This window comes from Enterobacter cloacae complex sp. SYL003, from assembly GCF_049236925.1.
Taxonomy (GTDB): Bacteria; Pseudomonadota; Gammaproteobacteria; order Enterobacterales; family Enterobacteriaceae; genus Enterobacter; species Enterobacter intestinihominis.
On sequence record NZ_JBMKJK010000005.1, the window covers coordinates 1 to 57,671 of the forward strand.

General features: G+C 54.5%; 48 protein-coding genes (1 of these 48 running past the window's edge). 28 read left to right on the forward strand and 20 right to left on the reverse strand.

Going from position 1 to position 57,671, the window contains the following annotated elements:
• Positions 1-125: 125 nt before the first annotated feature.
• The 6 genes from fhuB to hrpB all read right to left on the reverse strand — a co-directional run bounded on the left by fhuB (position 126) and on the right by hrpB (position 11,443).
• Positions 126-2,108: a Fe(3+)-hydroxamate ABC transporter permease FhuB gene (gene fhuB / locus ACOT1A_RS07825; protein WP_032625558.1), complete on the reverse strand. Its 1,983-nt coding sequence runs from the start codon at positions 2,106-2,108 to the stop codon at positions 126-128.
• On the reverse strand, positions 2,105-2,995 hold the full coding sequence (gene fhuD, locus ACOT1A_RS07830) for a Fe(3+)-hydroxamate ABC transporter substrate-binding protein FhuD (RefSeq protein ID WP_023299359.1): 891 nt from the start codon (positions 2,993-2,995) through the stop codon (positions 2,105-2,107). Before fhuD ends, fhuB begins: the two co-directional genes overlap by 4 nt.
• Positions 2,995-3,792 carry a Fe3+-hydroxamate ABC transporter ATP-binding protein FhuC gene (fhuC, locus tag ACOT1A_RS07835; RefSeq protein WP_022647093.1) on the reverse strand — a complete coding sequence of 266 codons (798 nt, stop codon included), beginning with the start codon at positions 3,790-3,792 and terminating at the stop codon, positions 2,995-2,997. The genes fhuD and fhuC overlap by 1 nt, the downstream gene beginning before the upstream one ends.
• A 50-nt stretch (positions 3,793-3,842) precedes the next feature.
• The gene (gene fhuA, locus ACOT1A_RS07840) at positions 3,843-6,053 is read right to left on the reverse strand and encodes a ferrichrome porin FhuA (RefSeq protein WP_276170086.1); all 2,211 of its coding nucleotides are present in this window, start codon (positions 6,051-6,053) and stop codon (positions 3,843-3,845) included.
• A 237-nt stretch (positions 6,054-6,290) separates the two neighbouring features.
• Positions 6,291-8,816 (reverse strand): bifunctional glycosyl transferase/transpeptidase, encoded by a 2,526-nt coding sequence (mrcB, locus tag ACOT1A_RS07845; RefSeq protein ID WP_058645852.1) that lies wholly within the window; start codon positions 8,814-8,816, stop codon positions 6,291-6,293.
• A gap of 197 nt (positions 8,817-9,013) precedes the next feature.
• Complete coding sequence (gene hrpB / locus ACOT1A_RS07850; RefSeq protein ID WP_276170085.1) at positions 9,014-11,443, reverse strand: ATP-dependent helicase HrpB; 2,430 nt, start codon at positions 11,441-11,443, stop codon at positions 9,014-9,016.
• A gap of 73 nt (positions 11,444-11,516) precedes the next feature.
• On the opposite strand from hrpB, the gene thpR reads away from it, so the two are divergent.
• The 16 genes from thpR to ACOT1A_RS07930 all read left to right on the forward strand — a co-directional run bounded on the left by thpR (position 11,517) and on the right by ACOT1A_RS07930 (position 25,815).
• Complete coding sequence (gene thpR / locus ACOT1A_RS07855; protein WP_023299354.1) at positions 11,517-12,071, forward strand: RNA 2',3'-cyclic phosphodiesterase; 555 nt, start codon at positions 11,517-11,519, stop codon at positions 12,069-12,071.
• A complete protein-coding gene (gene sfsA, locus ACOT1A_RS07860) occupies positions 12,061-12,765 on the forward strand; it encodes a DNA/RNA nuclease SfsA (protein ID WP_171936351.1) in 705 nt (234 codons plus the stop codon). Before thpR ends, sfsA begins: the two co-directional genes overlap by 11 nt.
• 176 nt (positions 12,766-12,941) lie before the next feature.
• Complete coding sequence (gene dksA / locus ACOT1A_RS07865) at positions 12,942-13,397, forward strand: RNA polymerase-binding protein DksA (protein WP_001155232.1); 456 nt, start codon at positions 12,942-12,944, stop codon at positions 13,395-13,397.
• A 59-nt stretch (positions 13,398-13,456) separates the two neighbouring features.
• A complete protein-coding gene (gene gluQRS / locus ACOT1A_RS07870; RefSeq protein WP_105323020.1) occupies positions 13,457-14,347 on the forward strand; it encodes a tRNA glutamyl-Q(34) synthetase GluQRS in 891 nt (296 codons plus the stop codon).
• A 42-nt stretch (positions 14,348-14,389) separates the two neighbouring features.
• Positions 14,390-15,787, forward strand: coding sequence for a polynucleotide adenylyltransferase PcnB (pcnB, locus tag ACOT1A_RS07875; RefSeq protein WP_071892880.1), 1,398 nt, complete (start codon positions 14,390-14,392; stop codon positions 15,785-15,787).
• A complete protein-coding gene (gene folK, locus ACOT1A_RS07880) occupies positions 15,784-16,263 on the forward strand; it encodes a 2-amino-4-hydroxy-6-hydroxymethyldihydropteridine diphosphokinase (RefSeq protein ID WP_105323019.1) in 480 nt (159 codons plus the stop codon). Before pcnB ends, folK begins: the two co-directional genes overlap by 4 nt.
• Positions 16,264-16,386: 123 nt before the next feature.
• Complete coding sequence (panB, locus tag ACOT1A_RS07885; RefSeq protein WP_022647086.1) at positions 16,387-17,178, forward strand: 3-methyl-2-oxobutanoate hydroxymethyltransferase; 792 nt, start codon at positions 16,387-16,389, stop codon at positions 17,176-17,178.
• A gap of 11 nt (positions 17,179-17,189) precedes the next feature.
• Positions 17,190-18,041: a pantoate--beta-alanine ligase gene (gene panC, locus ACOT1A_RS07890; RefSeq protein ID WP_022647085.1), complete on the forward strand. Its 852-nt coding sequence runs from the start codon at positions 17,190-17,192 to the stop codon at positions 18,039-18,041.
• A 31-nt stretch (positions 18,042-18,072) separates the two neighbouring features.
• Positions 18,073-18,453, forward strand: coding sequence for an aspartate 1-decarboxylase (gene panD, locus ACOT1A_RS07895; protein WP_022647084.1), 381 nt, complete (start codon positions 18,073-18,075; stop codon positions 18,451-18,453).
• Positions 18,454-18,777: 324 nt separating this feature from the next.
• Positions 18,778-19,389 (forward strand): fimbrial protein, encoded by a 612-nt coding sequence (locus tag ACOT1A_RS07900; protein WP_023299349.1) that lies wholly within the window; start codon positions 18,778-18,780, stop codon positions 19,387-19,389.
• Between the two features lie 85 nt (positions 19,390-19,474).
• Complete coding sequence (locus ACOT1A_RS07905) at positions 19,475-20,218, forward strand: fimbrial chaperone (protein ID WP_063853352.1); 744 nt, start codon at positions 19,475-19,477, stop codon at positions 20,216-20,218.
• A gap of 81 nt (positions 20,219-20,299) precedes the next feature.
• A complete protein-coding gene (locus ACOT1A_RS07910) occupies positions 20,300-22,894 on the forward strand; it encodes an outer membrane usher protein (protein ID WP_276170084.1) in 2,595 nt (864 codons plus the stop codon).
• Positions 22,895-22,932: 38 nt separating this feature from the next.
• Entirely contained in the window at positions 22,933-23,502 is a 570-nt protein-coding gene (locus tag ACOT1A_RS07915) for a fimbrial protein (RefSeq protein ID WP_032671560.1), read from the forward strand.
• A 26-nt stretch (positions 23,503-23,528) separates the two neighbouring features.
• The gene (locus ACOT1A_RS07920; protein ID WP_276170083.1) at positions 23,529-24,092 is read left to right on the forward strand and encodes a fimbrial protein; all 564 of its coding nucleotides are present in this window, start codon (positions 23,529-23,531) and stop codon (positions 24,090-24,092) included.
• A gap of 14 nt (positions 24,093-24,106) precedes the next feature.
• Entirely contained in the window at positions 24,107-24,709 is a 603-nt protein-coding gene (locus ACOT1A_RS07925; protein WP_069596244.1) for a fimbrial-like protein, read from the forward strand.
• A gap of 20 nt (positions 24,710-24,729) precedes the next feature.
• Complete coding sequence (locus tag ACOT1A_RS07930) at positions 24,730-25,815, forward strand: fimbrial protein (RefSeq protein WP_050483641.1); 1,086 nt, start codon at positions 24,730-24,732, stop codon at positions 25,813-25,815.
• 3 nt (positions 25,816-25,818) lie between these two features.
• Here ACOT1A_RS07930 and ACOT1A_RS07935 read toward each other — a convergent pair whose 3' ends face one another.
• The 4 genes from ACOT1A_RS07935 to ACOT1A_RS07950 all read right to left on the reverse strand — a co-directional run bounded on the left by ACOT1A_RS07935 (position 25,819) and on the right by ACOT1A_RS07950 (position 29,369).
• On the reverse strand, positions 25,819-27,066 hold the full coding sequence (locus ACOT1A_RS07935; RefSeq protein WP_032670914.1) for a polysaccharide deacetylase family protein: 1,248 nt from the start codon (positions 27,064-27,066) through the stop codon (positions 25,819-25,821).
• 63 nt (positions 27,067-27,129) lie between these two features.
• Positions 27,130-27,570: a PTS sugar transporter subunit IIA gene (locus ACOT1A_RS07940; RefSeq protein WP_276170082.1), complete on the reverse strand. Its 441-nt coding sequence runs from the start codon at positions 27,568-27,570 to the stop codon at positions 27,130-27,132.
• A 105-nt stretch (positions 27,571-27,675) separates the two neighbouring features.
• The gene (locus tag ACOT1A_RS07945) at positions 27,676-28,446 is read right to left on the reverse strand and encodes an ABC transporter permease (RefSeq protein ID WP_022647074.1); all 771 of its coding nucleotides are present in this window, start codon (positions 28,444-28,446) and stop codon (positions 27,676-27,678) included.
• Complete coding sequence (locus tag ACOT1A_RS07950; protein WP_003856300.1) at positions 28,443-29,369, reverse strand: ABC transporter ATP-binding protein; 927 nt, start codon at positions 29,367-29,369, stop codon at positions 28,443-28,445. Before ACOT1A_RS07950 ends, ACOT1A_RS07945 begins: the two co-directional genes overlap by 4 nt.
• Positions 29,370-29,476: 107 nt before the next feature.
• Here ACOT1A_RS07950 and can point away from each other — a divergent pair, with 107 nt between their 5' ends.
• Positions 29,477-30,139: a carbonate dehydratase gene (gene can / locus ACOT1A_RS07955; RefSeq protein WP_003856301.1), complete on the forward strand. Its 663-nt coding sequence runs from the start codon at positions 29,477-29,479 to the stop codon at positions 30,137-30,139.
• A 64-nt stretch (positions 30,140-30,203) separates the two neighbouring features.
• Here the strand turns inward: can and hpt are convergent, their stop codons facing one another.
• A complete protein-coding gene (gene hpt / locus ACOT1A_RS07960) occupies positions 30,204-30,740 on the reverse strand; it encodes a hypoxanthine phosphoribosyltransferase (protein WP_003856303.1) in 537 nt (178 codons plus the stop codon).
• Positions 30,741-30,946: 206 nt separating this feature from the next.
• Here hpt and ACOT1A_RS07965 point away from each other — a divergent pair, with 206 nt between their 5' ends.
• Positions 30,947-33,337, forward strand: a complete 2,391-nt coding sequence (locus tag ACOT1A_RS07965) for a glucose/quinate/shikimate family membrane-bound PQQ-dependent dehydrogenase (protein WP_063163127.1) — start codon at positions 30,947-30,949, stop codon at positions 33,335-33,337.
• An 86-nt stretch (positions 33,338-33,423) separates the two neighbouring features.
• On the opposite strand, the gene cueO is transcribed toward ACOT1A_RS07965, so the two are convergent.
• Positions 33,424-34,983, reverse strand: a complete 1,560-nt coding sequence (gene cueO, locus ACOT1A_RS07970; protein ID WP_032625523.1) for a multicopper oxidase CueO — start codon at positions 34,981-34,983, stop codon at positions 33,424-33,426.
• 145 nt (positions 34,984-35,128) lie between these two features.
• On the opposite strand from cueO, the gene ACOT1A_RS07975 reads away from it, so the two are divergent.
• From ACOT1A_RS07975 to speD, 3 genes are all read left to right on the forward strand, one after another.
• Positions 35,129-35,476, forward strand: coding sequence for a YacC family pilotin-like protein (locus ACOT1A_RS07975; protein ID WP_003856306.1), 348 nt, complete (start codon positions 35,129-35,131; stop codon positions 35,474-35,476).
• A 101-nt stretch (positions 35,477-35,577) separates the two neighbouring features.
• Entirely contained in the window at positions 35,578-36,447 is an 870-nt protein-coding gene (gene speE, locus ACOT1A_RS07980; RefSeq protein WP_022647071.1) for a polyamine aminopropyltransferase, read from the forward strand.
• On the forward strand, positions 36,448-37,242 hold the full coding sequence (speD, locus tag ACOT1A_RS07985; RefSeq protein ID WP_022647070.1) for an adenosylmethionine decarboxylase: 795 nt from the start codon (positions 36,448-36,450) through the stop codon (positions 37,240-37,242). It begins immediately after the preceding gene.
• A gap of 31 nt (positions 37,243-37,273) precedes the next feature.
• Here speD and yacL read toward each other — a convergent pair whose 3' ends face one another.
• Positions 37,274-37,636, reverse strand: a complete 363-nt coding sequence (yacL, locus tag ACOT1A_RS07990; RefSeq protein ID WP_022647069.1) for a protein YacL — start codon at positions 37,634-37,636, stop codon at positions 37,274-37,276.
• Between the two features lie 183 nt (positions 37,637-37,819).
• Entirely contained in the window at positions 37,820-40,417 is a 2,598-nt protein-coding gene (gene acnB / locus ACOT1A_RS07995; RefSeq protein WP_022647068.1) for a bifunctional aconitate hydratase 2/2-methylisocitrate dehydratase, read from the reverse strand.
• 387 nt (positions 40,418-40,804) lie between these two features.
• Between acnB and ACOT1A_RS08000 the strand changes: the two genes are divergently transcribed.
• Complete coding sequence (locus ACOT1A_RS08000; protein ID WP_276170081.1) at positions 40,805-42,322, forward strand: DUF3300 domain-containing protein; 1,518 nt, start codon at positions 40,805-40,807, stop codon at positions 42,320-42,322.
• A 10-nt stretch (positions 42,323-42,332) separates the two neighbouring features.
• Positions 42,333-43,124, forward strand: coding sequence for a DUF2950 family protein (locus ACOT1A_RS08005; protein ID WP_032625516.1), 792 nt, complete (start codon positions 42,333-42,335; stop codon positions 43,122-43,124).
• Positions 43,125-43,176: 52 nt separating this feature from the next.
• Here ACOT1A_RS08005 and lpdA read toward each other — a convergent pair whose 3' ends face one another.
• The 4 genes from lpdA to pdhR all read right to left on the reverse strand — a co-directional run bounded on the left by lpdA (position 43,177) and on the right by pdhR (position 50,238).
• Positions 43,177-44,601, reverse strand: a complete 1,425-nt coding sequence (lpdA, locus tag ACOT1A_RS08010; protein ID WP_003856313.1) for a dihydrolipoyl dehydrogenase — start codon at positions 44,599-44,601, stop codon at positions 43,177-43,179.
• A 175-nt stretch (positions 44,602-44,776) separates the two neighbouring features.
• A complete protein-coding gene (aceF, locus tag ACOT1A_RS08015; RefSeq protein WP_276170080.1) occupies positions 44,777-46,672 on the reverse strand; it encodes a pyruvate dehydrogenase complex dihydrolipoyllysine-residue acetyltransferase in 1,896 nt (631 codons plus the stop codon).
• A gap of 14 nt (positions 46,673-46,686) precedes the next feature.
• Positions 46,687-49,350 carry a pyruvate dehydrogenase (acetyl-transferring), homodimeric type gene (gene aceE / locus ACOT1A_RS08020; RefSeq protein ID WP_022647064.1) on the reverse strand — a complete coding sequence of 888 codons (2,664 nt, stop codon included), beginning with the start codon at positions 49,348-49,350 and terminating at the stop codon, positions 46,687-46,689.
• A 123-nt stretch (positions 49,351-49,473) separates the two neighbouring features.
• Positions 49,474-50,238 (reverse strand): pyruvate dehydrogenase complex transcriptional repressor PdhR, encoded by a 765-nt coding sequence (gene pdhR, locus ACOT1A_RS08025; RefSeq protein WP_006173806.1) that lies wholly within the window; start codon positions 50,236-50,238, stop codon positions 49,474-49,476.
• Between the two features lie 537 nt (positions 50,239-50,775).
• On the opposite strand from pdhR, the gene aroP reads away from it, so the two are divergent.
• The 3 genes from aroP to ACOT1A_RS08040 all read left to right on the forward strand — a co-directional run bounded on the left by aroP (position 50,776) and on the right by ACOT1A_RS08040 (position 54,669).
• On the forward strand, positions 50,776-52,146 hold the full coding sequence (gene aroP / locus ACOT1A_RS08030) for an aromatic amino acid transporter AroP (RefSeq protein ID WP_023299335.1): 1,371 nt from the start codon (positions 50,776-50,778) through the stop codon (positions 52,144-52,146).
• 164 nt (positions 52,147-52,310) lie between these two features.
• Positions 52,311-53,708, forward strand: coding sequence for a glycoside-pentoside-hexuronide (GPH):cation symporter (locus ACOT1A_RS08035; RefSeq protein ID WP_022647062.1), 1,398 nt, complete (start codon positions 52,311-52,313; stop codon positions 53,706-53,708).
• Positions 53,709-53,718: 10 nt separating this feature from the next.
• Positions 53,719-54,669 carry a family 43 glycosylhydrolase gene (locus ACOT1A_RS08040; protein ID WP_105323015.1) on the forward strand — a complete coding sequence of 317 codons (951 nt, stop codon included), beginning with the start codon at positions 53,719-53,721 and terminating at the stop codon, positions 54,667-54,669.
• Between the two features lie 18 nt (positions 54,670-54,687).
• Here the strand turns inward: ACOT1A_RS08040 and ampE are convergent, their stop codons facing one another.
• Both ampE and ampD read right to left on the reverse strand, forming a co-directional pair.
• The gene (gene ampE / locus ACOT1A_RS08045; protein WP_023299333.1) at positions 54,688-55,542 is read right to left on the reverse strand and encodes a beta-lactamase regulator AmpE; all 855 of its coding nucleotides are present in this window, start codon (positions 55,540-55,542) and stop codon (positions 54,688-54,690) included.
• On the reverse strand, positions 55,539-56,102 hold the full coding sequence (ampD, locus tag ACOT1A_RS08050) for a 1,6-anhydro-N-acetylmuramyl-L-alanine amidase AmpD (RefSeq protein WP_063163130.1): 564 nt from the start codon (positions 56,100-56,102) through the stop codon (positions 55,539-55,541). Before ampD ends, ampE begins: the two co-directional genes overlap by 4 nt.
• An 87-nt stretch (positions 56,103-56,189) precedes the next feature.
• On the opposite strand from ampD, the gene nadC reads away from it, so the two are divergent.
• Both nadC and ppdD read left to right on the forward strand, forming a co-directional pair.
• Positions 56,190-57,083 (forward strand): carboxylating nicotinate-nucleotide diphosphorylase, encoded by an 894-nt coding sequence (gene nadC, locus ACOT1A_RS08055; RefSeq protein ID WP_022647058.1) that lies wholly within the window; start codon positions 56,190-56,192, stop codon positions 57,081-57,083.
• Between the two features lie 174 nt (positions 57,084-57,257).
• A protein-coding gene (gene ppdD / locus ACOT1A_RS08060) for a prepilin peptidase-dependent pilin (protein ID WP_023299332.1) crosses the window boundary here: on the forward strand, positions 57,258-57,671 show its 5' portion. The gene runs 24 nt beyond the window's last position; only the first 414 of its 438 coding nucleotides appear in the window; it begins with the start codon at positions 57,258-57,260; the stop codon falls past the right edge of the window.

Genomic DNA, 57,671 nt, shown 5'->3' on the forward strand with positions numbered 1-57,671 from the left:
AGCCCTCAGTCATTTAGAAAGCAACTTTATTGCTTCTGCATAAAAAAATTACTGGGGATCCCTCAGCCCACAGGGAGAGGGAGCAAACACTAAAACGGCAATCTAAGGATTGCCGTTTACTTTTATTACCGACTCTGCTTTCTCAACAGATAAATAAAGTAAGGCGCGCCGATAAAGGTCGACAGGAGGCCCGCCGGGATCTGATACGGGAACAGCACCATCCTTCCGCACCAGTCAGCAAAGACCAGGATCGCCCCGCCCGTCAGCGCAGAGATCACGATATGCGGCAAAGTCCTGCGGAAACCCATCATACGGGCGATATGCGGCGCCATTAATCCGACAAAACTGAGCGGGCCGATAGTCATGGTGGCCGTCGCCGTCAGGCACGCGGCCAGCAGCAACAGCGCAATGCGCGTTGGCGTCAGCGCCACCCCGACCGCGCGGGCGGTATCCCCACCCAGCGGCAGAATGGTCATCCAGCGGCGGCACAGCGGCACAATCGCCAGCAGCACGATCATCACAATCCCGGTATGCACCACCTGACTGCCGGTGGCGTTGTATGTTGAACCGGAAATCCATGTCAGGATCTGCGCCATGCGCGGATCGCCGCTCGCCTGCAACATCATCAGCAGCATAGTAAACGCGGTGCTGAGCGCCATCCCGGCCAGCAGCATGCGGTGAGGTGAGAAACCACCTCGCCCGGAGGCGATCAGGATAATCATCAGCGTGACTGCCGCACCGATACTCCCGGCAGGCATCAGCCAGCCGAACGCATTTCCCGGTACGAGGAACAACATCAACACTACGCCAAACGCGGCCCCGGAGCTGATCCCTAATACTTCCGGGCTTGCCATCGGGTTGCCGGTGAGACGCTGGATAATACAGCCCGCCACCGCCAGCATGACGCCCGCAATCAGCGCGGAGAAAATCCGCGGCCAGCGCCACTGCATGAGTTCATGCAGCAAATCCCCCGTTGCCCAGTGCCAGCCCGTGGCGTCGCGTCCCAGCGAGAGTGCGGCAAACGAGGCGATAACCAGCACTGCCAGCCCGGCAAGGCTGAACCACACCACCGACTGACGCTCGGCATGCACTTTATCGCCGGCATCCATCGCCGGAGCGCTAATGCTGCGCAGGCGCGGCAGCAGCCACAGCAGCAGCGGCGCGCCGATCAGGGCCGTCACCGAGCCCGTGGAAACTTCCATCCAGACGCGCGCCAGCCAGAGAATGAGCTGATCGGAAAGCCAGAGGATCAGCGCACCAATCAGCGGCGCCAGCATCAGACGCGCCAGCAGACGGCGCGCGCCGAGCATTTTTGCCAGCAATGGCGCAAACAGGCCGATAAAACCGATGATGCCGACGGCGTTAACCAGTAACGCGCTCAGCACAATCGCCAGGGTCAGGGCCGCCAGACGGGCCAGCGACAGCGCCAGCCCGAGATTGCGCGCCACGCCGTCATCGAGGCCCATCAGCGTGAGCGGACGCAGCAGCAGCAGCGTCAGCACCACGCCGCCGAACAGCTGCGGCCACAGGCGCTGGACGATACTCCAGTCGGTCTGGGTGAGCGTGCCGGTACTCCACATAAACATGCTTTGCAGCTGATCGTGGTGAAACAGCACCAGCAGCTGGTTGATCGCCCCACAGTAGAGGCTGACGACCAGCCCCGCGAGGATCAGCGTGACCGGTGAGAGACGTTTTCCCCAGGCTACGCCAAAGACCAGCGCACCGACCACGCATGCGCCTGCCAGCGCGGCAAACTGCGAGGTTAACGCTCCCGGCAGGGTCCAGAGCGTGGTGATGGTGATCCCCAGCTGAGCCCCCGTCGCCACGCCCAGCGTGGTTGGCTCCGCCAGCGGGTTACGTAGCACCTGCTGAAACAGTACGCCCACCAGTCCCAGTCCCGCCCCGACCAGCAGGGAGATAGCCAGACGCGGCAGCAGGCTGTAGTGGAACAGCATTTGCTGAATATTGTCGATATCCGGTGCGGCAAACGCGGCTGCCCACTGATCGCGCGGTAATGCCGTGGTCAGGTTAAAGCCGGTTAATGCCAGGGCAGCCAGAAAAATGAGCGCTAACAGTAACATCGGGAAACGGGCCATACGCGTGCTCATGCCTTGCCTCCCAGTGCATTGTCCAGCACGCGGGCAAAATGCATGGCCGACAGCGTCGCGCCGTAGAACCATACCGCTGGCGCGCGCAGGAAGCGCTGCTCGCGGACGAACGGCATTGCCTGCCAGAGCGGAGTCGCCATCAGGGTTTGCATTTCGCGCTCATTGCCGTGGTCAAAGCACAGCACGTCCACATCACGAAACGCCGCCAGACGGTCAATCCCCACGGCGGTACTGCCCCAGAACGTCATCTCGCCTTCCCAGGCATTGCGAATGCCAAAGCTGTCGAGTACTTCCTGGAACAGACAGTTATTTCCAAAGACCAGCATATGGCGGGCATCCAGCAGGGTCACCATCAGCAAAGGCCGATCGCCACGGTGGGCAAAGCGCGGCTTAAGGGAATCAATCAGCGCATCAAATTCATTGAGATGTTTTTTCGCCTCAGCCTCACGGTTGAGGAACTGCGCCATCTCGTGGATGGAATTTTTTGCCATGGTCAGCGGCTTTTTACCGTCGCTAAAGGAAAAGCCCCGTCCGGGCGCAATCTTCGCCATGGTCTCTTCCGACGGGCCATACCCCGCAGACCAGAATAAATAAGACGGTTTCATCTGGGTGAGAAGCTCGAGGTTCGGCTCCGTACGCAGACCGATGTCGATGACGGAGTCCGGCAGTTTTGGCTCATTCACCCACAGGGTGTAGTTGGGAATATCGGCCACGCCGTAAGGCGTCACGCCCAGCGCCATCATCAGTTCGACGGGCAACCACTCCAGCGCCACGATGCGGTGCGGATCGACTGCGGCAGCGCGGGCCGGGCCCATCTTTAACAGCAGCGGTGAGAGTGCCATGGCCGTCAGCAGGCGACGGCGGCTAATTAATGTTGGATCCAGCATCAGTAGACAAAGCTCACGGGTGCAGCCCCGGCCGGGTGAGGCAGAATGCCCATAGGAATACCGTAGATATGTTCCAGCGTTTCGCTGCGCATCAGTTCGGCAGGCGTACCCTGAGCGATCATTTCACCGCCGCGCAGCGCTACCAGATAGTCGCAGTAGCGTGCCGCCATGTTGATATCATGCAGAACGGCAATCACAGTCAGGCCGCGCTGCTGGCTTAAGCGATGCACCAGCGCCAGGACGTCAACCTGATGAGCAATATCCAGCGCTGAAGTGGGTTCGTCGAGCAGCAGGCAGCGGCTGTCCTGCGCTACCAGCATCGCGATCCATGCGCGCTGACGCTCGCCACCGGACAGGCTATCCACCAGACGGTGCGCCAGCGGTTTTAACCCAACCAGCGCGATAGCCTCTTCCACTTTTTCTCTGTCAGCGACGCCAAAACGCCCGAGCGCACCGTGCCACGGATAACGTCCAATCGCCACCAGCTCGCGCACCGTCATCCCCTCCGCCTGCGGCAACTGCTGCGGCAGATAGGCCACCTTGCGGGCAAAGGCCTTACTGCTCCAGCTCGCCAGCGGCTGGTCATCCAGCAGAATGTCGCCCTCGGACGGCGGCTGATGACGGCCCAGCATCTTCAGCAGCGTCGATTTACCGGAACCATTGTGCCCGATTAAACCGGTCACTTTACCTGCGGGAAACGTCAAAGAGAGCGGATGCAGCAAGGTGCGCCCGGGAACGCGAAAGGAGAGATTGTTGAGCGTGAAGGTGGAGTCGGATTGCGTTTTAGTATCCTGCATGTCAGCCAACTTAAATAAAAAGGGCACGGCGAACCGTGCCCATAAAGAGGTTAGAAGCGGAAGGTCGCCGTGGCAACAACCTGGCGTCCTGCTCCCCAGTAGCATGCATACTCGCTGTAGCAGCTGGAGACGTATTCACGATCAAAAATGTTGTTCACGTTGACGCCGACGGAAGAGCCCGGCAGACCGAAGCGCGCCAGATCGTATTTCACGGTCGCATCCGCCAGGGCATAACCCGCGACGTTAAAGGACTCATAGGCTTTAGGCGACGCTGAGGAGTAGTACGTCACCGTGTTACCGATGTAGCGAGCACCCGCACCAACGGTCAGGCCGCTTAGCGCCGTCTCGTGGAAGGTGTAATCCGCCCACAGTGATGCCATGTTGCGCGGTACTTCTGCCGGACGACGACCTTCATACCAGGTATCGTGGGTGTATTGTGCATCAGTGTAGCTGTAGGCCGCCGTCACGTTCACGTTAGCCGACACCGCCGCTTTCGCTTCCAGCTCAAAGCCTCGGGAGCGAATTTCACCGCCCTGCACGCTAAAGCCGCTGGTCGGGTTCGCCGGATCGGCGGTCAGGTTATTGTTCTTGGTCAGCTGGTATACCGCTGCCGTCACCACAACAGGCAGATCTTTTGGAACATACTTCACGCCCGCTTCATACTGCTTGCCGCGCGCCGGATCGAACGGTTTGCCGCCCTGGGTGGTGCCAGAGAGCGGTTCAAAGGATTCACTGTAGCTGAAGTATGGTGTAATCCCGTTGTCGAACAGGTAGTTAATCCCCCCGCGCCAGGTAAATGCCTGATCGTTAATTTCCGCGGTGGTTCCGTTATTACGGTTAAAGGCAGACGTTTTCGCAAAGTCATAGCGGCCACCCAGGGTGAGTACCCACTTATCCCATTCAGCCTGATCCTGCGCATAGAGCCCGGTCTGCTCCTGACGATTGAGCATGGCATACGGGAAGTTCACATTGACGTTCGCATTGCCGTGCTGAGGATTGTTCATGCTGATCGGATCGGCGGTGCCGTAGTCAGCATCAATGTCATTTCGCATACGAAGGTAATCCACACCCGTCAGCAGGGTATGGTCAAAGGCGCCGGTCGCGAATTTCGACTGGAGCTGTGTATCAACCGTGAACGAGTTGAGGTCTTCATCTGAGCGCACGTAGGCACGGCTGATCTGGGCCGGGGCGATATAGCCGTTACCGTAAACTGAACGGTACAGCGTGTTGATTTTGGTATAACGCAGGTTCTGACGCACGGTGAAGGTGTCGTTGAATTCATGCGCGAAGCTGTAACCCACCATTTTCTGACGACGGGAGATCTTATTGTCTTCATCACCTTCGTTGAAGTCGGTCGGCAGTTTGTGCGCTTTTCCGTTAGCATCATAGTAAGGCACAACGGTACCTTCACGTGGCAGCCAGCCGTAGTAACCCGCATCCGGATCGCTCTGGAAGTTGCTCAGGAAGGTGAAATCGGTTTTATCATCAGGACGCCAGCTGAAAGACGGCGCAATCGCGTAACGAGTAGATTTCACCATTTCCTGCTGCGCGTTCTCACTACGTCCCAGACCGGTCAGACGGTAGGACCACACGCCGTCATCGTCAATCACGTCGCTGAAATCAAACCCCGTCTGCCAGAGGTTATCCGTCCCCATTTTGAACTGAATTTCTTTCAACGGTTCCGTGGTTGGACGCTTGCTGACCATACTCACTACGCCGCCCGGATGGCTTTTGCCATACAGTACAGACGTCGGGCCACGCAGCAGCTCTACGCGCTCAAGGAAGTACGGGTCCATGGACGCTTCAGAGTAGTTGTCTCCCTGCAACTTCATACCATCCAGATACTGGTTGGTATTCACGGTGCTGGAGGTCGTGAAACCACGAATCGAAACCACATCGTAAGTTGTTGAGGCGCCGCGCGTTGCGAAAACGCTTGGGGTGTAGGCCAGGGCCTGTTTAACCGTCCCCGGCTGTTTCATGTCCATCTCTTCACGAGTCACAACAGAAATAGACTGCGGGGTTTTCTCAATGGGTGTATCGGTTTTCGTCGCCGTTGCAGTGCGTTTTGCCGCAATCGTCGGTGCAGGACCCCAGGCACTTTCCTGTGCAGCCGGTGCGGCAGTCACGGTGATGGTTTCTTCTTTCTTGGGGGTTTCAGCGGCCTGTGCATAAGCAGACATGCCGGCAACCGCTGTGGCTACGACGGCTGCGATTTTACGCAGCGACGTGTTAATTGGCTGAGCAGTATTGGAAAGCGCCATGATGGATCTCTGATGAAAAAGGTGAATGATAACGTAAACGAGAATTATTATTATGACCGCAGAATAATATGCGAAACGCTGACGGCATAGCAAGCGATATGCGGCCCTACAAGAATTGAGGGTTTAAGAAATAATCAACGGAAAACGGGTCGTTAATAAGGATTGAAAACAGGGTTAAGGAAATGAGTTGCTGAGGTGAAAAAATACCCCCTTCCAGGGAAGGGGGTGTCATAAGGGCTAGTTGCCGCCGAACATATCCTTGATCCAGCCGGCGACGCCGTCGCTGTCTTTCTTCTCGTTCTGCTGCTGCGGCTGTTGCTGCTGCGGCTGCTGAGGCTGAGAAGACTGATCGAACGGGTTACCTGTCGGTTCTTCTGGCTGGCTTTGCTGGCACAGCGCATCCGGGTTGGTCGTCCAGACCGGCAGCGTACGCACGCCACCGCCGCAAATGAAGTTACCCGAGCTGTCCACGCCCATATCGACGATATCTTCCGGGGCAACGAGGTTCAGCGGCACCGGAGACTGATTTGCCAGATAACGCTGGTAAATCGACATCGCGCCGCTCGCACCATACAGTTTGGTCGGCTGGTTGTTATCGCGGCCCACCCAGGTGATCACTACTTCACGGCCATCAATACCGGCGAACCAGGTATCGACGTTGTTGTTGGTAGTCCCGGTTTTACCCGCCAGATGCAGACCAGGATACTTCGCCCCCAGCTGACGCCCGGTACCGCGCTGGACCACCTGCTGCATGGTCCACAGCGTCATATAGGCCGCCTGCGCCGGAACAGCGCGCTCAGCCTGCGGGAAGCTCTGATACAGCACGGAGCCATCTTCGGCAATCACCGAACGCAGGGCGGAGAGCGGAGCACGGTTACCGCCGCTGGCGATGGTCTGGAACGCCTGGGCCACTTCGATTGGCGTCAGGTTAAGCGCCCCCAGGATCATCGCTGGCACAGGGTGCAGCTGATCTTTCGGTACGCCCAGCTTCTGCCAGGTGTCGGTGATGGCGGGGAGGCCCAGCGCCATGCCGAGGTTAACCGTTGGCACGTTCATGGAACGGGTTAACGCATCCACCAGCATCACCTGACCGCTGAACTGCTTATCATCGTTCTGCGGAGACCACACCTGGCCGTTAGGCTGGCGCAGGGAGATTGGCGCATCGGCAATCCAGGTGTTCAGTCGATAGAGATTCGGCTGGCTCAGCGCGGTCAGGTAGGTTGCCGGTTTTGCCAGAGAACCAATCGAACGACGCGCCTGCATCGCGCGGTTATAGCCCGCATACTGCGGCTCGGCGCCGCCCACCATGGCGCGAACTTCGCCGGTGTTGCGATCAACTACCACCATCGCGGTTTCCAGATCGCTCAGCTTACGCTGCTTCTTCAGAACCGGAATACCTTCAACCGCCGCTTTTTCTGCCGCATCCTGCGCCACGGAGTCAAAGGTGGTGAAGATCTTCACCCCGGAGAGATCTTTCACTTTATCTCCGAGCTTAGACTGCAACTCCTGACGTACCATCTGCATAAAGGCAGGCTGCGGAGAGATCACCCCACCGCGCGGCTGAACGCCCAGCGGACGCGCGCTCAGCATGTCGTACAGCTCCTGGTCAATCACCTGCTGTTGTTGCAGCAGACGCAGCACCAGGTTACGACGCTCCAGCGCCAGTTTCGGGTTACGCCACGGGTTGTAGATCGACGCGCCTTTTACCATGCCCACCAGCAGCGCCTGCTGGTCAAGGCTCAGCTCTTCTACCGGACGGCCAAAGTAGTACAGGCTCGCCAGCGGGAAGCCGCGGATCTCGTTATCGCCGCTCTGACCGAGGTACACCTCGTTCATGTACAGCTCAAGAATACGATCCTTGCTGTAGCGCGCATCCATCAGCACGGCCATGTACGCTTCGTTGGCTTTACGCCAGTAAGAGCGCTCGCTGGAGAGGAACAGGTTTTTCACCAGCTGCTGGGTCAGGGTACTCGCCCCCTGCACCGTACGCCCCGCGGTCAGGTTCGCCAGTACCGCACGACCAATGGAGTAGAGGCTAATCCCGTCGTGCTCGTAGAAGTGGCGGTCTTCGGTTGCCAGCAGGGTATCCACCAGCAGATCCGGGAAGCCGTTACGCGCCACGAACAGGCGCTGTTCGCCGTTTGCGGACGACAGCATGGTGATGAGACGTGGATCGAGACGGAAGAAACCGAACTGGCGATCGTTATCCATGTTCTCAATGGTTTCCAGGCGATCGCCGTCAAAGGTCAGACGCGCGCGCACCTGCCCTTCTTTACTGTCCGGGAAGTCGAACGGACGGCGGATCATCTCAATGCTTTTCGCCTGGACGGTAAATTCACCCGGACGGGTCATTTTCGTGACCTGACGATACTGCGTGGCTTGCAGCAGCTTCACCATCTCATTCTTGCTGATGGACATGTCCGGCTCAAGGTTCACCATGCGGCCGTACACTGCCGCAGGCAATTGCCAGACTTTCCCGTCGATACGGCTGCGGATCTTCTGATCCAGATAAACGCCGTAAATCGCGATCAGGACAACAAAAACAATAAACAGCTTCAGCAGCAGCCAGAACCAGCCGCGCTTACCACGAGGCTTACGCCCTTTGCCTTTCCCTTTACGCGGCATCGGTTCTTCATCCTCATAATCGTCTTCATAGTCATCGTCATACTCCTCATCTCTGAGGCGACGACGGCTTACCTTTTCTTTCGCCGGACGCGTCGGCTTTCCCTTACGTCCTATTGGCTCGCGGTCATTCCCCGCCATGCTTTTTCTCCGCAACATTCAGGCGCAAAGGCCAGATTTTCTTATCTTGCACAGGTCAGTGAAAGAAGAAATCTCTCAAAATAAACAGCAAGACTTTCCTGACAGGAAAGTCTTTAGTGTTTTCTCCCTCTCCCTGTGGGAGAGGGCCGGGGTGAGGGCATCAGGCCGCACTTTCCCTTTCAGGCCGCACTCCCCCATTACGAATATTTCTTCGTGCGCCGTGTCGGCGCGGTATTCGCCGGATCGTCCGGCCAGACGTGTTTGGGATATCGCCCCTTCATCTCTTTCTGCACTTCACGATAGCTCCCCGCCCAGAACGCCCTCAGATCGCGGGTGATCTGCAAGGGACGATGCGCAGGCGAAAGCAGCTCAAGCACTAACGGCACGCGCCCTTCAGCGATGGACGGCGTGGTGGCCTCACCAAACATCTCCTGCATCCGAACCGCCAGCGCTGGCGGATTATCCTCATGATAACGAATGGCAATCCGGCTCCCGGTTGGCACAGTGTAATGCCCAGGCAGTTCACTATCCAGACGTTGACGTAACGACCAGTCCAGTAAATTCTGTAACGCTGCCTTAACATCAAGCGCCTTAAGGGCGCGCAGGGAGTGTACGCCGCTCATCTGCGGCAACAACCACTGTTCAAGCGTCGCGAGCAGCGTCTCATCATCCACCGCTGGCCACCCCTGTTCCGGCAGCCACTTCGCGGCGCAGTGCAGACGTATACGATATTGTTCAGCCTCAGGCGTCCAGTTCAATACGCTCAGCCCTTTTTCCCGAATGCCGTTCAGCATCGCCTGGTGTAACTCTTCCTCCGACGGCTTCGCCAGCGGTTTTGTCCCGAGCGTCAGTTTGCCAATCTGGCTACGACGGAACGCCTTCAGCGTGCCCTGGGCATCATCCCATTCGACAATGTCAGATTGCTGAAGCAGCTGCGGGCAGGCACGCGTCAGGGCGTCAATATCTACGGCAACCGCCTGCAAGATGCGCGCATCCGGGGAGTGACTGCCCTGGAGTAAGAGCGGCGCGATCAGCCATTCATGACGCGTCAGAGCATCATCGCTGTCCAGCATCGCGCCCATCCCATTTGCCAGTTGATAACGACCATCCAGCCCGCGACGGCGCGCGATCCTGTCCGGGAAGGCCTGGGCCAGAAGAGGGATAACTTTATCGCTGTCAGGCGATCCTCCCCGGCTCTTCAGGCGGTGACACAACTGCTGCGCGCGCTGTTGCCAGTTTCCCTGCTGGCGTGAAAAGGCCTGTCCCAGATCGCTGCTGCCACCGCGCGGCGGCTCCTCAAGAATAGCCGCCAGTTTTGCCGCCGTGGCAATTTCATCGTCGCCTTGTGCTGCCACCAGCATCGCTGCCAGACGCGGATCGTTGCCCAGCGCCGCCATTTTCTGGCCGCGCGCCGTCAGTCGCTCGCCTTCCAGCGCGCCAAGCTGGGTCAGCAGGCTGCGCGCGGCGGAAAGGTTCACAACAGGCGGAGGATTAAGCCAGGTGAGCTGGTCAGGGTCCGGGCAGCCCCACTGCATCAGATCCATTACCAGCCCGGAGAGATCGCTTTGTAAAATCTCAGGCGTACTCTGCAATGCCGCACGCTCCGCCTGCTCGGCGCTGGTTAAATGCAGGCAAATACCCGGCTCAAGACGCCCTGCTCGGCCTGCGCGCTGCACCATTGAGGCCTGGCTGATGCGCTGCGTCAGTAGCCTGGTCAGCCCGGTACGCGGATCAAAACTGGCCACCCTCTCCTGCGTACTGTCCACCACCAGGCGAATGCCTTCGATGGTCAAACTGGTTTCGGCGATATTGGTCGCCAGTACCACTTTGCGCTGCCCCGCCGGTGCGGGAAGGATCGCCTTGCGCTGGTCAGCCAAATGCAGCGCGCCGTAGAGCGGGCACAGCATAACGTCACTGCTCACTCTGGATGCCAGTTGCTCCTGTACGCGCTGGATTTCGCCTAGGCCGGGTAAAAAAAGCAGCAGCGAGCCGGGTTCCTGACGGAGCAATTCGGCGGTGGCGATGGCAACGGCTTCGTCAAAACGCTGATGGCCAGGCAGCGGCTGATAGCGGCGCTCGACCGGGAACGCACGCCCTTCAGAGGAGATCATCGGCGCGTCAGGGAGCGTCTGCCGGAGCCGCTCGTTATCCAGCGTCGCCGACATAATCAGCAGCCGAAGGTCGTCGCGCAGCCCCTGCTGAACGTCGAGCAGCAGCGCAAGGGCCAGATCGGCCTGGAGGCTGCGCTCGTGAAATTCATCAAGGATCACCAGCCCGACGCCGCTCAGCTCCGGATCGTTTTGCAGCATACGGGTAAGAATGCCTTCAGTGACCACCTCCAGCCGCGTAGACGGGCCAATGCAGGTTTCGGCGCGCATCCGGTACCCTACCGTCTCGCCCGGTTTTTCATTCAGCAGTTCCGCCAGGCGCTGCGCCACATTGCGCGCCGCCAGCCTGCGCGGTTCCAGCAGGATAATTTTCCCGCTGATGCTCCCCTCGCGCAGAATTTGCAGGGGCAGCCAGGTGGATTTACCCGCTCCGGTGGGCGCGCTGAGCAAAACCTGTGGCGCATGTTCTAAGGCTGCGAGTAGCTCAGGAAGGACGACGGCGACGGGCAAAGAGGACACTTACGGCTCCAGAGGGTTAACATTAATCGGCGTACATTGTAGCATCGGCGCATATCATTACCGAGTCTTGCGCATGTCTGAGTCAAAACGGCTATTCTTCGCCATTGAATTACCCACCACGCTTCAACGGCAAATTGTTCGCTGGCGCGCCAGCCACTTCCCCGCGAAAGCGGGCCGCCCTGTCGTCGCCGCCAATATGCACCTGACGTTAGCTTTTCTTGGCGAGGTGAGCGCAGAAAAGCAGCGTGCGTTAAGCGCAATGGCCGGACGCATTTCTCAGCCGGGTTTTACGCTGCATCTTGACGATGCCGGGCAATGGCTGCGCTCTCGGGTGGTCTGGCTGGGGACGCGGCAGCCCCCTCGCGGACTGCTCCAGCTCGCCAACATGCTGCGGGCACAGGCCGCGCGCAGCGGCTGTTATCAGAGCCCGCAGCCGTTTCATCCCCACATTACCCTGCTGCGCGATGCGGGTCAGGCTGTTGCCATCCCGCCACCGGGCTTTCACTGGTCTTTTCAGGTGAATGAATTTGCGCTGTACGAATCTGCCTTTGTACAAGGACGCACCCGCTACACTCCGCTCCAGCGCTGGTCGCTGGGCGACACGTTAAGGAATCCTGATGAAGTTTAGCCCTGCACTCCAGCCCGCCACGCTGATCCTGCGTTACAAACGCTTTCTCGCTGACGTGATCACGCCTGAGGGCGAAACGCTCACGCTGCATTGTCCTAACACCGGCGCCATGACCGGTTGCGCCACGCCGGGTGACACGGTCTGGTATTCCACATCAGAAAATACTAAACGCAAATATCCTCATACCTGGGAAATGACCGAGACGCAAAGCGGGGCATTTATTTGCGTTAATACCCTGCGCGCAAATCAGCTGGTTAAGGAAGCCCTGACAAATGGAATCCTTCCTGAACTGGTGGGTTACGGCACGCAAAAAAGCGAAGTGAAATATGGCGATGAAGGCAGCAGAATTGATTTTATGTTACAGGCGGAAGACCGCCCTGAGTGCTATATTGAAGTGAAATCAGTGACGTTAGCGGAAGAGGAAAACGGCTTCTTTCCGGATGCGGTAACGCTACGTGGCCAGAAGCATCTGCGGGAGCTAATGAGTGTAGCGGCGGCGGGCAAGCGCGCCGTGTTGCTGTTTGCGGTTCTGCATTCAGCCATTGAACGGTTTTCCCCGGCCCGTCATATTGATCCTAAATACGCGCAATTGTTGAATGAGGCACAAAAGCAGGGGGTAGAGATTTTCGCTTATAAAGCGGAACTTTCTGCCGATAATATGACTCTGAGATCCTCTCTTCCCATTGTCCTATAAGGGATTAGACGATTGACTAATAAGTGTTCTGGCCGCGTGCGCAAATACGCTTTTCCTCACAGGGTTGTCAAGTGTTACGTTTAGATAATTGCCATACGGAAAAGCATCTGCTATTTATAGCGACCTGATTTTTCCCCCAACACGGGGATCGATAGTGCGTGTTAAGGAGAAGCAACATGCAAGAAGGGCAAAACCGTAAAACATCGTCCCTGAGTATTCTCGCCATCGCTGGGGTGGAGCCGTATCAAGAGAAGCCGGGCGAAGAGTATATGAACGAAGCCCAGCTGTCGCACTTCAAGCGTATTCTTGAAGCATGGCGTAATCAACTCAGGGATGAAGTCGATCGCACCGTTACACATATGCAGGATGAAGCTGCTAACTTCCCGGATCCGGTCGACCGTGCCGCTCAGGAAGAAGAGTTCAGCCTCGAACTGCGTAACCGTGACCGCGAGCGCAAACTGATCAAAAAGATCGAGAAAACGCTGAAAAAGGTCGAGGACGAAGATTTTGGCTACTGCGAATCCTGCGGTGTTGAAATCGGTATTCGTCGTCTGGAAGCGCGTCCAACAGCCGATCTGTGCATCGACTGTAAAACGCTGGCAGAAATCCGCGAAAAACAGATGGCTGGCTAACGCCTTCCCTCTCACTACTCTGCTAAGGCGGGAGTTTCTCCCGCCTTGTTACCGTTGATATGTCTGAATCTCGCTATATCGGGCGCTTTGCGCCATCTCCCTCCGGTGAATTACACTTCGGCTCATTAATTGCCGCGCTCGGCAGCTACCTACAGGCTCGCGCCCGTCAGGGTAAATGGCTGGTTCGCATTGAAGATATTGATCCTCCGCGTGAAGTTCCCGGTGCGGCAGAAACTATTCTGCGTCAGCTGGAACATTACGGTCTTCACTGGGACGGCGACGTACTCTGGCAGTCTCAACGCCATGATGCCTACCGTGAACGTCTGGCGTGGCTTGCTGAACAGGGCCTTTCCTATAACTGCACCTGCACGCGTGCGCGAATTCAGAGCGTGGGTGGCGTTTACGACGGCCACTGCCGTACGCGGCACAACGGCCCTGAGAATGCCGCCGTACGGCTGATACAGCGCGCTCCGGTGACGCAGTTTACCGATGTCCTCTCAGGAACCATTCAGGCGGATGATCGTCTGGCGCGTGAAGATTTTATTATTCACCGTCGCGATGGCTTGTTTGCCTATAACCTGGCGGTGGTTGTCGATGACCATTTCCAGGGCGTCACGGAAATCGTGCGTGGGGCGGATTTGGTTGAGCCTACCGTGCGGCAAATATCGCTTTACCAGCAGTTTGGCTGGACGGTGCCGGATTACATCCATCTGCCGCTGGCGGTCAATGAACAGGGGAGTAAGCTGTCAAAACAGAATCATGCCCCGGCGCTGCCTGACGGCGATCCGCGCCCGGCATTGATCGACGCGCTGCGATTTCTCAACCAGAATGTAACGCAGGAATGGCAGGATCTGAGTCTGGATGAATTGCTGAAAACGGCCATTGCTGACTGGACGCTTATGGCCGTGCCAAAAATCCAGCATTCTCAAATGCGTTGCGCTGAGCTATGATTAGCCGCTTTTTTGATAACAAAACACACTACGAGGTGTACTATTTTTACCCGAGTCGCTAATTTTTGCCGTAAAGTGCTGAGCCGCGAAGAGAGCATGGCGAATGATGCTATTGCACAGCCACACATGTCGGTCATTCCGCGTGAGCAGCACAATATTTCCCGCAAAGATATCAGTGAAAATGCCCTCAAGGTGCTCTATCGTCTGAATAAAGCAGGCTACGAGGCCTATCTCGTCGGCGGCGGGGTGCGCGATTTACTGCTGGGCAAAAAACCAAAAGATTTCGACGTGACGACCAGCGCCACGCCTGAACAGGTGCGTAAATTATTCCGCAACTGCCGTCTGGTTGGCCGCCGTTTCCGTCTGGCGCACGTGATGTTTGGGCCGGAAATTATTGAAGTGGCGACCTTCCGCGGTCACCACGAAGCGGGCATCAACGATCGCACAACTTCCCAGCGCGGCCAAAACGGCATGCTGCTGCGCGACAACATCTTTGGCTCTATTGAAGAAGATGCTCAGCGTCGCGATTTCACCATCAACAGCCTTTACTACAGCGTGGCGGATTTTACCGTGCGCGATTACGTCGGCGGTATGCAGGATCTGAAAGACGGCCTGATTCGCCTGATCGGCACGCCGGAAACGCGCTATCGCGAAGATCCGGTCCGAATGCTGCGCGCCGTGCGTTTCGCCGCCAAGTTAAACATGCGTATCAGCCCGGAAACCGCAGAGCCGATCCCGCGCCTGGCGACGCTGATTAACGACGTCCCCCCTGCCCGTCTGTTTGAGGAGTCGTTAAAGCTGCTCCAGGCAGGCTACGGGTTTGAAACCTACAATTTGCTGCGTGAATACAACCTGTTCCAGCCTCTGTTCCCGACCATTACCCGCTACTTCACCGAAAACGGTGACAGCGCAATGGAGCGGATGATTGCACAGGTGCTGAAGAACACGGATACCCGTATTCATAACGATATGCGCGTGAATCCGGCGTTCCTGTTCGCGGCCATGTTCTGGTATCCGCTGCTGGAAACGGCGCAGCGCATTACCCAGGAGAGCGGCCTCGCCTATTATGATGCGTTCGCGCTGGCGGCAAACGACGTGCTGGACGAAGGCTGTCGCACGCTGGCGATCCCGAAACGTATTACCACGCTGGTGCGTGATATCTGGCAGCTTCAGCTGCGTATGTCCCGCCGTCAGGGTAAACGTGCCTGGAAACTGATGGAGCATCCTAAGTTCCGCGCCGCGTTCGATTTGCTCTCTCTGCGTGCTGAAGTCGAAAGAAACCAGGAGCTACAGCGCCTGGCGCAGTGGTGGGGAGAATTTCAGGTCTCTGCACCACCGGAGCAAAAAGATATGCTCACGGATCTCGATGACGAGCCGGCACCGCGCCGTCGTCACCGTCGCCCGCGCAAGCGCGCGCCGCGTCGTGAAGGCACAGCATGACCCTTGCGTATATTGCCATCGGCAGCAATCTGGCCTCTCCGCTTGAGCAGGTTAACGCTGCCGTTCAGGCGCTGGGGGAGATCCCACAAAGCCGTATCGTGGCGGTCTCCTCCTTTTACCGTACGCCCCCGCTCGGCCCGCAGGATCAGCCTGATTATCTGAACGCCGCCGTGGTGCTGGAAACAGGCCTTGACGCAGAAACGCTGCTGGATAATACCCAGCGTATTGAGCTACAGCAGGGTCGCGTACGTAAAGCCGAACGCTGGGGACCGCGCACGCTCGACCTCGATATTATGCTTTTCGGCCACAAGGTGATTAACACCGAGCGCCTCACCGTTCCGCACTATGACATGAAAAACCGTGGGTTTATGCTCTGGCCGCTGTTTGAAGTCGCCCCCGATCTCACCTTCCCTGACGGCACCTCGCTGAACGCCGTTCTGCAAAGCCTCAACGCGGAAAAACCGGTCCGCTGGTAATCCCGTGTCACCCCCGATTAGCCATGTGTCAAATATGGTTAATCGATTGCCTAAAATCATTGTTCCCTCGAATGTTACTGTTAGAATGCGCAAAGATCCGCTTTTGGGCCATCAGGAAACAGTATGAAACCAACTACCATCTCCTTATTGCAGAAATGCAAACAGGAAAAGAAACGCTTCGCCACTATCACCGCGTATGACTACAGCTTCGCAAAACTGTTTGCCGAAGAAGGGATCAACGTCATGCTGGTCGGAGACTCGTTAGGGATGACGGTACAAGGACATGATTCTACTCTGCCGGTCACGGTCGAGGATATTGCTTACCATACCCGCGCCGTGCGCCGGGGTGCGCCCGCCTGCCTGCTACTTTCCGATCTGCCGTTTATGGCGTATGCCACCCCGGAACAGGCCTTTGAAAATGCGGCAACTGTGATGCGCGCCGGCGCCAATATGGTCAAAATCGAAGGCGGCGACTGGCTGGTCGATACGGTGAAAATGCTCACCGAACGGGCCGTGCCAGTTTGCGGGCACTTAGGGCTGACGCCGCAATCCGTGAATATCTTTGGCGGTTATAAAGTTCAGGGGCGTGGCGATGCGGCGCAGACGCTGTTTGATGATGCCCTGGCGCTGGAAGCCGCTGGTGCACAGCTGCTGGTGCTGGAGTGTGTGCCGGTTGAGCTGGCTAAGCGTATCACTGAGGCGCTGTCGATTCCGGTGATCGGCATCGGCGCGGGCAACGTCACCGATGGCCAGATTCTGGTCATGCACGACGCCTTCGGGATCACCGGCGGTCACATTCCAAAATTTGCTAAAAATTTCCTGACAGAAGCAGGCGACATGCGTGCTGCTGTGCGGCAGTATATTGCCGAGGTTGAGTCCGGCGTTTATCCGGGCGAAGAACACAGTTTCCATTAAGGAGTCCAGGTGTGCTAATCATAGAAACTCTGCCGCTGCTGCGCCAGCATATCCGCCGTGCACGTCAGGAAGGTAAACGTATCGCCCTCGTCCCGACCATGGGCAATCTGCACGACGGCCATATGAAGCTGGTCGATGAAGCGAGAGCCCGTGCAGATATCGTGGTAGTCAGTATCTTCGTTAACCCGATGCAGTTCGATCGCGAAGACGATCTGGCGCGCTATCCACGTACCTTGCAGGAAGATTGCGAGAAGCTCAAAAAACGTCATGCGGATATCGTCTTCGCACCGGCCCCCGCAGATGTTTATCCTCAGGGTACCACTGAAGCGACCTACGTCGACGTACCGGGTATTTCGACCATGCTGGAGGGTGCCAGCCGTCCGGGCCATTTCCGCGGCGTTTCCACCATCGTCAGCAAGCTGTTTAACCTGGTGCAGCCGGACATCGCCTGCTTTGGCGAGAAAGATTTCCAGCAGCTGGCGCTGATCCGCAAAATGGTTGCCGATATGGGCTACGACATAGAGATTGTCGGCGTGCCGATTGTACGTGCGAAAGATGGCCTGGCGCTTAGCTCCCGTAACGGCTATCTGACTGCGGAACAGCGTAAAATTGCGCCAGGCTTAAGCAAAGTCATGAATACCATGGCAGAGCAACTGCTGGCAAAAGAATTAACCGCAGAAGAAATCATCGCTCTGGCTGAACAGGCGCTGAACGAGAAAGGTCTTCGTGCTGACGACGTTCAAATTCGGGATGCCGATACGCTTCTGGAACTCTCAGATACCAGCAAACGTGCGGTAATTCTGGTGGCGGCTTGGCTCGGCCAGGCCCGCCTTATCGACAACAAAGTGGTTGAACTGGCGTAGTTTTACTACCCGGAAGTGAAAGGTAAACGTAATGATTCGCAAAATGCTACAAGGTAAGCTTCACCGTGTGAAAGTCACCCAGGCCGACCTGCACTATGAAGGCTCCTGCGCGATCGACCAGGATTTTCTCGACGCGGCGGGTATTCTCGAAAACGAAGCTATTGATATCTGGAACGTTAATAACGGCAAACGCTTTTCAACGTACGCGATTGCCGCTGAACGCGGGTCTAAAATCATCTCCGTTAATGGGGCAGCGGCGCACTGCGCGGACGTGGGTGATATCGTCATTATTGCCAGCTTTGTGATGATGTCTGACGAAGAGGCACGTCGCTGGCAGCCAAAAGTGGCATACTTTGAAGGCGATAATGAAATGAAACGTATTGCGAAGGCAATTCCGGTTCAGGTTGCCTAAGCCAATAGTACTGTTATAAATTACCCGACAAATAGGTTGGGTAATTTATACATAATTAAAATGAATAGCATTCTTTTTATATATTTTTATTAATATATTCAAGTCACCCTGCTGAACACCTGCTCATCAAAATGATGAACAATTATTATCATTCACTATTAAATAATCATATTGACTTAAAGATCGTTTAAGTATTTCTAACGCCTAACGGCTTCTCACAACCATTACTCATCACTTAGAATCCTTTTCCCGAAGCATCTGTTCGGAACGAACATAAGCCTTGCTTATGTTCACTTTTCTAGCATTTAAATATGGATATAAAAAATGTCTTTTAATAAATTAGGTCTGGCAACTGTAGTAGCAATGGTTCTGAGTGCGGGTTCTGCAATGGCAGCTGATATTCCTTCAGATACAGGCACTATTACTTTCCACGGTATGGTTTCTAATAACACCTGTAAAGTATCCCTGGATCAGAAGATTGACCAGGATGGTAATGATTTTGACGTTAACCTGGATACCGTGTTTGTAAAAGACTTCGCTAATGCGCTGGGTACCACCAGCACCCTGGGAGAAAAGAAATTCTCCCTCACCCTGACAGGTTGTGATTCTGCTACCGTCAACCAGGCATCTGCTCAGTTTGATTCCTGGGCGGGTTCTTCTTCAACTTCCGGCGGTCTGCTGGTTCCACCATCAAATACTCAAGGCGCCGCTAAAAACGTCAATCTGGTACTGTCAAACGATGGCAACTCCGCTACCGATCAGATCAAACTGGATCAGACCAACAATACCCAGAAAGCAACGATTGATACCACAGGCGCAGGCGCACTTTACTACCGTGTAGCGTATACCCAGGGTCAGAACTGGGATGCGGCCAACAACCCAGTGTCAGCTGGTGTGGTTCAGGCACAAGCTGCATTCACCATGATCTACGAGTAATTTTAAGCGCATAAATAAAATGCTCATATTATCCCCTGACGTACGTCAGGGGACTATTGATATCATTCCAACAGGAAGTGGAAAAATGTTAAGCACATCATTTTATAAAGGATTTAAAGCTGCCTGCTTTACAGCTGCTGCTGTCGCGTCATTCCAGGCAAGCGCAGATATCGTTATTTCGGGAACACGTATTGTTTATCAGCAGTCGCAAAAAGATGTCATCGTTTCTTTAGACAACCGTGGCAAAAAACCACTATTAGTTCAATCATGGCTGGATGACGGTCGCGATGACACCAACCCACAGGAATTAAAATTACCGTTTATTATTACTCCACCAGTATCCCGAATTGATCCGCAAAAAGGTCAATCCGTTCGGATCTCATACCTGGGTGGTTCATTGCCGCAAGATCGCGAATCCCTATTCTGGTTCAATGTGCTCGAGATTCCACCGAAGTCAAAAGTGAAAGACGGTGAAAATCCTAACCAGCTCCAGCTGGCATTCCGCACACGTATTAAACTCTTTTTCCGACCTGACGGCCTGAAAGGTACGCCAGGAGATGCAGCCGCCAAAGTAACGTGGTCACAACAAAAACAAGATAATACGCTAAACCTGATCGCACACAATGATTCCCCTTACAACGTTTCTATTTCAAATGTAAAGCTGAAATCAGCAAATAAAGAGTACCAGGTTGAGCATAAATCCATTTTACCGTTTAGTACTCAAATTATGCAGGTAAAAGGTTTAGGTAGTACTGCCACCGGCACTGTTGCTTACGAAACCATTAATGACAATGGCGGCTCTGATACTTTTGAAAGCAAAGTAAATTAATAACCGCACCACCGCCACATTATAAATATAACACGTATGAATGATTCATAGCATTCATACGACGACTTGTCTGGATGAAGCATGCTATTTCAACGATCAATTTTATGTCTCGCAATCTGTGCAGCATTTCCTCTGCATGCCAGCGAGACTGAAAAAAAAGCTGTAGACACCTCATCCGAAACAGAATCGGCCATTGAATTTAATGACCAGTTCCTTATCGATAATGGTGGAGGTATCAATGTCGATCGTTATGCTTATGGCAACCCAGTTCTGCCAGGTACTTACCGTGTAAAAGTGAATTTGAATGGCAATTCAAAATCCACGGTCGAGATGACATTCATTGATAACAAAACGCCACGTGCCTCAGCATGTCTGACTAAACTCACGCTGACACAGGCAGGCGTTGATACCAGCATATTAGGCGATGATGTCAAAAACGACGAAACGTCTTGCGTAGATATCAAAAAATATTATCCCGGTGCTTCTGAAAATTTTGATAGTAGCAAGCAGGAAATGGATCTTAATTTCCCGCAAATCTACGTGCTTAAGCTTCCAGCAGGGTATGTCGATCCTTCATTATGGGATAATGGTGTTCCGGCCGGATTACTCTCATACGATCTTAATACCTGGCACAGCGAGTCAAACGGCACCAATTCAGATACCGCTTATGCGGGCTTGCATTATGGCCTGAACGTGGGGCCGTGGCGTTTACGTTCTCGCGGCAGTCTGAACTGGGACAGCGATAATGGCACACATTATTCCAGCCAGGATATCTACCTCCAGCGAGACATCACACCACTTAACGCACAGATGGTAATGGGTGATTCCTACACACGCGGTGATGTCTTTGACTCGGTGAGCCTGCGTGGTGCGCGTATGTATAACGATGACCGCATGCTCCCGGAAGGCACCTCTGGCTACGCGCCAGTAATTCGTGGTGTGGCAAACAGTAACGCCAAAGTTAGCGTAACGCAAAGCGGCAATAAAATTTATGAAACCACCGTTCCACCCGGTGCTTTCGAGATCAATGACCTCAGTACAACAGGCTATGGCAATGATTTGATTGTCACTGTAGAGGAAGCCGATGGAAGTAAACGGACGTTTACCGTTCCGTTCTCCTCAGTTACACAAATGCTCCGCCCAGGCTCCAGCCGCTGGGATGTGGGTTTAGGTGAGCTGAATGATGATTCATTGCACGATAAGCCAAACGCTGGCTACGCAACTTACGCGTATGGTCTGAATAATACCTTTACCGGTTACGTGGGTGCGCAATATACGGATATGGATTTCTACGCCGGCCTGCTTGGTCTGGCTATGAATACCCGTATTGGTGCATTCGCATTAGATGTTACCGGGTCCTATGCCGATATCGACGGGCTGGACACGCTTAAAGGGCAAAGTTATCGGCTGACCTACAGCAAAATGCTTGAAGCTACTAACACATCTCTTAACGTGGCAGCTTATCGCTTCTCTACAGAAGATTATCTCAGCCTTAACGATGCCGCCTCATTGCAGGACAGTATTCATCACGAGGAATATGGCAATCGATCTTATGACAGCAATGCCGAGCTTTATGCTGATTATCAGCGTACCAAAAACCAGATACAGGTCAGCCTGAACCAGCCATTGAATGTTAACGGTGATGAATACGGCTCACTCTATATTAGCGGTACCTGGCAGGATTACTGGAATGACTCCAGCTCCACTTCCGACTACAGCGTGGGTTACAACAATAGTTTTGCTTACGGTAGCTATAGCGTTTCTGTGCAACGCACGTACAACGAAACAGGGGAAAAGGATGACAGCGTTTATTTAAACGTCAGTATTCCATTCAGCATATTCAATAAAGATAGCGCGCAGTCAGGCGGATTCAATAACGTCAACATGAGCCTGCGCACTGATTTAAAAGGCGGTACCAGTTTTAACTCTACGGCAAGCGGCAACTCCAAAAACAGTGAAGTGAGCTATTCCGTTAGCGCCTCATCAAGCGGGGGCAACTACGGCAACCTGAACCAGGTCAGTGGCTATAGCTCATGGAACAGTCCTTACGGGCCGCTCGGTGTCTCAGCGTCCTTTGGCGATGACAATAGTAAACAGTATTCCGCGAGTTATAACGGCGGAATGGTTGTCCACTCGGGTGGCGTTGTATTTACATCCGGCAGTATCGGCGAAACGGATTCACTTGCGCTGGTAAAAGCAAGTGGCGCTACGGGTGCTCGGCTGGGTTACGGCCAAAGCCGCATTAACAGTTCCGGGTACGGGATTATGCCGTATATGTCAGCCTATAGAGAAAACCGAGTATCGCTCGATATCAGTACTCTCGAAGCAGACGTTGAAATCAAAAATACCAGCGCAGTTGCCGTACCTCGCAATGGCTCCGTTGTATTAGTGAATTTTGAAACGGATGAAGGTCGTTCGCTTGTTCTGGAATTACAACGATCTGATAACGGCTTTATTCCGCTAGGTGCAGACGTTCTGAATGAGAAAAACGAATCTATCGGAACGGTAGGCCAGGCAGGACAAGCTTATGTACGCGGTGTGGAAGACAAAGGCGCTCTCCGGGTGGTATGGGGAAGCGATGGATCCAGCTCTTGCACGGTGCATTATCAGATTCCTGAAAATGCGAAGAAAGCAGGCTTAACCACGATTCTGAGTAATCAACAGTGCCAAATGTAATGATATTAAAACAGGGAATCACACCCATGGGAAATAATATGAAGAAAAATCATTGCGGTTATTCATTAATCGCATTAGCAATGTTAGCGATGTCAGGTTCTGCTGCGGCAGCCGATCTCAATGTTAACTTCACTGCCAATATCCGCGAAACCACCTGCGATATGAAACTGGTCGGCGGTACGGGTTCAGATACGCAGCAAACGCTGACTATCGGTAATAACGGTCAGGTACGTTTAGATGATGTCAAAGCCGGAACGGCAAATGCCAATTTCAAAATCGTGCTCGTTGAATGCCCGGCATCACTGACCTCATTGAAAACCAAAGTATCGGGAACAAGATCTGGATATTTATACTCAGGCCTTGTTAACCAAATACAAAAAATCGACGGAGGTGCAGACTTCTCTGCTGTTGAGATTGCCAGAGCCAGCGCACCGGATGCCCCGTTTATCATTAACTCTGAGGACGATAACGAGCGCCTGGTCTGGAGTCCAACAGAAATCCAGAATAAGGAAGTTGCTCTGGTGGCCACCTTACGTGAAACACAGGAAAACAGGATGACCATAGGTGATTTTCAGGCCGTGGCGACCTTTGAATTTATCTACGAGTGATTAGTGCAGGAAAACGGAGCAACATTATGAAATTCAATTCTACTTTTATCGCCCTGTCCGTTTCTGCTCTTCTGTTCTCGGGAATGGCAAGCGCAGCTATTACAGGCACCCCTAGTGTCGAATTAACGATTAAATCAAAAATTGTATCAGGCACATGTACCGCAAAAGTACTTAACGATGCAGGCACAGCCTCCACTGAAATTGCGTTCGGCGACGTATACAAATCCGATCTGGTGAACAAAACCCGAGTCGAGCCGCTCAAGATTAGTTTCACCAACTGTTCTGGAGTAACCAAGGCAACGGTGTCCGCTGCGAAAGGCGCTGGTGGTGAATGCAGTGGCGTCAACAAGACGGGTGATTCTTACTCTGGCGGCTTAGCAACGGGCTTTGAGATCTGGTCGGGTGTTGTCGATACTGGCGAGCTTATGAGCTGTAACACGCCTCCGGCTGCTAAGGATGTCACCATTACTGATGGTACCGGTGAATTCCCGATGAATTCCCGTATCGTTATCGTGCAAGGCCAAACCATTGCTGATGTAGGCGCGGGGGCGGTTACTGCGCCAGTCACGTTTACTATCGCTTATCCATAAGACCAGGAACCAGTATGCAACAATCACCGTTCACTTTATACCAGCCCGGTCTTGTGTTGCTTATGGGCTTGGCTGGTGGCATCTTGCCTGGCGTAAGCCAGGCAAGCTCAGGATTAGACGTAAATATTACCGCTAACATTGTTAATAGCACCTGTAAGATGACCGTGGAAAATGACGGCGAAATTTATCTCCCCAATGCGATGCGCAGTTGGTTTTATAACCCGGATGGTAGCGATCGTTTTACTGCAACCGATGATGCAGGCGGTACGCCTTTTAAGATCCATGTAGATGATTGCTATGGAGACAGCGGTACGGCTAAAAAGCTGAGTTTTAGCTTTTCGCCGCAGTCGGGTTTCTGGCCAGGACAAAATCAGGTTTTCAAAAGTGATGATACCGCCGCAGGCGCGGCAAAAAATGTCGGCGTCGTCGTTTTCTCAGAAAAATATAAAAAGAATGTTTTAAACAACGACGGCACGTCAAAAATCACTTTTGACGTAAGCGGTCAGGATACTGCATTTTTAACGGATTATCAGTTCTATGCCCGATATCAAAATATTGGCGTAGTGGCTGGTGGTGTCGTTACCAGTAAAGTATTGGTTGACGTCACTTACGAATAATAATCAGAACAGGAAAAAGGATGAGAATGTTCAACTTTATAAGACAGGGTTTCAACGTGAAAGGCACAATGGCGTTTGCCATGGCGAGCGCGTTATTAACCCTCAGCCACTCCTGCTGGGCAGATGAGTGCCGCATGAATAATGGAAAAGGCGGCACAACCACGCTGATCAATTCTGACTACTCAGGTGGCACCGTACGTCTTCCCCCTCCGGGTAATTATGCCAGTACTCTTTTTAACGTTAACCTGACACCAGGCATTCAGGCCGAATGTGGTATGGGGGACGATGGTTTTAACCTCGTGTCACAAACAAACCCGACCTTGCTGATGGGGAGCAGTTATGGCAGGGCTATGTTTGAAACAAATATTCCGGGGATTTATTATTCCGTAAGGGTGCACACCGCAGAAAGCGATGGAGGCATGGGTGGTTACTTCGCTATGAATACTACTGGCTGGACTACCGTTGCATCCTCAGGTAAGTCTGACCCCTGGGATAGAAAATGGATAAACACCTCAGTTCAAATTTATATTGATGAAGGTTACAGAGGCAACCCGAACAAAGAAACCGCAATCAGACCCAAACCCGGCACTCTGGGTAAAATGGCTATTGGTAATCCAGATGATACTAACAACCGACCATGGACATTTGTGGTCAACGAGGACTCATTCCAGATCCCGATCGTTCTTCCAACCTGCGACATGGCCATGCTATCGGATGGTACTAATAATGTTAACCTGGGAGAATATTATGTTTCAGACATTAAAAACAATCGGGTTAAGGATATCCCTTTTTCCATTAGCTTAAGCAATTGTACCGGTGTGGCAAATATCACAACCAAACTCACCACCTCAAAGCTAACCGGAAAAAATAATGATCTTCTTGGTAATACGCTTTCGTCCGGAGCTGAGGGCGCAGGCGTGAAAATCATGTATAACGGAACCTCTCAACTTCTGCCGAATAATCCTGACTCATCCTATGTCATAACGGATTACCAAACCCCTGAATCCAAGCAAATTAATTATGTTGCTCAACTGGTAGCAAACGGAAACACAGTGAAACCGGGGTCGTTTAAAGCCACCGGCGTATTCACCCTTTCATACGACTAACCGCTATCCCTGCGGCTGATTACTGATCAGCCGCGACATCGTCTCCAGTGAATCCGTTCTTAAGATATACAAACGCTTCAACAGGAACGGATTATCCCCCGGCTTCACCTTCCCTTTCATCGTCGTCACTGCCAGATGAAAACCAGCGTCATTCGCTGCCTTTATCGCTTTATTGTCATAGCCGCCAAACGGATAAGACACATACAACACGCGCGGGTTGAACTGCGCCAGTGCACGACGTGAGCGTTCAAAATCAAACAGGATCACGTGATAGCTACGGCTCAACAGGATGGGGTGTTTATAGCCATCCACGCGATGCAGGAAATGAGTGTGAGACTGAATGTCGAACACATCCTGGATGCCCTTAATTTCCTGAACGCTCATAAACTGCAGCGATTTTGGATCCCACTTCTGCGGATGGCCTTTGATTCGGGATGAAATAATAAACGCCGTCGCGTTGAAGCCATACTCTTTTAGCACCGGATACGCATAGCGGCTCACCGATTTAAGGCCATCATCAAAAGTGATCACCACCGCTTTCGCGGGCAGGTTCATCTTGTTACGTACGTACCCTTCAAGCTGGTACATCGTCAGCGTGGTATAGCCCTGATCGCGTAACCAGGCCATCTGATTATTAAACGCACGTACGCTGGTCGTCGTGGAGGTATGTCGAAAACGGGTGTTCTCTTCATCACGCAAAATATGATGGTAGGTCAGAACCGGTAGCCCGTTATCTTCCTGCGCATCCAGGCTGCTTACCCATGCCAGTCGATTACCGATACGGATCTGGAACCAGGTCTGGTTCAGGCGGTCTTTCAGCTTATTCAGAATCGGATAGCGAAGATTAGCGCTTAAGGTGCCAAAGGGCGCGCTTCCGCTGCTGGGGGCGTTATACACCGGCGTGTCTTTCCAGGTAATGAGGTTTTGATTACTGAGCGGCTTGTTCAAGTCACCCAGGCTATCCTCAACGCGTTGTTTGCCCTGAACTTTTTCAAGGTGGTCTTTATCAATAAACCCCGTACCGAATCCGAAACGAAATTCATAGTAATCCGCCGCGGCCGGAAAGACAGCGAGGATCTGCCCGGCGCGGACATTCCCCACATTCACAACGGCATTTCCCACCTGCGCCCAGATGGCCGCATCTTCGGTGGTTTGCATATACTGAGCAGGAAGGCCTTGCTGGCTGGTCAGGCTGGCAGACGCACCACCGGAAACCACGAGCAGAAGGATAAAGATAACGCGCTTGAGCATGGAATATAAATCGACACAGAAAATCAGCCGCCATTGTAACAAAAGCGGCATCAATACCAATGTTTAATGCTTATACAGATCGTGAAGCAGAACAAAAGGCGGGTTCTTCTGCTGCTGGTGCCACAAGCTGCTCACGCCCGGCGAGCCCTGCGCCACAATGGCGTGACGAAACTCAGCGCTGCTCAACGTTGCGCGCAGCGGATACATCGCTTCGAGTAAAGGCAGGCTGATACCGAAGATTACTTCACAGTTATCGTGCTTATGGCTCATTAGGGCAGCCGCACGGTATGGCGCCGCGCCGGATCTGTCAGTGAGAAAAATCACGCCATCGCCGGTGTCGGTTTCATGCAGCGCGTCACACATCATCCGGCTGAGCATATTGGTGCTCAGCCCTCGCCAGTAATTTACCGCACGACATTGCGCCAGGGGGCCAAATCGGGCCTCCAGCTTAAGCAGCATTTCCTGTGCCTCTTCATCGTGGCAGGTGATCACCCATCCCAGCATAACGTCTCTCCTTAGCAGGCGAGTAGTTTATCCAGGTGAAGGTTAGTTTACGGTGATAACTGTCAAAGAAAGTGCCCGGCAAACAGAACGTCGCCGGGCAGAAGGTTAGCTACGCAGCCCGCGTCCGCGCTGGATCAGATACCAGCACAGCAGATAGAATGCCACGATAAACACCACCAGCACCACAACGGTGGTGAACAGCGGGACATCGGCAATGCCGAGGAAGCCAAAGCGGAAGCCGCTGATCATGTAGACAATCGGGTTCAGGTGCGACAGCGCCTGCCAGAACGGCGGCAACAGCGTCAGGGAGTAAAACACCCCGCCCAGATAGGTCAGCGGCGTCAGCACGAAGGTCGGGATCAGGCTGATGTCATCAAACGTTTTAGCAAACACCGCGTTCAACAGCCCAGCGAGGGAGAACAGGATCGCCGTCAGCAATAATGTGAGCGCCACGAACAGCCACGAATGCACCTGGAACGGGACGAAGAACAACGAAATCGCCGTCACCAGAATCCCCACGCACAGCCCGCGCGCTACGCCGCCGCCCACGTAACCGGCGATGATCACATGCGTTGGCACCGGGGCCACCAGCAGCTCTTCAATGTTGCGCTGGAACTTGGCGCTAAAGAACGACGACGCCACGTTCGCGTAAGCGTTGGTGATCACCGCCATCATGATCAGGCCCGGCACGATAAACTGCATATAGGTAAAACCGTGCATCTCACCAATGCGGGAGCCAATCAGGTTACCGAAAATGATGAAGTAGAGCGTCATGGTGATCACCGGCGGCACCAGGGTTTGCACCCAGATACGCATAAAGCGGTTAATCTCTTTTGCCCAGATGCTTTTCAGCGCGACCCAGTAAAGATGCGTCATGCCTTGTCTCCTTGTTTGTCGTGCACCAGAGAGACAAACAGCTCTTCCAGTCGGTTTGCTTTGTTACGCATGCTTAATACCTGAATGCCCTGCGCACTCAACTGTGAGAACACGCTGTTGATACCCTGCTCGCGCAGCACTTCTACCTCCAGCGTCGAGGTATCGACCAGGCGATAGTTGTAGCCCTCCAGTTTCGGCAGCGCGCTTTTCGCCGCCAGATCGAGGATAAAGGTCTCTGATTTGAGCTTGGAGAGCAGATTCTTCATCGAGGTGTTTTCCACCAGCTCACCGTGCTGAATGATGCCGATATTGCGGCACAGCATTTCCGCCTCTTCCAGGTAGTGCGTGGTCAGAATGATGGTGGTGCCTTTATCGTTCAGATCTTTCAGGAAACCCCACATGGAGCGACGCAGTTCAATATCCACGCCAGCAGTAGGCTCATCAAGGATAAGCAGCTTTGGCTCGTGCATCAGCGCGCGGGCAATCATCAGGCGGCGCTTCATCCCCCCGGACAACATCCGCGCGCGTTCGTTACGCTTCTCCCACAGGTCGAGCTGTTTCAGATACTTTTCGCTGCGCTCAAGCGCCTCTTTGCGCTCAACGCCATAATAACCCGCCTGGTTAACAACAATCTGCTGTACCGTCTCAAACGGGTTGAAGTTGAACTCCTGCGGCACCAGCCCCAGCTGACGCTTGGCGTTGACCACATCTTTTTGCAGATCGTAGCCAAACACGCTGACGCGGCCGGAGGTTTTGTTGACCAGCGAGCTGATGATCCCGATGGTGGTGGATTTCCCCGCCCCGTTCGGCCCCAGAAGCGCGTAGAAATCTCCCGCTTCGACTTTAAGATCTATCCCGCGCAGCGCCTGAACGCCCCCCGGGTAGGTTTTTTTGAGCTGTTCAAGCTCCAGTGCAATCGCCATGAATTCAACTTACCTTAAGTTCTGACACACGTTGTGTGGTTTCATTAAAAGTCGGGTTACCCTATAGTAGCGCAACGCAATCACTTGGTTACAGGTCGCTAACCTCCATGAACGACATAGATACACTCATCAGCAACAATGCACTATGGTCAAAAATGCTGGTGGAGGAAGACCCCGGATTTTTTGGAAAACTCGCGCAAGCGCAGAACCCGCGCTTTCTCTGGATTGGATGTTCTGACAGCCGTGTCCCCGCCGAACGTCTGACGGGTCTTGAACCTGGCGAACTGTTTGTTCACCGCAATGTGGCTAACCTGGTTATTCATACCGATCTCAACTGCCTTTCGGTTGTGCAGTACGCCGTTGACGTTCTTGAGGTTGAGCACATCATTATTTGTGGCCACTACGGCTGCGGCGGCGTGCAGGCGGCGGTCGAAAACACAGAGCTGGGGTTAATCGATAACTGGCTGCTGCACATTCGTGATATCTGGTTCAAACATAGCTCACTGCTGGGCGAAATGCCGCAGGAGCGCCGTCTCGACACCCTGTGTGAGCTGAACGTAATGGAGCAGGTCTATAACCTGGGCCACTCGACGATTATGCAGTCTGCCTGGAAACGCGGGCAGAAGGTCTCCATCCACGGCTGGGCGTACGGTATACACGACGGTCTGCTGCGCAATCTGGAAGTGACCGCCACCAACCGCGAAACGCTGGAACAGCGTTACCGCTCGGGAATTGCCAACCTCAAGCTTAAGCATGTGAACCATAAATAACAAAGCCGGGGGTTTTCACCCTCTCCCTGTGGGAGAGGGCTGGGGTGAGGGCATCAGCCCGCAATTATTCGTCCAGAATCACTACTTTCCCAACATACGGCAGATGGCGATAACGCTGCGCGTAATCAATGCCGTAACCCACCACGAATTCGTCCGGGATGGAGAAACCAACGAACTCCACCGGCACCTGCACTTCACGGCGCTCAGGCTTATCCAGCAGGGTACAAATCGCCAGTGATTTTGGTTCACGCAGGCTCAGGATCTCACGCACTTTAGAGAGCGTGTTGCCGGAGTCGATGATGTCCTCAACAATCAACACATCTTTGCCACGAATATCTTCATCCAGATCTTTCAGGATTTTCACATCACGGGTTGTGGACATGCCGCTGCCGTAACTGGAGGCGGTCATAAAATCGACCTCGTGCGGCACCTGCACTTCACGGCACAGGTCTGCCATGAACATGAAAGAACCACGCAACAGACCGACCAGCACCATTTCGCTGCCGCTGTCCTTGTAATGTTCGGTGATTTGACGACCCAGTTCGGCGATACGCGCTTTGATCTCGGCTTCCGGGATCATCACTTCAACAGTATGTTTCATATTACTAACCAAATGATTTTAGTGAAAATCTCTCAATGCGGATGACTCTCGCTCCGGCATCGATACGCAAGCCAGCCATTATACCAGTAAATGGATTGCCCTGGCGTATGAGTTATAAAAAGCAATATTTGTGATTCCGATCACAGTTGTTAATACCTATAATTAATTGCTAGCAAATAATTAACAAAACTGACGAGTACTTTTCTATGGCTGAAACAAAAACTAAACAGCCGCGTCTACTGGTGACATTAACAGCCGCGTTTGCCGCATTCTGCGCGCTGTATTTGTTAATCGGTGGCGTATGGCTGGTCGCGATTGGCGGCTCCTGGTACTACCCGATTGCGGGTCTGGTTATGGTTGGCGTAACCGTCCTGCTTTTACGCAGAAAACAATCTGCTCTGTGGCTGTACGCAGCGTTACTGCTCGCAACCATGATCTGGGGCGTCTGGGAAGTCGGGTTCGACTTCTGGGCGTTGACGCCGCGCAGCGACATTCTGGTCTTCTTCGGTATCTGGCTGATCCTGCCGTTTGTCTGGCGTCGTCTGAACGTCCCTTCCAGTGGTGCTGTAGCCGGTCTGGTCGTTGCCCTGCTGATTAGTGGCGGCATCCTGACCTGGGCCGGATTCAACGACCCGCAGGAGATCCACGGTACGCTGAACACTGAATCCACACCGGCTGCGGCTATTTCGCAGGTGGCTGACGGCGACTGGCCAGCCTATGGTCGTAATCAGGAAGGTCAACGTTACTCCCCGCTGAAGCAGATCAACGCGGACAACGTGAAAAACCTGAAGGAAGCCTGGGTATTCCGTACCGGCGACCTGAAAATGCCGAACGATCCGGGTGAGCTGACCAACGAAGTGACCCCGATTAAAGTGGGCAACATGCTCTACCTGTGTACGGCGCACCAGCGTCTGTTCGCGCTCGACGCGGCCACCGGTAAAGAGAAATGGCACTTTGATCCACAGCTGAACTCCAACCCGTCGTTCCAGCACATCACCTGCCGCGGCGTCTCTTACCACGAAGCGCGCGCTGATAATGCCAGCCCGGAAGTCATTGCCGACTGTCCTCGCCGCATTATGCTGCCGGTGAACGATGGCCGCCTGTTTGCCATCAACGCTGAGACCGGTAAGCTGTGCGAAACCTTCGCTAACAAAGGCATTCTGAATCTTCAGACCAACATGCCGGACACTACGCCGGGTCTGTATGAGCCGACCTCCCCGCCAATCATTACCGATAAAACCATCGTGATTGCCGGTTCGGTAACGGATAACTTCTCTACCCGCGAAACCTCCGGCGTTATCCGTGGTTTCGACGTGAACACCGGAAAACTGCTGTGGGCCTTCGACCCGGGCGCGAAAGATCCCAACGCGATCCCATCGGATGAACACACCTTTACCTTTAACTCACCGAACTCCTGGGCACCGGCAGCGTATGACGCGAAGCTGGACCTGGTTTACCTGCCGATGGGCGTGACCACGCCGGATATCTGGGGCGGTAACCGTACGCCGGAGCAGGAACGTTACGCCAGCTCCATCGTGGCGCTGAACGCAACGACCGGTAAACTGGCATGGAGCTACCAGACCGTTCACCACGATCTGTGGGATATGGATATGCCGTCCCAGCCGACGCTGGCGGACATTACCGTTAACGGTAAAACCGTTCCGGTGATTTACGCCCCGGCCAAAACCGGCAACATCTTCGTGCTGGATCGCAGCAACGGTAAGCTGGTTGTTCCTGCGCCGGAAAAACCGGTTCCGCAGGGTGCGGCCAAAGGCGACTACGTCACCAAAACGCAGCCGTTCTCTGATCTGAGTTTCCGTCCGGAGAAAGACCTCAGCGGTGCAGACATGTGGGGTGCCACGATGTTTGACCAGCTGGTATGCCGCGTGATGTTCCACCAGCTGCGCTATGAAGGCATCTTCACGCCGCCGTCAGAGCAGGGCACGCTGGTCTTCCCGGGTAACCTGGGGATGTTCGAGTGGGGTGGGATCTCCGTTGACCCTAACCGTCAGGTCGCCATCGCTAACCCAATGGCGCTGCCGTTCGTTTCCCGTCTGATCCCACGCGGTCCGGGTAACCCAATGGAGCAGCCTAAAGATGCGAAAGGCAGCGGTACCGAAGCCGGTATCCAGCCGCAGTATGGCGTTCCTTATGGTGTGACCCTGAATCCGTTCCTTTCTCCGTTCGGTCTGCCGTGTAAACAGCCTGCCTGGGGTTACATCTCCGGTCTGGATCTGAAGACCAACAAGATCGTCTGGAAGAAACGTATTGGTACGCCACAGGACAGCATGCCGTTCCCGATGCCTGTTCCAGTGCCGTTCAATATGGGTATGCCAATGCTGGGTGGCCCAATCTCCACCGCCGGTAACGTGCTGTTCATCGCGGCAACCGCAGATAACTACCTGCGCGCGTACAACATGACCAACGGTGAAAAACTGTGGCAAGGCCGTCTGCCAGCCGGTGGACAGGCTACGCCGATGACCTATGAAGTGAATGGCAAGCAGTACGTTGTCATCTCCGCAGGTGGTCACGGTTCGTTTGGCACGAAGATGGGCGACTATATTGTCGCGTATGCACTGCCTGACGACGCTAAGTAATGAAAAAGCCCGGTGGCGCTAACGCATACCGGGCTTTCGGGTGTCCTATGTAGGCCGGGTAAGGCGAAGCCGCCACCCGGCTTTTTTTATACGGTAAAGCCCAGCATCATCCCCGTATCTTCATGCTCCAGCAGATGGCAGTGGGCCATATAGGCAAACTCTTTCGGCGCTTCGTGGTCGAACTTCACCAGCACCTCGCTGACACCGCCTTCCACCCTCACCGTATCTTTCCAGCCCCGGCGATGCGCGTCCGGCGCTTTACCGTTCTCAGAGAGAATACGGAACTGCGTGCCGTGGATATGGAACGGGTGCAGCATCATGTCGCCTTCGCCTGAAATCACCCAGCGTTCAAACTGCCCTTTCGTGGCGGCGAACATGGGCGTGTTCATATCGAACGCTTTGCCGTTGATGCGGTTGGCGTTGTGGAAATCGAAACCATGGCCGCCGTGATCCATGCCGCCCATTTTACCGTGGTCCATATTCATATGGCCCATCATCTGGCCGTGGTGCATTCCCGCCATGGCCTGATTGCCGTACTTCTTCATCAGCGCCTGCATGCCCATCATGTCGAGCATCGGGTCCATGGAGAGCTGAAGTTTACGCTGCGTAAGCCCGTCCAGCGACGGGAGTGCAGGTAGCGTGGTGAGGGCGTCCGGCAGCGTACCGGAAGCGGCGATCTGTAGCGGCTGAATGCGCAGGACCGGATGGGGTTTATCAAACGGCGCAACGGCCATCCCCATCTGGCTGACCGGCAGAGTCACCAGGTCAAACGCTTTGCCATCGCTGATATCCACCAGCACCTCGAAGCGCTCGCCCATCAGCATCGGCAGCTCGCTCACCTTCACCGGTTCCGGCAGCAGGCCGCCGTCGCTTGCCACCACATACAGCGGGCGTTTATCGCTGGTGGCGAAGTTCAGCGAGCGGGCGTTACAGCCATTTAGCAGGCGTAAACGCAGCCAGCCTTTTGGCGCGGCATGCTGCGGGTAGATTGCGCCGTTGGTCAGGAGTGTATCGCCAAACCAGCCTACCGCCGCGCTCATGACGTCCAGCTGATAGTCAATTTGCCCGTCAGCGCTGAATTTTTTGTCCTGCACAATCACCGGGACATCGTCGATACCCCACTGTTTTGGCAGGCGCAGCAGGCGGCTTTCATCGTCTTCAATCAGCACCAGACCGGCCAGCCCCATCGCCACCTGATGGCCCGTTTTGCCATGCTGATGCGGGTGGAACCAGCAGGTCGCCGCACGCTGGTCAGGAGTAAAGGTGACGCTGCGTTTACCACCAGGCCTGATGACGCCCTGAGGCCCCCCATCCACTTCGCCCGGGACTTCCAGCCCATGCCAGTGCAGCGTGGTCTCTTGCGCTAGCGTGTTATGAATGTCTACCGTCACCGCCTTCCCTTTGCGTAACTGCAACGCAGGGCCGAGCAAATTGCCGTTATAACCCCACGTCGTGGCGGCGTGCTGACCGAACGTGGTTTTACCGGCCTGCACCACAAGCTGAATGCGGCTGCGGGCATCTGCGGCGAGTAATTCAGGTATGGGTAAAGCAGGTCTGTCGGCGGCAAAAACGGCGCGGCTCCAGAGCGGTAACGCGCTGGCAACCCCCAGCGCGGCAGAAAATTTTAAAAAATCACGACGTTGCATGTGCATTTCCTTATTTCCAGCAGGCGATCTTTTGAGCATAAACCCTCCCCTTACCGGAAGGTCAAGCACGGCGGCAATAATAAAGATCGTCGGCCTGGCATCAAGTATGCTAACGTTAATTTTCCGTGATGCAGTGGTAAAGGCAATGAAGACGTTTTTCAGAACAATTTTGTTCGCCAGCCTGATGGCGATGTGTGCGAACAGTTACGCGCTAAGTGAAAACGAAGCGGAAGATATGGCCGATCTGACGGCAGTTTTTGTTTTTCTGAAAAACGATTGTGGTTACCAGAATTTACCCAATGGGCAAATTCGTCGCGCACTGGTCTTTTTTGCCCAGCAGAACCAATGGGACCTCAGCAACTACGACAGCTTCGACATGAAGGCGCTCGGTGAAGACAGCTACCGTGATTTAAGCGGTATTGGCATTCCCACTGCTAAAAAATGCAAAGCGCTGGCTCGCGATTCACTCAGCCTGCTCGCCTACGTGAAGTAACCTTCCCGACGCCCCTTGTTGACCCGCTAACCGCTTCACGGCGGTGTTGTGTTGCGCCCATCTGCCGGATGTAATGGATGTTAACGAAGGAGGTGCTCCCCATGACCGAAAAAACGGTATGGCAAGAAACGCTGCATGACCAGTTTGGTCAGTATTTTGCCGTGGATAACGTGCTCTATCATGAGAAAACCGATCATCAGGATCTGATAATCTTCGAAAACGCCGCCTTTGGCCGCGTAATGGCGCTGGACGGCGTGGTGCAAACCACCGAGCGCGACGAGTTTATCTATCACGAAATGATGACCCACGTCCCGCTGCTGGCCCACGGCCACGCGAAGGACGTGCTGATTATCGGCGGCGGCGACGGCGCGATGCTGCGTGAAGTCTCGCGTCATCAGAATGTCGAAACCATCACCATGGTGGAAATCGACGCCGGTGTGGTGTCGTTCTGCCGCCAGTATCTGCCCAACCATAATGCTGGCAGCTATGACGATCCGCGGTTTAATCTGGTTATCGACGATGGCGTCAATTTTGTTAACCAGACCACGCAAACGTTTGATGTCATTATCTCTGACTGTACCGACCCTATCGGCCCCGGCGCGTCGCTGTTTACCTCGTCGTTTTACGAAGGCTGCAAGCGCTGCCTGAAGCCTGGCGGGATTTTTGTGGCGCAAAACGGCGTTTGCTTCCTGCAACAGGATGAAGCGCTTGATAGCCACCGTAAGCTGAGCACCTATTTTGCTGACGTCAGCTTCTACCAGGCGGCGATCCCCACTTACTACGGCGGGATCATGACCTTTGCCTGGGCGACGGATAACGACGTCCTGCGCCATCTCTCCACCGAAATTATCCAGGCCCGCTTCCACCAGGCCGGACTCAAATGCCGATACTACAACCCGGCGATCCACACCGCAGCCTTTGCGTTGCCTCAATATCTGCAAGACGCGCTGTCCTCAAAGGAGGTGAACTAATTGAAAAAGCTTAAACTGCATGGCTTTAACAATCTGACCAAAAGCCTGAGTTTTTGTATTTACGATATCTGCTACGCCAAAACAGCAGAAGAGCGCGATGGTTATATCGCCTATATCGATGAACTCTACAACGCCAACCGTCTGACCGAGATCCTGACAGAGACCTGCTCGATTATCGGCGCCAACATCCTGAATATCGCGCGCCAGGATTACGAGCCGCAGGGAGCAAGCGTCACCATTCTGGTCAGTGAAGAGCCGGTTGACCCGCAGCTTATCGACAAAACCGAGCACCCCGGCCCGCTGCCAGAAGTGGTTGTCGCCCACCTGGATAAAAGCCATATCTGCGTACACACCTACCCGGAAAGCCACCCGGAAGGCGGACTGTGTACCTTCCGCGCGGATATCGAGGTGTCGACCTGCGGCGTGATTTCACCGCTGAATGCGTTGAATTATTTAATCCACCAGCTGGAATCCGATATCGTCACTATTGATTATCGCGTACGCGGTTTTACCCGTGATATCAACGGCATGAAGCACTTCATCGATCATGAGATCAACTCCATTCAGAACTTCATGTCCGACGACATGAAGTCGCTATACGACATGATGGATGTGAACGTCTATCAGGAGAATATCTTCCACACCAAAATGTTACTTAAGGAATTCGACCTTAAGCACTACATGTTCCACACGAAGCCGGAAGATTTAAGCGAAGAAGAGCGTAAGGTCATTACTGACCTGCTCTGGAAAGAGATGCGCGAAATTTACTACGGCCGTAACATTCCGACCGTGTAATCGTGGCCCGAAGCAGGGACGCTTCGGGGAGTTACTTCTGTTTCATAAAGTCGCGGTAGGCGTTCACCACTTTCAGGAAATCTTCCACACCGCACAGCGACAGGCTCTCTTCGTCGTAGTAGCTCATCCCCTCTTCCATCTCATCACCCGAGAACTCAAGCTGGTTGGCACGCACCATCACCTCTTCGCCATCCATCCACAGGGTGTATTCGTGCCCGGCGCGTTGCCAGGAGCGTTCACTGCCTTTCACCGTTTCCGCTGCCTGTTCGACTTCATCCAGCAGCGCGAGGTTCTCTTTCACCTCTTCGTTAAACCAGTGTCCAACGGCTTCGTGCCCCATCGACATTCGCACTTTCACCACGCCGGTGATGTCGCGCAAAAATTCGTAATCCATAGCGTTTTCCTCTGCAAAGCCATTAGGGTAATTATCGCAGCAGAGAGGAAGAAAAAAAGCGGGAGAGGTGGGAGGAATGAAAATAAAAAAAATACCCCTCACCCTGGCCCTCTCCCAAAGGGAGAGGGAATAAAATCCCCCTCGCCCCTTTGGGGAGAGGGGTTAGGGGTGAGGGGTTGGTGTTTATACTGCCGTCTGGAAGATCACCCCGTCAGCCTTCTCGGTGTACTGAGAGAGCTGGTCGAAGTTGAGATAGCGATAGGTGTCCACCGCCGTCTTATCTACCTGAGCCACAAAGGTCTGGTACTCTTCCGGCGTTGGCAGTTTGCCAATCAGCGCCGCAACCGCTGCCAGCTCCGCAGAAGCCAGGTAGACGTTCGCCCCGGTACCCAAACGGTTCGGGAAGTTACGGGTGGAGGTGGAGACCACTGTCGCACCGTCGGCCACGCGCGCCTGGTTGCCCATGCACAGGGAGCAGCCCGGAATTTCAATACGCGCCCCGCTCTTACCGAACACGCTGTAGTAGCCCTCTTCGGTCAGCTGCGCCGCATCCATACGGGTTGGCGGCGCCACCCACAGACGGGTCGGCAGCTGGCCTTTGTGAGTATCCAGCAGCTTACCGGCAGCACGGAAGTGGCCGATGTTGGTCATACAGGAGCCGATGAATACTTCGTCGATCTTATCGCCCTGTACGTCAGAGAGCAGACGCGCATCGTCCGGATCGTTTGGCGCACACAGGATTGGCTCTTTGATATCCGCCAGATCGATGTCGATCACCGCCGCGTACTCTGCGTCAGCGTCAGCTTCCAGCAGCTGCGGATCCGCCAGCCATTTTTCCATGCCCTGAATACGACGCTCCAGCGTACGGCGGTCGCCGTAGCCTTCCGCAATCATCCACTTGAGCAGCACGATGTTGGAGGTCAGATACTCAATAATCGGCTCTTTGTTCAGCTTGATGGTACAGCCCGCCGCAGAACGCTCGGCAGAGGCATCGGTCAGCTCGAACGCCTGCTCAACTTTCAGATCCGGCAGACCTTCAATTTCCAGAATGCGGCCAGAGAAGATGTTTTTCTTGCCCTTCTTCTCAACGGTCAGCAGACCCTGTTTGATGGCATACAGCGGGATTGCGTGCACCAGATCGCGCAGAGTGATGCCCGGCTGCATTTTGCCTTTGAAGCGCACCAGCACGGATTCAGGCATGTCCAGCGGCATCACGCCGGTCGCTGCGGCAAACGCCACCAGACCGGAGCCCGCAGGGAAGGAGATACCAATCGGGAAACGGGTATGGGAGTCACCGCCGGTACCCACGGTATCCGGCAGCAGCATGCGGTTCAGCCAGGAGTGGATAACGCCGTCGCCCGGACGCAGGGAGACACCGCCACGGTTCATAATGAAGTCAGGCAGCGTGTGGTGCGTAGTGACGTCAACCGGCTTCGGATATGCCGCAGTGTGGCAGAAGGACTGCATGACCAGGTCAGATGAGAAGCCCAGGCACGCCAGGTCTTTCAGTTCATCACGGGTCATTGGACCGGTGGTGTCCTGAGAGCCCACGGAGGTCATTTTCGGCTCGCAGTACGCGCCAGGACGGATACCGGCGACGCCGCAGGCGCGACCGACCATTTTCTGTGCCAGCGAGAAGCCGCGATTGCTTTCCGCCACGTCTTTCGCCTGACGGAACACGTCACTGTGCGGCAGACCCAGCGCTTCACGCGCCTTGGTGGTCAGGCCACGGCCAATGATCAGCGGAATACGGCCACCGGCACGCACTTCGTCGATCAGCACGTCGGTTTTCAGCTCGAAGCTTGCCAACAGTTCGTTGGTTTCGTGGTTGCGCACTTCGCCTTTATACGGGTAAACGTCAATCACGTCGCCCATGTTCAGGTTGCTCACGTCCACTTCAATTGGCAGAGCGCCCGCATCTTCCATGGTGTTGAAGAAGATTGGCGCAATTTTGCCGCCGAGGCACAGGCCGCCGCCGCGCTTGTTCGGCACGTGCGGAATGTCGTCGCCCATGAACCACAGCACGGAGTTGGTGGCGGATTTACGGGAAGAACCGGTACCAACCACATCACCGACGTAGGCCAGCGGGAAACCTTTCTCCTGAAGCGCTTCGATCTGTTTAATCGGGCCAACGCTACCCGGCTGATCCGGCTCGATGCCTTCACGGGCGTTTTTCAGCATCGCCAGGGCGTGCAGGGGGATATCAGGACGAGACCACGCGTCCGGAGCCGGAGAGAGGTCATCGGTGTTGGTTTCACCGGTAACCTTAAAGACGGTCACGGTAATTTTTTCAGCAAGCGCAGGACGGTTCAGGAACCATTCGGCATCGGCCCAGGACTGCATCACCTGCTTCGCGTAAACGTTGCCTGCTTTGGCTTTTTCTTCTACATCGTAGAAGTTATCGAACATCAGCAGCGTTGAAGAGAGCGCTTTGGCAGCAATCGGTGCCAGCTTTTCGTTGTCCAGCGCGTCAATCAGCGGATGAATGTTATAGCCGCCCTGCATGGTGCCGAGCAGTTCAATGGCTTTTTCAGGAGTAACCAGTGGGGAGGTGGCTTCGCCTTTGGCGATAGCAGCAAGGAATCCGGCTTTTACGTAGGCAGCTTCATCTACGCCAGGCGGTACGCGGTTGATCAGCAGATCTAACAGGAATTCTTCTTCGCCCTCAGGCGGGTTCTTCAGCAGCTCGACGAGCGCGGCCATTTGGGTTGCATCTAAAGGTTTGGGTACAATTCCCTCGGCGGCACGTTCTGCTACGTGCTTACGGTATTCTTCTAGCACGACGGTTCTCCTCGCTCTCATTGTCATATGCGGCGGGCGTTCTCTTCACGCTCCTGTGAGACAGCAGTTTGTAGGGTAAATGCCCGATACCGCGTCGGGCAGCATAGCAGGATTTCTGCACAGTGTTAATCTGTTTACAAAAAAGCAACATTAAATTATTTGCTGAATCGTTAAGCATGGTGTAGCGGGGAGACGAGGCGAATCTTGTCCTCTTTCCCGTCGCCTTTTCAGCTATCCGATATAATTGTGTAATAAATACTCACACTCTTTATCCGGACGCTCAGGTTGGTTTCCCAACAATAGTCAAAACTGTAAAACACGAGTGAATGATACTCGCGGCAACAGCAACGCCTCACGGCACTGCACTCGTCTCGTTGGAGTCAATCTATGAAGTTGCCTTTTAAGCCACATCTTCTTGTTCTGCTTTGCAGTGCGGGGTTGTTTGCCGCCTCGGGTGTCATGTACGTTAAAAGCCGCGCAACGGAACCTGCTACGCCTGCTCCGGTTATACAACAACCTGGCGCACCGATAGCCCAGCCTGCGCCCGTCGCTGCCCCGGTCTACACTGCGGCGCAAATCGACCAATGGGTTGCCCCTGTCGCGCTTTACCCGGATGCCTTGCTGTCGCAAATCTTGATGGCGTCGACCTATCCGTCAAATGTTATTCAGGCCGCGCAGTGGTCGAAAGACAATCCTAAAATGCAGGGTGATGCCGCCCTGCAGGCGGTAGCCACCCAGCCGTGGGATCCCAGCGTAAAATCCCTGGTTGCGTTTCCTCAGCTGATGTCGTTGATGGGCGAAAATCCGCCATGGGTACAAAATCTGGGAGACGCCTTCCTTGCACAGCCGAAAGATGTGATGGATTCCGTACAGCGGCTGCGCCTGCTGGCCCAACAAACGGGTGCGCTGCAATCCACACCGCAGCAGACGGTCACCACCGTCACGAAACCTGCATCGACAAAAACCACGACAACCGCAACGCCTACCAGCCCAACGGTGATCAAGATTGAATCCGCCGATCCGCAGGTGGTGTATGTTCCCACGTATAACCCGAATACGGTTTATGGTAGCTGGCCTAACACCGCTTACCCGCCGGTCTATCTTCCGCCCTCACCCGGCGAGCAATTCACGGACAGTCTGGTTAAAGGATTAGGTTTTAGCCTCGGGGTCGCTACAACCTACGCCATTTTCAGCAATATTGACTGGGATGACGACGACTGGGATCACCATCATCACGATGATGACTGGGACAATCACGGCGGTTATAACCGCAACGGTGATAACAACATCAATATCAACGTGGATAATTTCAACAGAATCAGCGGGCAGCACCTGAACGGTAATAACCACACCTGGCAGCACAATCCTGCCTATCGTGAAGGCGTGCCTTACCCGAATAACCAGCTGGCTAACCGCTTCCACTCTACACATACAGCCACCGGGCTAAGCGCGACGCAGCAAAATCCAGTCAATCGCGACAGCCAGCGCCAGGCCGCTCTCAGCCAGATGGAACAATCAACGGGTAAAACCCTCCCACACTCAGTACATACAGCCACGCGGGACGCACAACGTCTGGCCTCAACGCAACAGTTGAAGCAGATCTCGCAGCGAAATAACTATCGTGGATATGACACCAGGCCACAGGCCGTAAAACGGACGAGCACGCCGCAGCGTGAACATCATCAGACTGACATGCACAGACAGGAGAAGCGGGTTTCACAGACGGTACAGCAGCCAGCCAGGCTGCATCGGGCCAATGCCCTGAGCGGCAACGACAGCCGCTCCGCCAACTGGCAAGCCCAGCAGCAGCGCGGGGCGCAAAGCCGGCAGCTCGCTACTCGTCAACATCAGCCGCGCCAGCTCACTGGTGAACGCGCTGAACGCCATGAATTCCGTCATCGTTAAGGGAGCCGACATGAAACGTCAATTACTCAGTGGAATGGTGTTGTTCATGGTCTCGGCGGCCGTCATGGCACAGCAATCGTTCAGTTCGCCAGAACAGGCGACCAGTGCGCTGGCAAGCGCCATCAGCGAGCAAAACGAAAGTGCGATGAACAATTTGCTCGGTGAAAACTGGCGCGATTTTCTGCCGCCCGAAGGCGTTGATCCTGATGCGGTCGATCGCTTCCTGCGCGACTGGAACGTTCATCATAAAACCGTCATCAGTGGCAACGTGGCGCACCTGGTGGTGGGCGATAACGGCTGGCAGCTACCGATCCCGGTGGTCAAAACGGCATCTGGCTGGCAGTTTGATATGCAGGAAGCCGCAGAAGAGATCCTGACCCGCGAAATCGGGCGCAACGAACTCGCAGCCATCGAAGCGCTTCACGCCTATGTTGATGCCCAGCAGAGCTATTTTGCGATGAACCAAAAGTACGCGCAGAAGATAGTCAGTTCTGAAGGTAAAAAGGATGGACTGTACTGGCCCGTCGCTCCCGGTGAAACGCCCAGCCCACTGGGTCCGGCGTTCAGTCCTCCACAGTCGGGGGCGGGTTACCATGGTTACCGATTCCGCATCCTGCCGGATAAAAATGGCTTTGCCATGGTCGCCTGGCCGGTGAACTACGGTCAGACGGGGGTAATGAGCTTTGTAATTAACCAGGATGACGCGGTTTATCAGGCAGATCTCGGCAACGATTCGGCGCAGAAAGCGCAGGCTCTTAGTGAATACCAGCCGGATAAGACCTGGCAGCCTGTCACACCCTGAACGCAGCGCATAAAAAAAGCGGCCTGAGGCCGCTTTTTTCATCTGAAGAAACTTATTTCTTCTTCGCTTTCGCGTTTGGCAGGTCAGTAATGCTACCTTCAAACACTTCTGCCGCCAGGCCCACGGACTCATGCAGAGTCGGGTGTGCGTGGATGGTCAGCGCGATGTCTTCTGCGTCGCAGCCCATTTCGATAGCCAGACCGATTTCACCCAGCAGCTCGCCGCCGTTGGTACCGACAATCGCACCACCGATGACGCGATGAGTCTCTTTGTCGAAGATCAGTTTGGTCATACCGTCTGCGCAGTCGGACGCGATAGCACGGCCAGAAGCAGCCCACGGGAAGGTGGCAGTTTCGTAGCTGATGCCTTTCTCTTTCGCTTCTTTCTCAGTCAGACCAACCCATGCAACTTCTGGCTCGGTATACGCGATAGATGGGATCACTTTCGGATCGAAGTAATGCTTCATGCCGGCGATAACTTCAGCAGCAACATGACCTTCGTGAACACCTTTGTGCGCCAGCATTGGCTGACCGACGATATCGCCGATAGCAAAGATGTGCGGCACGTTGGTACGCAGCTGTTTGTCAACGCGGATGAAGCCACGGTCGTCCACTTCCACGCCAGCTTTGCCCGCGTCGAGATTTTTACCGTTCGGCACACGGCCGATAGCCACCAGCACGGCGTCGTAACGCTGTGGTTCGGATGGGGCTTTTTTGCCTTCCATGGAAACGTAAATACCGTCTTCTTTCGCTTCAACGGCAGTCACTTTGGTTTCCAGCATCAGGTTGAATTTCTTGCTGATGCGTTTGGTGAAGACTTTAACGATATCTTTGTCGGCTGCCGGGATAACCTGGTCGAACATTTCAACCACGTCGATCTCTGAACCCAGCGCATGGTACACAGTACCCATTTCCAGACCGATGATACCGCCGCCCATAACCAGCAGACGCTTAGGAACGGTTTTCAGCTCCAGCGCATCGGTGGAATCCCACACGCGTGGATCTTCATGTGGAATGAATGGCAGTTCGATTGGGCGAGAGCCTGCCGCGATGATCGCGTTGTCGAAGTTGATCACGGTTTTGCCGTTTTCGCCTTCCACTTCCAGGGTGTTCGCACCGGTGAATTTACCCAGACCGTTTACCACTTTCACTTTACGGCCTTTGGCCATACCCGCCAGACCGCCGGTCAGCTGAGTGATAACTTTCTCTTTCCAGGTACGAATTTTGTCGATATCGGTTTTCGGCTCGCCGAAGACGATACCGTGTTCAGCCAGCGCTTTGGCTTCTTCGATAACTTTCGCTACGTGCAGCAGCGCTTTAGAAGGGATACAGCCGACGTTCAGACAAACACCGCCGAGGGTGCTGTAACGTTCTACGATGACGGTTTCCAGACCTAAATCCGCGGCGCGAAATGCTGCGGAGTAACCTGCCGGGCCTGCCCCAAGTACTACGACCTGAGTTTTGATTTCTGTGCTCATCATGACCTCTTAATGTATACCCGTCGTCCACCGGGTCGTTCTATCCGCCCGTATTTTACAAAATTGTTAACAATTTTGAAACAACAAACGGCTCACGAATTATCGCTTTCACCAATAACCTCAAAAACCCCATGAGATTATCAGAAAAAAGCCGGCCGACTGGCCGGCTTTTCGATTACATCACCAGGCGGCGAATGTCGCTCAGGGTGTTGTTGATGATGGTGATGAAACGCGCACCATCAGCCCCGTCGATTACGCGGTGGTCGAAGGAGAGAGAGATTGGCATCATCAGACGCGGCACGAACTCTTTGCCATTCCACACCGGCTCCATCGCGGACTTGGACACACCGAGGATAGCCACTTCCGGCGCGTTTACAATCGGCGCGAAGTGGGTGGTACCCAGGCCGCCGATGCTGGAGATAGTGAAGCAGCCGCCCTGCATTTCGCCGGCAGTCAGCTTACCATCACGCGCTTTTTTGGAGATGGTGGTCAGTTCACGGGACAGCTCGGTAATGCTCTTCTTGTTCACGTCTTTGAAGACCGGAACCACCAGACCATTTGGCGTATCAACCGCAACACCGATGTTGATGTATTTCTTCAGCGTCAGCTTCTGGCCGTCTTCGGACAGGGAGCTGTTGAAGCGTGGCATCTGCTCAAGAGCAGCGGCAACGGCCTTCATGATAAAGACTACTGGGGTGAACTTCACGTCCAGCTTACGCTTCTCAGCTTCGGCGTTCTGCTGTTTACGGAACGCTTCCAGATCGGTGATATCGGTCTTATCGAAGTGCGTAACGTGCGGGATCATCACCCAGTTACGGCTCAGGTTAGCACCAGAGATTTTCTGGATACGGCCCAGCTCCACTTCTTCGATTTCACCGAACTTGCTGAAGTCCACTTTCGGCCATGGCAGCATGCCCGGGATACCGCCGCCAGCTGCTGCTGCAGGTGCAGCTTCGGCGCGTTTCACCGCGTCTTTCACGTAAGCCTGAACGTCTTCGCGCAGGATACGACCTTTACGGCCGGTGCCCTTCACTTTCGCCAGGTTCACACCGAATTCGCGCGCCAGGCGACGAATCAGCGGAGTCGCGTGGACGTAAGCGTCGTTTTCAGCGAACTCAGATTTTTCTGCTTTAGCAGCAGGGGCAGCAGCAGGTTTAGCAGCCTGAGCCGGTGCAGCAGCAGGTGCCGGAGCAGCCGCGGCAGCCGGAGCGGCGGCAGGCGCTGCGCCTTCCACTTCGAAGACCATGATCAGAGAGCCGGTAGACACTTTGTCGCCGGTGCTGATTTTGATCTCTTTAACGGTACCGGCGAACGGCGCAGGCACTTCCATAGAAGCTTTGTCGCCTTCAACGGTGATCAGTGACTGTTCAGCGGCAACTTTGTCGCCCACTTTCACCATCACTTCGGTCACTTCAACTTCGTCACCGCCGATATCCGGTACGTTAACGTCTTTCGCGCCGCCAGCAGCCGCTGGTGCAGCGGCCGGAGCCGGAGCAGCAGCCTGAGCAGGCACAGCGGCAGGTGCTGCACCCGCCACTTCGAAGACCATGATCAGCGAGCCGGTAGACACTTTGTCGCCGGTGTTGATCTTGATCTCTTTAACGGTACCGGCGAACGGTGCTGGCACTTCCATAGAGGCTTTGTCGCCTTCAACGGTGATCAGTGACTGCTCAGCCGCAACGGTGTCGCCCACTTTCACCAGGATTTCGGTCACTTCAACTTCGTCACCGCCGATGTCAGGCACATTTACTTCTTTCGCTGCCGCGGCCGCTGCTGGAGCAGCAGCAGGAGCGGCTTCTTTCTTCTCTTCCTGCGCAGGTGCAGCAGCTGCTGCACCGTCGGCGGAATCGAAAATCATGATCAGTTTGCCAGTCTCGGTTTTATCGCCAACAGAGACTTTGATCTCTTTAACGATGCCAGCCTGAGGAGACGGGACTTCCATAGAGGCTTTGTCGCCTTCTACGGTGATCAGCGACTGTTCAGCTTCAACTTTGTCGCCTACTTTGACCAGGATCTCGGTGATTTCAACTTCATCAGCCCCGATGTCCGGTACATTGATTTCGATAGCCATTATTCTTTTACCTCTTACGCCAGACGCGGGTTAACTTTATCTGCATCGATGTTGAATTTGGTGATTGCGTCCGCAACCACTTTCTTATCGATTTCGCCACGTTTAGCCAGTTCGCCCAGTGCTGCTACTACCACGTAGGAAGCATCAACTTCGAAGTGGTGACGCAGGTTTTCGCGGCTGTCAGAACGACCGAAGCCGTCAGTACCCAGTACGCGATAATCATCAGCTGGAACGTAAGTACGAACCTGCTCAGCGAACAGTTTCATATAGTCAGTAGACGCCACCGCTGGCGCGTCGTTCATCACCTGAGCGATGTACGGAACGCGTGGGGTTTCCATTGGGTGCAGCATGTTCCAGCGCTCACAATCCTGGCCATCACGCGCCAGTTCAGTGAAGGAGGTCACAGAGTACACATCGGAACCCACACCGTAGTCTTTCGCCAGGATCTGCGCTGCTTCACGAACGTGACGCAGGATAGAACCGGAGCCCAGCAGCTGAACTTTACCTTTGCTACCTTCGATGGTTTCGAGTTTGTAGATACCTTTACGGATACCTTCCTCGGCACCTGCTGGCATTGCCGGCATGTGGTAGTTTTCGTTCAGGGTGGTGATGTAGTAGTAAACGTTCTCTTGCGCTTCACCGTACATGCGCTGCAGACCGTCATGCATGATGACTGCCACTTCGTACGCGTAAGACGGGTCGTAAGAGATACAGTTAGGGATAGTCAGAGACTGAATGTGGCTGTGACCATCTTCGTGCTGCAGACCTTCACCGTTCAGGGTCGTACGACCAGAAGTACCACCGATCAGGAAGCCGCGAGCCTGCTGGTCGCCTGCCTGCCAGCACAGATCACCGATACGCTGGAACCCGAACATGGAGTAGTAGATGTAGAACGGGATCATCGGCAGGTTGTTGGTGCTGTAAGAGGTCGCAGCAGCCAGCCAGGATGCGCCTGCACCCAGTTCGTTGATACCTTCCTGAAGGATCTGACCTTTCTCGTCTTCTTTGTAGTATGCAACCTGCTCACGGTCCTGCGGGGTGTACTGCTGGCCGTTCGGGCTGTAGATACCGATCTGACGGAACAGACCTTCCATACCGAAAGTACGCGCTTCGTCGGCGATGATTGGAACCAGACGATCTTTGATTGACTTGTTCTTCAGCATCACGTTCAGGGCACGAACGAAAGCGATAGTGGTAGAGATCTCTTTGTTCTGCTCTTCCAGCAGCTGAGAGAAGTCTTCCAGGGCTGGCAGTTCCAGCTTCTCGGTGAAGTTAGGCTGACGAGCAGGCAGGTAGCCTTTCAGCGCCTGACGACGTTCGTGCAGGTACTTGTGCTCTTCAGACCCTTCAGGGAAGGTGATGTAAGACAGGTTTTCTACCTGCTCATCGGTCACTGGAACGTTGAAACGGTCGCGGATATAACGCACGCCGTCCATGTTCATTTTCTTAACCTGGTGAGCGATGTTTTTACCTTCTGCGGTATCACCCATGCCGTAACCTTTGATGGTGTGGGCCAGGATCACAGTCGCTTTACCTTTGGTTTCCTGCGCTTTTTTCAGTGCAGCGTAAACTTTCTTCGGATCGTGACCACCGCGGTTCAGCGCCCAGATCTGCTCGTCAGTCCAGTCTGCAACCAGGGCTGCGGTTTCAGGATATTTGCCGAAGAAGTGCTCACGAACGTAGGCACCGTCTTTGGATTTGAAGGTCTGGTAGTCGCCGTCAACGGTTTCGTTCATCAGCTGGATCAGTTTACCGCTGGTGTCTTTACGCAGCAGCTCATCCCAACGACCGCCCCACATGACTTTGATCACGTTCCAGCCTGCACCCGCGAAGATGCCTTCCAGTTCGTTAATGATCTTGCCGTTACCGGTTACCGGACCATCCAGACGTTGCAGGTTACAGTTGATGATGAAGCACAGGTTGTCCAGCTTCTCACGGGTCGCGATGGTGATCGCGCCTTTAGATTCTGGCTCATCCATTTCACCGTCGCCCAGGAAGGCGTAAACGGTCTGCTCAGAGGTGTCTTTCAGACCACGGTGTTCCAGGTACTTCAGGAATTTAGCCTGATAGATTGCACCAATTGGACCCAGACCCATAGATACGGTCGGGAACTGCCAGAACTCAGGCATCAGTTTAGGGTGCGGATAAGAAGACAGACCCTTACCGTGAACTTCCTGACGGAAGTTGTTCATCTGCTCTTCAGTCAGACGACCTTCCAGGAAGGCACGTGCATAGATGCCCGGAGAGATGTGGCCCTGGAAGTACACCAGATCGCCGCCGTCTTTCTCATTGGCTGCACGGAAGAAGTGGTTGAAGCACACTTCGTAAACGGTCGCAGAGGACTGGAAGGACGCCATGTGGCCACCCAGTTCCAGATCTTTCTTGGATGCGCGCAGAACGGTCATGATAGCGTTCCAGCGGATAGCAGAACGGATACGGCGTTCCAGATCCAGATTGCCCGGGTATTCCGGTTCGTCTTCGACGGCAATCGTGTTTACGTAGTTGCTAGCCCCTGCACCTGAAGCCACTTTCACGCCGCCTTTGCGCGCTTCTGAAAGCAGCTGATCAATCAGATACTGAGCACGCTCAACACCTTCTTCACGGATGACCGATTCGATCGCCTGTAGCCAGTCGCGAGTTTCGATCGGATCCACGTCATTTTGGAGACGTTCTGACATGGGGGTATTCCTTATCTATCTAATACGTTGATTTGTCTGGAACCTGTCCCATTGTGCTCTCGGTTAAGAACACAATAAGACAGGTTCTGCGTTTAGTTGCCGCGCTCTAAAAGTACCTGGCGCTTAATCCTTTCGTTGCTGTATGCGGCGCAATGAACGCTCGCGACGCGATTGTTCACGGCTGCGGTCCAGCAAGATTTCCTCAATGAAAGCCAGATGGCGGTGCGACGCTTCACGCGCCTGCTCCGGTTCCCCGGCCATTATCGCCTCGAATACTCGGGTGCGATGGTTACTTACCAGCGGGAGCATCTCCCGACGGGCATACAACAATTCAAAATTCTGACGAACGTTCTGGGCCAGCATGGGCTCCATGCAGCGTAGCAGATGGAGGAGCACCACGTTGTGCGCTGCTTCGGTGACGGCAATTTGATACTGGACAACGGCGCTGGATTCGGCGTCTAAGTCGCCGGACTGCTGTGCCCGTTCAATGGCCTGATGCAGCTCGCGAATACGTACGCGGTCTTCATCAGTGCTGCGAAGGGCGGCGTAATAGGCCGCGATACCTTCCAGCGCGTGACGGGTCTCAAGCAGATCAAACTGGGATTCTGGGTGGTCAGAGAGAAGTTCTACCAGCGGGTCGCTGAAGCTCTGCCACAGGCTGTTTTGCACAAAGGTTCCGCCACCCTGACGACGGAGCAACAGGCCCTTTGCTTCGAGACGTTGAATCGCCTCACGCAGAGAGGGGCGTGAAACGTCGAACTGTTTTGCCAGCTCGCGTTCTGGCGGGAGTTTCTCGCCCGGGCGCAGTGTCCCTTCGAGAATCAAAAACTCCAGCTGCTGCTCAATCACATCGGAAAGTTTTGGTTGGCGAATTTTGCTGTAGGCCATATTCCCTGTCTTACGCCTTTTTGCCCGGAGTCAATTGGTCTTACCAATTTCATGTTCGTATCGCTAAAGTAACAAAGTATTCACCTTCTGTCCATATTGGTTTTGATTGAAATCAGGAAACCCGGCACATTTTAACAACCTTACAGAACTAACGTTTCAGGAATGTAACTTTGCACAAATGAAATGGTTACTCCCAAAGGGGCAGTTTTAACCATATTTAAACGAGGGATTTTGCAATCTGAAGCGATTCAACAAGGCAAAATATGAAAATTCGCCCACTTATGACGCATTTCTATTCTATAGGTTGGGGTATGAGGGGTTAACGTACCGATTTACAATTGGTTTCTTTTTATTCAAGTCGTCATCAGCCCTTCATAAAGCAGGTGCATTCGCTGGCACTTACCACTATTCTGGCGCTAACGGAAGCCATCTCCGCTTTTTTCGGTATCGTTAACCGTAAAGAAATAAATACAGAATATGGACTTTCATAATTACACACGCACAGCGTGAACATAACAACCACACACGAGGTTTCAAATGGAAGCTCAACAGCATGGCGATCAGCTAAAGCGCGGCCTTAAAAACCGCCATATTCAGCTCATCGCCCTGGGCGGTGCTATTGGTACTGGCCTGTTTCTGGGCAGTGCGTCCGTTATCCAGTCGGCCGGTCCGGGCATCATTCTGGGTTACGCGATTGCAGGTTTCATTGCGTTTTTGATTATGCGCCAGTTAGGGGAAATGGTCGTTGAGGAGCCGGTTGCAGGCTCTTTTAGCCACTTTGCCTACAAATACTGGGGCAGCTTTGCGGGCTTCGCCTCCGGATGGAACTACTGGGTTCTTTACGTGCTGGTTGCTATGGCGGAACTCACCGCCGTCGGTAAATACATTCAATTCTGGTACCCGGAGATCCCCACCTGGGCGTCTGCGGCAGTCTTCTTCGTGCTGATCAACGCCATTAACCTGACCAACGTGAAAGTGTTTGGGGAAATGGAGTTCTGGTTCGCCATTATCAAAGTAATTGCCGTTGTAGCGATGATCATTTTTGGCGGCTGGTTGCTCTTCAGCGGCAACGGTGGCCCGCAGGCAACCGTACGCAACCTCTGGGAACAGGGCGGGTTCCTGCCGCACGGCATGACCGGCCTGGTAATGATGATGGCGATCATTATGTTCTCCTTCGGCGGTCTGGAGCTGGTGGGCATCACCGCCGCGGAAGCCGACAACCCGGAGCAGAGCATCCCGAAAGCCACAAATCAGGTTATCTACCGTATTCTGATCTTCTACGTGGGCTCCCTGGCGGTCCTGCTCTCCCTGCTGCCATGGACACGCGTCACGGCGGATACCAGCCCGTTTGTGCTGATCTTCCACGAGCTGGGCGACACCTTCGTGGCGAACGCGCTTAACGTCGTAGTGCTGACCGCCGCGCTCTCTGTTTATAACAGCTGCGTTTACTGCAACAGCCGTATGCTGTTCGGCCTGGCGCAACAGGGCAACGCACCGAAAGCGCTGCTTACCGTTGATAAACGTGGCGTACCGGTTAACACCATTATCGTGTCGGCGGTCGTGACGGCGCTTTGCGTTCTGATTAACTACCTGGCACCGGAATCGGCCTTCGGCCTGCTGATGGCGTTGGTGGTTTCCGCGCTGGTGATCAACTGGGCGATGATTAGCCTCGCGCACATCAAGTTCCGCCGCGCCAAGCAGCAGCAGGGCGTAACCACGCGCTTCCCTGCCCTGCTCTATCCGCTGGGGAACTGGGTTTGCCTGCTGTTCATGGCGGCCGTGCTGGTCATCATGCTCATCACGCCAGGCATGGCGATTTCCGTCTACCTCATCCCGGTGTGGATTGCGATCCTCGGCGTGGGCTATATGGTGAAACAGAAAAACGCCAAAACGGTGAAAGCGCACTAAGTGTTTTCTCGCTGTACCCGCGGTTGCGGGTACAGCGTCTTGTTACCTTCCTCACAAATTCACGCCAACAGCAAAATCCTCCATATCACCGCCCTTATATTGCAACGCATATATCCGTTTGCCAGCGAATAATTCTCTCCATACCGAAACCCGGAGATCTGTCGATGGATAACAACAAACTGTCAGTAAAAGAAAAGATCGGCTATGGCATGGGTGACGCCGGATGCAACATTATCTTTGGCGCCATCATGTTATTTGTTAACTATTTTTATACGGATATTTTTGGTCTGGCGCCTGCGCTGGTTGGGGTACTGCTGCTGTCCGTTCGCGTGATTGACGCCGTAACGGACCCAATCATGGGCGCGATTGCCGACCGTACCCGCAGCAAATATGGCCGATTTCGTCCATGGCTACTGTGGATTGCCTTCCCCTATGCGCTGTTCAGCATCCTGATGTTCACCACCCCAGAGTGGAGCTATAACAGCAAAGTTATCTATGCATTTGTCACCTACTTCCTGCTGTCGCTGACCTATACCGCCATCAACATTCCGTACTGCTCGCTCGGTGGCGTGATCACCAACGACCCAAAAGAGCGCGTAGCCTGCCAGTCCTATCGTTTTGTTATGGTCGGTATCGCCACGCTGCTGCTGTCGCTTACGCTCCTGCCAATGGCTGACTGGTTCGGTGGGGATAACAAAGCCAAAGGCTACCAGATGGCGATGACCGTGCTGGCGCTGATTGGTACCTGCATGTTCCTGTTCTGCTTCGCCACGGTGCGCGAGCGCGTTCGCCCGGCGGTACAAACCCACGACGAACTGAAAAACGACCTGAAGGATGTGTGGAAGAATGACCAGTGGGTGCGCATTCTGCTTCTGACGCTCTGCAACGTCTGCCCGGGCTTTATCCGCATGGCGGCCACCATGTATTACGTCACCTGGGTAATGGGGCAAAGCACCCATTTCGCCACGCTGTTTATCAGCCTGGGCGTTGTCGGCATGATGTTCGGCAGTATGCTGGCGAAAGTGCTGACCGACCGCTGGTGCAAGCTGAAGGTCTTCTTCTGGACCAACATCGCGCTGGCGATTTTCTCCTGCGCCTTCTACTTCTTCGACCCGAAAGCGACGACAACCATTGTTGTGCTTTACGTCCTGCTGAATATCCTGCACCAGATCCCATCCCCTCTGCACTGGTCACTGATGGCCGACGTGGACGACTACGGTGAATGGAAAACCGGGAAACGTATCACCGGGATAAGCTTTTCCGGCAACATCTTCTTCCTGAAGCTGGGTCTGGCGATTGCCGGGGCGATGGTTGGCTTCCTGCTCTCCTGGTACGGTTATGACGCGGGCGCAAAAGCGCAGAGCGCGGATGCCATCAACGGCATTGTGCTGCTCTTTACCGTCATTCCTGGCATTGGATATTTAATTACCGCGGGCGTTGTACGTCTGCTGAAAGTGGACCGTGAGACCATGAAGCAAATCCAGTCCGATCTGGAGAAGCGTCGCACCAACTATCGTGAACTGAGCGACTATCAGGAATTTAAAGCCGCTGAGACTAAATAAGGAAAGCCGAATGCAAACCTGGCCAAACCCGTTTATTGAACAACGCGCCGACCCGTATATCCTGCGTCACGAAGGACAATATTACTTTATCGCCTCCGTGCCGGAGTATGACCGGCTGGCGATCCGCCGCGCGGACTCGCTGGAAGATTTAGACAATGCCGAAGAGGTAGTTGTCTGGCGCAAGCCCGACACTGGCCCGATGAGCCAGCTGATCTGGGCACCGGAACTGCATCATATCGACGGCAAGTGGTACATCTACTTTGCCGCCACACATACCCAGGCGCTCGACGAACTCGGTATGTTCCAGCATCGCATGTTCGCCATTGAATGCGCAGATCGCGATCCGCTCACCGGTACATGGGTGGAAAAAGGGCAAATCAAAACCCCGTTTGACACCTTCGCGCTGGATGCCACTACCTTTGTGCATCAGGGCAAACGCTGGTATCTGTGGGCGCAAAAAGCCCCGGACATTTCCGGTAACTCCAATCTTTACCTGTGTGAAATGGAAAATCCGTGGACGCTGAAAGGCGAGCCGGTAATGCTCAGTAAACCGGAATATGACTGGGAGTGCCGCGGATTCTGGGTCAACGAAGGCCCGGCGGTGCTGTTCCATGGCGATAAGCTATTTATCAGCTATTCCGCCAGCGCCACCGACGAGAATTACTGCATGGGATTACTGTGGATAGACGTAGATGCCGATCCGCAAAACCCGGCTAACTGGCATAAATCCCCGCGCCCGGTGTTCGTCACCAGCTACGAAAACCGTCAGTATGGACCAGGCCATAACAGCTTTACGCAGACGCCGGAAGGCGACGATGTGCTGGTCTACCACGCGCGAAACTACACTGAAATTGAAGGCGATCCGCTTTACGATCCGAATCGCCACACTCGCCTGAAGCTCGTCCGCTGGGACGACAACGGGATGCCTGATTTCGGCATCCCGCCTGCGGATACGCTGTAACGACTTCGGCGCGCTGGGTCAGACCAGCGTGCCGTAAATCGTCAGCAACGCCACAATCACCACCACCACAAACGACGTTTTTTTCGCCATCGAGACGGCAGCTTTAGGCGTTTCGACTTTGTTCGTGTGCGGCTCGCGAGCCAGCGAGAATTGAGCCAGTCGGGTTAAGACCTGATACTGCGCGGTATGGCGGTCTGCAAGGGAGGCAAACCACGCTGGCAACGCCTTTTCACCGTGACCGATGAGGGCATAGACCACGCCGACCAGTCGCACCGGAAGCCAGTCGAGCACGTGCAGAATGGCATCAATGCCGGACTGGAGACGTTCATGCGGCGTAAGGTAGCGGGCAAGCCAGGTCTGCCAGGCGCGCAGAAAAGCATAGCCCATCAGCAGTACTGGTCCCCATGGACCGCCCACCACAAACCAGAACAGCGGCGCCAGGTAGTAACGGAAGTTAATCCACAGCAGCGCGTTTTGTAGCTCGCGCAGAAATTCGCGTTCATCGCAGTCCGGCGGTACGCCGTGGATCATCGTCAGCTCGCTCGCCATCGCGCCGCGCGCGTGGACATCATCCCGGGAAGCAGCTTTCAGATACGCGTGATAGTGCAAACGCACCTTGCCCGCGCCAATACACAACACGCCCAGCAGTATCCATACCACCAGCAGCGGCACGTTGAAAAAGAGGCCGTAAAGTGAGCGTAGCAACAGGAACGTAATCACCATCACACCTGCCGTCATAAGCAGCGTGCGTAGCATGGAAAAATGCCTGATCCGGCGGAATAACACTTCCAGCCGATGATCCAGATGCCAGTGCTCGCCGAGCTTAAACAGGCGTTCGGCGATCATAACCAGCAGCATGGTAAACAACGTCATGTTATCTCCTTATCTGACGACGTGGTAAGCATGGCGTGAAACCGGGACCAGTCAAACGCCGGGCCGGGGTCGGTTTTTCTTTCGGGGGCGATGTCGCTGTGCCCCGTAATGTTGTCTTTAATGGCGGGATAAAGCCCCACTAAAGTTTGCGTCACAGCAACCAGTTTCTGATATTGCGCATCGGTGTAAGGCGTGGTGTCCGTTCCTTCCAGTTCAATTCCAATGGAGAAATCATTGCACCGCTCGCGCCCCTGATACATCGACACGCCGGCATGCCAGGCTCGCTTATCAAAAGGAACATACTGAACGACTTCGCCATCACGGCGGATCAGGCAGTGCGCCGATACGCGCAAATGCGCAATCTCAGCAAAGTAAGGATGAGCATCGGGATCTATCGTTCCCGTGAATAACGCGTCGATCCACGGACCGCCAAACTCACCTGGCGGGAGACTTATGTTGTGAACCACCAGCAGTGTGGGCTTTTCATCCTCCGGGCGGCAATCGTGGTGCGGCGACGGTACATGTCGCGCGTCCACCAGCCATCCGTTTTCTAACAACATGCTGGAACTCCTTATCTATGGTGCTGTTACTCGGTTCAGAGTAGCATGTTTCAATATTATGATTCGTTACCAATTTGGAGTTTTATCATGCCGCCTCGCCGCTATAACCCCGACCACCGACGTGACGCGCTTCTGGAACGTATTAATAGTGATATCCCGGCAAGCGTTGCCCATGCCCTGAGAGAAGACCTCGGCGGTGACGTCAGCGCCGATAACGATATTACCGCCCAATTGTTGCCAAAAGAGACACGGTCGCACGCGGTAGTCATCACCCGCGAAGCGGGGGTTTTCTGCGGCAAACGCTGGGTTGAGGAGGTCTTTACCCAGCTGGCGGGCGACGAGGTGCAGGTAACATGGCACGTTGAGGACGGTGATGCGGTCACGGCAAATCAGCCACTGTTCGAGCTGGACGGCCCGTCCCGCGTCTTGCTGACCGGTGAACGCACCGCGCTCAATTTTGTGCAAACGCTCTCTGGCGTTGCCAGTGAAGTACGCCGCTACGTTGACCTGCTGGCAGGCACCCGCACGCAGCTACTGGATACCCGTAAAACCCTGCCGGGCCTGCGCACCGCGCTGAAATACGCCGTGCTCTGCGGCGGTGGCGCCAACCATCGTCTGGGGCTATCCGATGCCTTCCTGATCAAAGAGAACCACATTATTGCCTCTGGCTCGGTACGTCAGGCCGTGGAAAAAGCCTTCTGGCTGCATCCGGATGTGCCGGTTGAGGTGGAAGTGGAAACGCTGGATGAGCTGGACGAGGCCATTAAAGCGGGGGCTGACATCATCATGCTCGATAACTTCGACACGGAGCAGATGCGTGAAGCGGTCAAACGCACAAACGGCCAGGCGCAGCTTGAGGTGTCCGGCAACGTGACGTTCGACACCCTCCGCGAATTTGCTGAAACCGGCGTCGATTATATCTCCGTTGGCGCCCTGACCAAGCACGTACGAGCCCTGGACCTCTCGATGCGCTTCAAATAACTGATCTTCCCCTCTCCCCCCGGAGAGGGGAAATACGAAACCGCTCGCAATTACGCTGTCCTTCTCTGCAACACTGAATCATTTCCCTGAAAGCCCTTTCACGTTCGCGCTTTTGCCCCTCGTTTCTGCGCGCCGGTACTGCCACAGTAGCGCCACTTAACGTAAGGAGCAGATATGAACAGACAACAAGGATTTACCCTGATTGAGCTAATGGTGGTCATTGGCATTATTGCCATCCTGAGCGCGATTGGCATCCCGGCCTATCAGAACTACCTGCGAAAAGCAGCGCTCACCGATATGCTGCAAACGTTCATCCCCTACCGCACCGCTATTGAGCTTTGCGCCCTGGATCGTGGTGGTGTGGATCGCTGCGACGCAGGAACCAATGGCATCCCCTCCCCGACTACCACGCGTTACGTTTCAGCGATGAGCGTGGCGAAGGGGGTCGTATCGTTAACAGGGCAGGAAAGCCTTAACGGACTTGAAGTGCTCATGACACCGATCTGGAGCGATGGTAACGGTATGACGGGCTGGACGCGTGCCTGCAACATTGCGTCCGACACGGCGCTCAGACAAGCCTGTGAAGAT

Coding starts and splice junctions, on each gene's coding strand:
- nadC (WP_022647058.1), top strand. CDS start 56,190: ATGCCGCCTCGCCGCTATAACCCCGACCACCGACGTGACGCGCTTCTG.
- fhuA (WP_276170086.1), bottom strand. CDS start 6,053: ATGGCGCTTTCCAATACTGCTCAGCCAATTAACACGTCGCTGCGTAAA.
- aceF (WP_276170080.1), bottom strand. CDS start 46,672: ATGGCTATCGAAATCAATGTACCGGACATCGGGGCTGATGAAGTTGAA.
- ACOT1A_RS08000 (WP_276170081.1), top strand. CDS start 40,805: ATGAAGTTGCCTTTTAAGCCACATCTTCTTGTTCTGCTTTGCAGTGCG.
- ampD (WP_063163130.1), bottom strand. CDS start 56,102: ATGTTGTTAGAAAACGGATGGCTGGTGGACGCGCGACATGTACCGTCG.
- aceE (WP_022647064.1), bottom strand. CDS start 49,350: ATGTCAGAACGTCTCCAAAATGACGTGGATCCGATCGAAACTCGCGAC.
- ACOT1A_RS07900 (WP_023299349.1), top strand. CDS start 18,778: ATGTCTTTTAATAAATTAGGTCTGGCAACTGTAGTAGCAATGGTTCTG.
- mrcB (WP_058645852.1), bottom strand. CDS start 8,816: ATGGCGGGGAATGACCGCGAGCCAATAGGACGTAAGGGAAAGCCGACG.
- hpt (WP_003856303.1), bottom strand. CDS start 30,740: ATGAAACATACTGTTGAAGTGATGATCCCGGAAGCCGAGATCAAAGCG.
- aroP (WP_023299335.1), top strand. CDS start 50,776: ATGGAAGCTCAACAGCATGGCGATCAGCTAAAGCGCGGCCTTAAAAAC.
- ACOT1A_RS07925 (WP_069596244.1), top strand. CDS start 24,107: ATGCAACAATCACCGTTCACTTTATACCAGCCCGGTCTTGTGTTGCTT.
- ampE (WP_023299333.1), bottom strand. CDS start 55,542: ATGACGTTGTTTACCATGCTGCTGGTTATGATCGCCGAACGCCTGTTT.
- ACOT1A_RS07950 (WP_003856300.1), bottom strand. CDS start 29,369: ATGGCGATTGCACTGGAGCTTGAACAGCTCAAAAAAACCTACCCGGGG.
- ACOT1A_RS07915 (WP_032671560.1), top strand. CDS start 22,933: ATGAAGAAAAATCATTGCGGTTATTCATTAATCGCATTAGCAATGTTA.
- ACOT1A_RS07910 (WP_276170084.1), top strand. CDS start 20,300: ATGCTATTTCAACGATCAATTTTATGTCTCGCAATCTGTGCAGCATTT.
- ACOT1A_RS08035 (WP_022647062.1), top strand. CDS start 52,311: ATGGATAACAACAAACTGTCAGTAAAAGAAAAGATCGGCTATGGCATG.
- speE (WP_022647071.1), top strand. CDS start 35,578: ATGACCGAAAAAACGGTATGGCAAGAAACGCTGCATGACCAGTTTGGT.
- can (WP_003856301.1), top strand. CDS start 29,477: ATGAACGACATAGATACACTCATCAGCAACAATGCACTATGGTCAAAA.
- cueO (WP_032625523.1), bottom strand. CDS start 34,983: ATGCAACGTCGTGATTTTTTAAAATTTTCTGCCGCGCTGGGGGTTGCC.
- panD (WP_022647084.1), top strand. CDS start 18,073: ATGATTCGCAAAATGCTACAAGGTAAGCTTCACCGTGTGAAAGTCACC.
- thpR (WP_023299354.1), top strand. CDS start 11,517: ATGTCTGAGTCAAAACGGCTATTCTTCGCCATTGAATTACCCACCACG.
- dksA (WP_001155232.1), top strand. CDS start 12,942: ATGCAAGAAGGGCAAAACCGTAAAACATCGTCCCTGAGTATTCTCGCC.
- ACOT1A_RS08005 (WP_032625516.1), top strand. CDS start 42,333: ATGAAACGTCAATTACTCAGTGGAATGGTGTTGTTCATGGTCTCGGCG.
- gluQRS (WP_105323020.1), top strand. CDS start 13,457: ATGTCTGAATCTCGCTATATCGGGCGCTTTGCGCCATCTCCCTCCGGT.
- yacL (WP_022647069.1), bottom strand. CDS start 37,636: ATGGATTACGAATTTTTGCGCGACATCACCGGCGTGGTGAAAGTGCGA.
- fhuB (WP_032625558.1), bottom strand. CDS start 2,108: ATGAGCACGCGTATGGCCCGTTTCCCGATGTTACTGTTAGCGCTCATT.
- fhuD (WP_023299359.1), bottom strand. CDS start 2,995: ATGCTGGATCCAACATTAATTAGCCGCCGTCGCCTGCTGACGGCCATG.
- folK (WP_105323019.1), top strand. CDS start 15,784: ATGACCCTTGCGTATATTGCCATCGGCAGCAATCTGGCCTCTCCGCTT.
- lpdA (WP_003856313.1), bottom strand. CDS start 44,601: ATGAGCACAGAAATCAAAACTCAGGTCGTAGTACTTGGGGCAGGCCCG.
- fhuC (WP_022647093.1), bottom strand. CDS start 3,792: ATGCAGGATACTAAAACGCAATCCGACTCCACCTTCACGCTCAACAAT.
- ACOT1A_RS07940 (WP_276170082.1), bottom strand. CDS start 27,570: ATGCTGGGATGGGTGATCACCTGCCACGATGAAGAGGCACAGGAAATG.
- ACOT1A_RS07945 (WP_022647074.1), bottom strand. CDS start 28,446: ATGACGCATCTTTACTGGGTCGCGCTGAAAAGCATCTGGGCAAAAGAG.
- ACOT1A_RS07905 (WP_063853352.1), top strand. CDS start 19,475: ATGTTAAGCACATCATTTTATAAAGGATTTAAAGCTGCCTGCTTTACA.
- sfsA (WP_171936351.1), top strand. CDS start 12,061: ATGAAGTTTAGCCCTGCACTCCAGCCCGCCACGCTGATCCTGCGTTAC.
- ACOT1A_RS07935 (WP_032670914.1), bottom strand. CDS start 27,066: ATGCTCAAGCGCGTTATCTTTATCCTTCTGCTCGTGGTTTCCGGTGGT.
- pdhR (WP_006173806.1), bottom strand. CDS start 50,238: ATGGCCTACAGCAAAATTCGCCAACCAAAACTTTCCGATGTGATTGAG.
- ACOT1A_RS07930 (WP_050483641.1), top strand. CDS start 24,730: ATGAGAATGTTCAACTTTATAAGACAGGGTTTCAACGTGAAAGGCACA.
- ACOT1A_RS07975 (WP_003856306.1), top strand. CDS start 35,129: ATGAAGACGTTTTTCAGAACAATTTTGTTCGCCAGCCTGATGGCGATG.
- ACOT1A_RS07965 (WP_063163127.1), top strand. CDS start 30,947: ATGGCTGAAACAAAAACTAAACAGCCGCGTCTACTGGTGACATTAACA.
- panB (WP_022647086.1), top strand. CDS start 16,387: ATGAAACCAACTACCATCTCCTTATTGCAGAAATGCAAACAGGAAAAG.
- ACOT1A_RS07920 (WP_276170083.1), top strand. CDS start 23,529: ATGAAATTCAATTCTACTTTTATCGCCCTGTCCGTTTCTGCTCTTCTG.
- ACOT1A_RS08040 (WP_105323015.1), top strand. CDS start 53,719: ATGCAAACCTGGCCAAACCCGTTTATTGAACAACGCGCCGACCCGTAT.